This window comes from Leptolyngbya sp. FACHB-671, assembly GCF_014695745.1.
Lineage (GTDB): Bacteria > Cyanobacteriota > Cyanobacteriia > Elainellales > Elainellaceae > JAAUTN01.
Genome location: NZ_JACJOV010000145.1, coordinates 1 through 47,938, shown reverse-complemented (window position 1 = coordinate 47,938; position 47,938 = coordinate 1). Strand labels below are relative to the sequence as shown.

Annotated in this window: 50 protein-coding genes and 1 tRNA gene; 35 read left to right on the top strand and 16 right to left on the bottom strand. The window is 48.6% G+C overall.

The window, feature by feature from the left end:
• Positions 1 to 171 precede the first annotated feature (171 nt).
• Positions 172 to 244: transfer RNA gene (locus H6F93_RS23030), tRNA-Ala, on the bottom strand.
• A 125-nt stretch (positions 245 to 369) separates the two neighbouring features.
• Positions 370 to 1,260 carry a LysR family transcriptional regulator gene (locus H6F93_RS23025; RefSeq protein WP_190685892.1) on the bottom strand — a complete coding sequence of 297 codons (891 nt, stop codon included), beginning with the start codon at positions 1,258 to 1,260 and terminating at the stop codon, positions 370 to 372.
• A gap of 157 nt (positions 1,261 to 1,417) precedes the next feature.
• Between H6F93_RS23025 and H6F93_RS23020 the strand changes: the two genes are divergently transcribed.
• The 5 genes from H6F93_RS23020 to H6F93_RS23000 all read left to right on the top strand — a co-directional run bounded on the left by H6F93_RS23020 (position 1,418) and on the right by H6F93_RS23000 (position 5,538).
• Positions 1,418 to 2,749 carry a Na+/H+ antiporter NhaC family protein gene (locus tag H6F93_RS23020; RefSeq protein ID WP_190685888.1) on the top strand — a complete coding sequence of 444 codons (1,332 nt, stop codon included), beginning with the start codon at positions 1,418 to 1,420 and terminating at the stop codon, positions 2,747 to 2,749.
• A complete protein-coding gene (gene ureA / locus H6F93_RS23015; RefSeq protein WP_190685886.1) occupies positions 2,740 to 3,042 on the top strand; it encodes an urease subunit gamma in 303 nt (100 codons plus the stop codon). Before H6F93_RS23020 ends, ureA begins: the two co-directional genes overlap by 10 nt.
• 85 nt (positions 3,043 to 3,127) lie before the next feature.
• Positions 3,128 to 3,502 carry an urease subunit beta gene (locus tag H6F93_RS23010; protein WP_190685883.1) on the top strand — a complete coding sequence of 125 codons (375 nt, stop codon included), beginning with the start codon at positions 3,128 to 3,130 and terminating at the stop codon, positions 3,500 to 3,502.
• Positions 3,503 to 3,510: 8 nt separating this feature from the next.
• Positions 3,511 to 4,122: a glutathione S-transferase family protein gene (locus H6F93_RS23005; protein ID WP_190685879.1), complete on the top strand. Its 612-nt coding sequence runs from the start codon at positions 3,511 to 3,513 to the stop codon at positions 4,120 to 4,122.
• A gap of 135 nt (positions 4,123 to 4,257) precedes the next feature.
• Positions 4,258 to 5,538 (top strand): family 10 glycosylhydrolase, encoded by a 1,281-nt coding sequence (locus tag H6F93_RS23000; RefSeq protein WP_190685876.1) that lies wholly within the window; start codon positions 4,258 to 4,260, stop codon positions 5,536 to 5,538.
• Between the two features lie 85 nt (positions 5,539 to 5,623).
• Here the strand turns inward: H6F93_RS23000 and H6F93_RS34190 are convergent, their stop codons facing one another.
• Positions 5,624 to 7,411 carry an N-acetylmuramoyl-L-alanine amidase family protein gene (locus H6F93_RS34190; protein WP_190685873.1) on the bottom strand — a complete coding sequence of 596 codons (1,788 nt, stop codon included), beginning with the start codon at positions 7,409 to 7,411 and terminating at the stop codon, positions 5,624 to 5,626.
• 396 nt (positions 7,412 to 7,807) lie between these two features.
• On the opposite strand from H6F93_RS34190, the gene rsmD reads away from it, so the two are divergent.
• Positions 7,808 to 8,353, top strand: coding sequence for a 16S rRNA (guanine(966)-N(2))-methyltransferase RsmD (gene rsmD / locus H6F93_RS22990; RefSeq protein ID WP_190685869.1), 546 nt, complete (start codon positions 7,808 to 7,810; stop codon positions 8,351 to 8,353).
• 282 nt (positions 8,354 to 8,635) lie between these two features.
• Here the strand turns inward: rsmD and petG are convergent, their stop codons facing one another.
• Positions 8,636 to 8,749, bottom strand: coding sequence for a cytochrome b6-f complex subunit V (gene petG / locus H6F93_RS22985; RefSeq protein WP_190646845.1), 114 nt, complete (start codon positions 8,747 to 8,749; stop codon positions 8,636 to 8,638).
• Between the two features lie 228 nt (positions 8,750 to 8,977).
• Here petG and H6F93_RS22980 point away from each other — a divergent pair, with 228 nt between their 5' ends.
• The 3 genes from H6F93_RS22980 (at position 8,978) to H6F93_RS22970 (ending at position 11,640) form a co-directional block, all read left to right on the top strand.
• Positions 8,978 to 9,352, top strand: a complete 375-nt coding sequence (locus tag H6F93_RS22980; RefSeq protein WP_190685866.1) for a c-type cytochrome — start codon at positions 8,978 to 8,980, stop codon at positions 9,350 to 9,352.
• 241 nt (positions 9,353 to 9,593) lie between these two features.
• The gene (locus tag H6F93_RS22975; RefSeq protein ID WP_190685863.1) at positions 9,594 to 10,655 is read left to right on the top strand and encodes a glycosyltransferase family 4 protein; all 1,062 of its coding nucleotides are present in this window, start codon (positions 9,594 to 9,596) and stop codon (positions 10,653 to 10,655) included.
• Positions 10,656 to 10,749: 94 nt separating this feature from the next.
• The gene (locus H6F93_RS22970) at positions 10,750 to 11,640 is read left to right on the top strand and encodes a S66 peptidase family protein (protein WP_190685860.1); all 891 of its coding nucleotides are present in this window, start codon (positions 10,750 to 10,752) and stop codon (positions 11,638 to 11,640) included.
• A gap of 164 nt (positions 11,641 to 11,804) precedes the next feature.
• Here the strand turns inward: H6F93_RS22970 and H6F93_RS22965 are convergent, their stop codons facing one another.
• Positions 11,805 to 12,482 carry a HEAT repeat domain-containing protein gene (locus H6F93_RS22965; RefSeq protein WP_190685857.1) on the bottom strand — a complete coding sequence of 226 codons (678 nt, stop codon included), beginning with the start codon at positions 12,480 to 12,482 and terminating at the stop codon, positions 11,805 to 11,807.
• A gap of 234 nt (positions 12,483 to 12,716) precedes the next feature.
• Between H6F93_RS22965 and H6F93_RS22960 the strand changes: the two genes are divergently transcribed.
• Genes H6F93_RS22960 through H6F93_RS22950 form a run of 3 tightly spaced genes read left to right on the top strand, consistent with a single transcriptional unit; the run spans position 12,717 to position 17,233 of the window.
• Positions 12,717 to 16,079 carry a DEAD/DEAH box helicase gene (locus H6F93_RS22960; protein WP_190685854.1) on the top strand — a complete coding sequence of 1,121 codons (3,363 nt, stop codon included), beginning with the start codon at positions 12,717 to 12,719 and terminating at the stop codon, positions 16,077 to 16,079.
• Positions 16,080 to 16,097: 18 nt separating this feature from the next.
• Complete coding sequence (locus H6F93_RS22955) at positions 16,098 to 16,937, top strand: SWIM zinc finger family protein (protein WP_190646851.1); 840 nt, start codon at positions 16,098 to 16,100, stop codon at positions 16,935 to 16,937.
• Positions 16,938 to 16,948: 11 nt separating this feature from the next.
• Positions 16,949 to 17,233, top strand: coding sequence for an Rdx family protein (locus H6F93_RS22950; protein ID WP_190685851.1), 285 nt, complete (start codon positions 16,949 to 16,951; stop codon positions 17,231 to 17,233).
• 1 nt (position 17,234) lies between these two features.
• Here the strand turns inward: H6F93_RS22950 and thrC are convergent, their stop codons facing one another.
• Positions 17,235 to 18,344 (bottom strand): threonine synthase, encoded by a 1,110-nt coding sequence (gene thrC, locus H6F93_RS22945; RefSeq protein ID WP_190685847.1) that lies wholly within the window; start codon positions 18,342 to 18,344, stop codon positions 17,235 to 17,237.
• A 260-nt stretch (positions 18,345 to 18,604) separates the two neighbouring features.
• Between thrC and H6F93_RS22940 the strand changes: the two genes are divergently transcribed.
• From H6F93_RS22940 to H6F93_RS22920, 5 genes are all read left to right on the top strand, one after another.
• Positions 18,605 to 19,102, top strand: a complete 498-nt coding sequence (locus H6F93_RS22940) for a hypothetical protein (protein WP_190685844.1) — start codon at positions 18,605 to 18,607, stop codon at positions 19,100 to 19,102.
• A 143-nt stretch (positions 19,103 to 19,245) separates the two neighbouring features.
• Positions 19,246 to 19,530 carry a hypothetical protein gene (locus tag H6F93_RS22935; protein ID WP_190646855.1) on the top strand — a complete coding sequence of 95 codons (285 nt, stop codon included), beginning with the start codon at positions 19,246 to 19,248 and terminating at the stop codon, positions 19,528 to 19,530.
• 346 nt (positions 19,531 to 19,876) lie between these two features.
• Complete coding sequence (locus H6F93_RS22930) at positions 19,877 to 20,944, top strand: fatty acid desaturase (RefSeq protein ID WP_190685839.1); 1,068 nt, start codon at positions 19,877 to 19,879, stop codon at positions 20,942 to 20,944.
• Positions 20,945 to 21,123: 179 nt separating this feature from the next.
• Positions 21,124 to 21,909 carry a hypothetical protein gene (locus tag H6F93_RS22925; RefSeq protein ID WP_190685837.1) on the top strand — a complete coding sequence of 262 codons (786 nt, stop codon included), beginning with the start codon at positions 21,124 to 21,126 and terminating at the stop codon, positions 21,907 to 21,909.
• A gap of 72 nt (positions 21,910 to 21,981) precedes the next feature.
• Positions 21,982 to 22,515 (top strand): hypothetical protein, encoded by a 534-nt coding sequence (locus H6F93_RS22920; RefSeq protein WP_242042253.1) that lies wholly within the window; start codon positions 21,982 to 21,984, stop codon positions 22,513 to 22,515.
• A 24-nt stretch (positions 22,516 to 22,539) separates the two neighbouring features.
• On the opposite strand, the gene ruvB is transcribed toward H6F93_RS22920, so the two are convergent.
• From ruvB to hydA, 3 genes are all read right to left on the bottom strand, one after another.
• On the bottom strand, positions 22,540 to 23,628 hold the full coding sequence (gene ruvB / locus H6F93_RS22915) for a Holliday junction branch migration DNA helicase RuvB (RefSeq protein WP_190685834.1): 1,089 nt from the start codon (positions 23,626 to 23,628) through the stop codon (positions 22,540 to 22,542).
• Positions 23,629 to 23,754: 126 nt separating this feature from the next.
• Positions 23,755 to 24,420: an SDR family oxidoreductase gene (locus H6F93_RS22910; protein WP_190685831.1), complete on the bottom strand. Its 666-nt coding sequence runs from the start codon at positions 24,418 to 24,420 to the stop codon at positions 23,755 to 23,757.
• 11 nt (positions 24,421 to 24,431) lie between these two features.
• Positions 24,432 to 25,844, bottom strand: coding sequence for a dihydropyrimidinase (hydA, locus tag H6F93_RS22905; RefSeq protein ID WP_190685829.1), 1,413 nt, complete (start codon positions 25,842 to 25,844; stop codon positions 24,432 to 24,434).
• A gap of 260 nt (positions 25,845 to 26,104) precedes the next feature.
• Between hydA and H6F93_RS22900 the strand changes: the two genes are divergently transcribed.
• The 10 genes from H6F93_RS22900 to H6F93_RS22855 all read left to right on the top strand — a co-directional run bounded on the left by H6F93_RS22900 (position 26,105) and on the right by H6F93_RS22855 (position 36,077).
• Complete coding sequence (locus H6F93_RS22900) at positions 26,105 to 26,449, top strand: hypothetical protein (protein WP_199313924.1); 345 nt, start codon at positions 26,105 to 26,107, stop codon at positions 26,447 to 26,449.
• The gene (locus H6F93_RS22895) at positions 26,446 to 26,883 is read left to right on the top strand and encodes a putative toxin-antitoxin system toxin component, PIN family (protein WP_190685824.1); all 438 of its coding nucleotides are present in this window, start codon (positions 26,446 to 26,448) and stop codon (positions 26,881 to 26,883) included. Before H6F93_RS22900 ends, H6F93_RS22895 begins: the two co-directional genes overlap by 4 nt.
• Before the next feature lie 119 nt (positions 26,884 to 27,002).
• Positions 27,003 to 27,479 carry a hypothetical protein gene (locus H6F93_RS22890; RefSeq protein WP_190685821.1) on the top strand — a complete coding sequence of 159 codons (477 nt, stop codon included), beginning with the start codon at positions 27,003 to 27,005 and terminating at the stop codon, positions 27,477 to 27,479.
• A 418-nt stretch (positions 27,480 to 27,897) separates the two neighbouring features.
• On the top strand, positions 27,898 to 29,055 hold the full coding sequence (locus H6F93_RS22885) for an ABC transporter ATP-binding protein (RefSeq protein ID WP_190646863.1): 1,158 nt from the start codon (positions 27,898 to 27,900) through the stop codon (positions 29,053 to 29,055).
• A gap of 115 nt (positions 29,056 to 29,170) precedes the next feature.
• A complete protein-coding gene (locus H6F93_RS22880) occupies positions 29,171 to 30,472 on the top strand; it encodes an ABC transporter substrate-binding protein (RefSeq protein WP_190685818.1) in 1,302 nt (433 codons plus the stop codon).
• A 126-nt stretch (positions 30,473 to 30,598) separates the two neighbouring features.
• Positions 30,599 to 31,579, top strand: coding sequence for an ABC transporter permease (locus H6F93_RS22875; protein ID WP_242043581.1), 981 nt, complete (start codon positions 30,599 to 30,601; stop codon positions 31,577 to 31,579).
• A gap of 2 nt (positions 31,580 to 31,581) precedes the next feature.
• On the top strand, positions 31,582 to 32,400 hold the full coding sequence (locus H6F93_RS22870) for an ABC transporter permease (protein WP_190685815.1): 819 nt from the start codon (positions 31,582 to 31,584) through the stop codon (positions 32,398 to 32,400).
• Positions 32,401 to 32,414: 14 nt separating this feature from the next.
• Positions 32,415 to 33,440 (top strand): low-specificity L-threonine aldolase, encoded by a 1,026-nt coding sequence (ltaE, locus tag H6F93_RS22865; RefSeq protein WP_190685812.1) that lies wholly within the window; start codon positions 32,415 to 32,417, stop codon positions 33,438 to 33,440.
• Between the two features lie 104 nt (positions 33,441 to 33,544).
• Complete coding sequence (locus H6F93_RS22860) at positions 33,545 to 35,398, top strand: WD40 repeat domain-containing serine/threonine-protein kinase (RefSeq protein WP_190685809.1); 1,854 nt, start codon at positions 33,545 to 33,547, stop codon at positions 35,396 to 35,398.
• Positions 35,399 to 35,447: 49 nt separating this feature from the next.
• Positions 35,448 to 36,077 carry an FMN-binding negative transcriptional regulator gene (locus H6F93_RS22855; protein ID WP_190685806.1) on the top strand — a complete coding sequence of 210 codons (630 nt, stop codon included), beginning with the start codon at positions 35,448 to 35,450 and terminating at the stop codon, positions 36,075 to 36,077.
• 34 nt (positions 36,078 to 36,111) lie between these two features.
• On the opposite strand, the gene H6F93_RS22850 is transcribed toward H6F93_RS22855, so the two are convergent.
• Both H6F93_RS22850 and H6F93_RS22845 read right to left on the bottom strand, forming a co-directional pair.
• Entirely contained in the window at positions 36,112 to 36,816 is a 705-nt protein-coding gene (locus tag H6F93_RS22850; protein ID WP_190685801.1) for an SDR family oxidoreductase, read from the bottom strand.
• A gap of 144 nt (positions 36,817 to 36,960) precedes the next feature.
• A complete protein-coding gene (locus H6F93_RS22845; RefSeq protein ID WP_190646870.1) occupies positions 36,961 to 38,580 on the bottom strand; it encodes a 2-isopropylmalate synthase in 1,620 nt (539 codons plus the stop codon).
• A 358-nt stretch (positions 38,581 to 38,938) separates the two neighbouring features.
• Between H6F93_RS22845 and H6F93_RS22840 the strand changes: the two genes are divergently transcribed.
• The 4 genes from H6F93_RS22840 (at position 38,939) to H6F93_RS22825 (ending at position 41,503) form a co-directional block, all read left to right on the top strand.
• A complete protein-coding gene (locus tag H6F93_RS22840) occupies positions 38,939 to 39,430 on the top strand; it encodes a hypothetical protein (protein ID WP_190685798.1) in 492 nt (163 codons plus the stop codon).
• Positions 39,431 to 39,998: 568 nt separating this feature from the next.
• Positions 39,999 to 40,664, top strand: a complete 666-nt coding sequence (locus H6F93_RS22835) for a hypothetical protein (RefSeq protein ID WP_190685795.1) — start codon at positions 39,999 to 40,001, stop codon at positions 40,662 to 40,664.
• Positions 40,661 to 41,059, top strand: coding sequence for a hypothetical protein (locus tag H6F93_RS22830; RefSeq protein WP_190685792.1), 399 nt, complete (start codon positions 40,661 to 40,663; stop codon positions 41,057 to 41,059). The genes H6F93_RS22835 and H6F93_RS22830 overlap by 4 nt, the downstream gene beginning before the upstream one ends.
• Before the next feature lie 60 nt (positions 41,060 to 41,119).
• Complete coding sequence (locus H6F93_RS22825; RefSeq protein WP_190685789.1) at positions 41,120 to 41,503, top strand: hypothetical protein; 384 nt, start codon at positions 41,120 to 41,122, stop codon at positions 41,501 to 41,503.
• A gap of 4 nt (positions 41,504 to 41,507) precedes the next feature.
• Here H6F93_RS22825 and ylqF read toward each other — a convergent pair whose 3' ends face one another.
• Both ylqF and H6F93_RS22815 read right to left on the bottom strand, forming a co-directional pair.
• Complete coding sequence (ylqF, locus tag H6F93_RS22820; protein WP_190685785.1) at positions 41,508 to 42,368, bottom strand: ribosome biogenesis GTPase YlqF; 861 nt, start codon at positions 42,366 to 42,368, stop codon at positions 41,508 to 41,510.
• 75 nt (positions 42,369 to 42,443) lie between these two features.
• Positions 42,444 to 42,851, bottom strand: coding sequence for a universal stress protein (locus H6F93_RS22815; protein WP_190685782.1), 408 nt, complete (start codon positions 42,849 to 42,851; stop codon positions 42,444 to 42,446).
• Between the two features lie 287 nt (positions 42,852 to 43,138).
• On the opposite strand from H6F93_RS22815, the gene H6F93_RS22810 reads away from it, so the two are divergent.
• Positions 43,139 to 44,344, top strand: a complete 1,206-nt coding sequence (locus H6F93_RS22810; protein ID WP_190685779.1) for a phosphoglycerate kinase — start codon at positions 43,139 to 43,141, stop codon at positions 44,342 to 44,344.
• A gap of 366 nt (positions 44,345 to 44,710) precedes the next feature.
• Here the strand turns inward: H6F93_RS22810 and H6F93_RS22805 are convergent, their stop codons facing one another.
• Both H6F93_RS22805 and H6F93_RS22800 read right to left on the bottom strand, forming a co-directional pair.
• Positions 44,711 to 45,001: a type II toxin-antitoxin system Phd/YefM family antitoxin gene (locus H6F93_RS22805; protein ID WP_190685776.1), complete on the bottom strand. Its 291-nt coding sequence runs from the start codon at positions 44,999 to 45,001 to the stop codon at positions 44,711 to 44,713.
• A 93-nt stretch (positions 45,002 to 45,094) separates the two neighbouring features.
• Entirely contained in the window at positions 45,095 to 45,826 is a 732-nt protein-coding gene (locus H6F93_RS22800; RefSeq protein ID WP_190685771.1) for an SDR family oxidoreductase, read from the bottom strand.
• Between the two features lie 116 nt (positions 45,827 to 45,942).
• Between H6F93_RS22800 and H6F93_RS22795 the strand changes: the two genes are divergently transcribed.
• Positions 45,943 to 46,275: a winged helix-turn-helix transcriptional regulator gene (locus H6F93_RS22795; RefSeq protein ID WP_190685768.1), complete on the top strand. Its 333-nt coding sequence runs from the start codon at positions 45,943 to 45,945 to the stop codon at positions 46,273 to 46,275.
• Here H6F93_RS22795 and H6F93_RS22790 read toward each other — a convergent pair.
• Positions 46,268 to 46,933, bottom strand: a complete 666-nt coding sequence (locus H6F93_RS22790) for a hypothetical protein (protein WP_190685765.1) — start codon at positions 46,931 to 46,933, stop codon at positions 46,268 to 46,270. The genes H6F93_RS22795 and H6F93_RS22790 overlap by 8 nt on opposite strands.
• Before the next feature lie 184 nt (positions 46,934 to 47,117).
• Between H6F93_RS22790 and H6F93_RS22785 the strand changes: the two genes are divergently transcribed.
• Both H6F93_RS22785 and H6F93_RS35910 read left to right on the top strand, forming a co-directional pair.
• Positions 47,118 to 47,438, top strand: a complete 321-nt coding sequence (locus H6F93_RS22785) for a thioredoxin family protein (RefSeq protein WP_190685761.1) — start codon at positions 47,118 to 47,120, stop codon at positions 47,436 to 47,438.
• Between the two features lie 69 nt (positions 47,439 to 47,507).
• On the top strand, positions 47,508 to 47,774 hold the full coding sequence (locus H6F93_RS35910; RefSeq protein ID WP_524537999.1) for a hypothetical protein: 267 nt from the start codon (positions 47,508 to 47,510) through the stop codon (positions 47,772 to 47,774).
• Positions 47,775 to 47,938: the final 164 nt, after the last annotated feature.

The window sequence follows — 47,938 nt, the reverse complement described above, 5'->3', positions numbered from 1 at the left end:
CAGCTTAGTAAATGTCATCGCAATCGCTGTTTGATGCACTCATACTGGAACTGTAGCGAGCATAGCTCAACTTAACCACCCCCTATCCCTAGTGCCGCTGCGTAAGTCCTGTTTTAGGTAAAGTCACAAATCGCGACATTTAATGTGCGAACGTACACCTTCAAAAAAAAATGGAGCTAAGGGAACTCGAATCCCTGACCCCTGCAATGCCATTGCAGTGCTCTACCAGCTGAGCTATAGCCCCATACTGCGCTTTTTGCACAGGCTTTTGATTATACTACCTGAATTTGCACTTTGCCAAGAAGAGGCAGCTAGTTTTACGGTTGAGCAAATAGCGCCAAGTTGACAAGCGTTTTTGCTTATAACGGTTTAAGCGAGTTTTGTATTCTCTTGCCACACTTCCTTCAGCACGTCGAGAAACGCGAATACTGTGCGGGGTAGCAGGATATCGGATGAAATGATCACGCCAATCGTGCGCTTCAATGGGGCGGGCAGGCTTTTGATTTGTACTCCTTCGGGAATTGGCTCTGCGACCAGTCGAGCCATGACTGTTGCGCCTAATCCCTGTTGCACCATGCCAAGAATGGTTGAGTCTTCTCGCACTTCGTAATCAATCTTGAGCGTTTGACCAAACTGCGAGAAGTGGTCATGCACGGACTGATTATGTCGAGGGCTACGCAGGTTGAGAATCATCGGATAGCTGGCTAACTGTTCCCAAGTGAGGGTTGTTTCGGGTTGGATTGTTCCAGGTGGTAGCAAGGCGACAAATTCATCCTGAAACAGCTCCCAAACTTCAAAGCCAGGAGTGACGGGTAGAGACGTGAAGCCTACATCCACTTGCCCTTCGCGGACTGCTTGCTCCACTTCAATGTAAATGTCGAATTCGGAGATGACTACGTTGATGGTCGGAAATTTGTTGCGAAACTGGCGAATAATTTTGGGCAAAACATGAGTTGTGATGCTGCGAACTGAGGCAACTCGCACTTGCCCAGACTGTAATCCTCTAGCCAAACTTGCTTTTTTGTGAATTGACTCAATCAATTGGAGAATTTGACGCGCTTCCTGGATCATTTGCTCACCTTCAGGAGTCAGGGTTGCGCCGTGCCGTCCTCTCAGGAACAGGATGATGCCCAAGTCAGTTTCCAGGGTGGCGATCGCATGGCTCACAGTAGACTGCGACAGATTCAACTCCAAGGCAGCCGAGCTAAAGTTTCCCTGGTCGGCAACTGCAACAAAAGCCTGTAGCTGAGAAATTTTCAACTTAGAGTCACCCGCAACGAAGGGAGAGAATCCTATTATTTGAAGGATTCCAGTAAAATTCTATCGAAGCCATCGGTAGAACCCATCTATACTCTACTTTGATTTTTGTATTAGCAAATCTTATGGTCAAATTGTGGGACGAAACAATTTTTGTGAAATGGATTTACTGTTTGCGTTAGCACTGTCATTTGGGTTTCTGCTTTTTAGTGCTGTAAAGGGCTATTTTGTTGCCTATCCGCTATTATCGTCCCTGGCAATATTTACGCTTGCGCTGTTGCGTCGAGGTTTTACGTTTGATACTTTGCTGAAAATGGGTTTTGCAGGCAGTAAAAAATCGTTTTCAGTAATTAGTATTCTGCTGTTGATTGGTGCCGTAACAGCCGTTTGGATGGCAGCGGGAACGGTTCCAGCGATTGTTTACTATGAGATTCAGTTAATTAGCCCCCAGTATTTTATTCTGGCTAGTTTTATTCTCAGCAGTATTGTTTCTTTGCTGCTAGGCACGTCATTTGGCACAGTCAGCACGATCGGAATTGCGCTGATGATCATGGCGAACAGCAGTGGGGTCAATCCTCACATGATTGCTGGGTCGATTATTGCTGGAGCCTACTTTGGAGATAGATGTTCTCCGATGTCCTCCAGTGCAAATCTCATCGCAGTGATTACCAAAACTCGGCTTTATACCAATATTCAAAATATGTGGAAAACAGCGATGCTGCCGCTGGTTATTTCTGCGGGCTTATATGGAGTTTTATCGTTATTTAATCCAGTTCAGCTAGCAGACCAAACTTTTACAGCAGAAATCAGCCGATTATTTAATGTTGATTTAATCACGCTGCTTCCTGCCGCGGTGATTTTAATTTTCTCGATTTTACAAATTGAGGTGAGGCTGTCGATGCTGATGAGCATTTTAGTGGCGATCGCCCTCTCTTGCTTCTGGCAACACTATTCCTTCTTACAAATTCTAAAATTTACGGTTTTAGGATTTCATCTCACGGAAGACACGCCGCTAGACTCTATTTTGCTAGGTGGTGGCGTGATTTCAATGGTCAAAGTTTCTATTGTCGTGATTATTTCTACTGCTTTTGTTGGCATCTTTGCCGGAACTCGGACCTTAGACACAATCCAAGTGTTTCTAGAACGGTTCAAATCCTGCAGTAATTGTTTCTTGAGTACGCTTTTGGTGGGGGTGGGTTCGGCGGCCTTTGGCTGCACTCAAACGATCGCCATTTTACTGACTCAAGAGCTTGTCGAGCAAAAGTATAAAGACACTACAAAAGGCAACTATAAATTGGCGTTAGACCTGGAAAACACGGTGGTCGTAATTTCGCCTCTAATTCCCTGGAACATTGCTGGGTTGGTTCCTGCGACGATTTTGATGACTGATCTGGGGTTTATCCCGTATGCTTTTTATCTGTACCTGATTCCGCTGTTAAATCTAATTCAAATCAGGTTGAGCCAACCCCCTAAGCTAAAACTATGCAACTGACTCCCCAGGAAAAGGATAAATTGTTGATCTTTACAGCTTCTCTTTTAGCAGAACGTCGCAAAGAAAGAGGACTAAAGCTAAATTATCCTGAAGCGATCGCCTACATTTCAGCCGCAATTCTGGAGGGAGCCAGAGAAGGTCGCACTGTTGCAGAGTTAATGACCTACGGCACCACGCTGCTAACCCGTGAAGACGTAATGGACGGCATCGCTGAGATGGTTCATGAGGTGCAGGTAGAAGCAACTTTCCCAGATGGCACCAAACTCGTCACTGTGCATGACCCAATTCGATAGCAAAAGTGAGCTAAATCGATAGACAGAAGACGAGCGATCGCCGAAGATTAGCAGCAATCAACAATCTTAGTGGGGTGAGGGGAGTATGACTCCGGGAGAGTTATTAGTAGAGCCGGGTGAAATTGAACTTAATACAGGTCGTGAAACGGTGACGCTGCAAGTAGCAAATACGGGCGATCGCCCGATTCAAGTAGGTTCTCACTATCACTTTTTTGAAGTCAACGAGGCGTTGAGCTTTGAGCGAGAGCAGGCACGAGGAATGCGGCTGAATATTCCGGCGGGTACTGCCGTTCGTTTTGAGCCGGGGGATGAGCGAGAAGTGACGCTGGTTGCGCTAGCCGGTAGCCGTCAGGTGTATGGACTCAATGCCAAAATTAATGGCGCTTTGGATACAGAAACTGCCGAGCCAAAAGAGAGCAAAGGTAAGAAAAAAGGTGACGGCAAAAAAAAGAAAAAGTGAGCATAGCTATGTACCGACTTTACGATTATTTGTTTTCGGGCAATGGTTACAAGGTGCGTTTGCTTTTAACTCAGTTGGGAATTCCCTTTGAATACATCGAGTTAGACATTCTCAAAGGAGAAACCCGAACGCCGGAGTTTTTGCAGAAAAACCCGAACGGCCGCATCCCTGTTCTAGAACTTGAACCAGGCGTATTTCTCTCAGAATCGAATGCAATCTTGCTTTACCTGAGCGAAGGCACCCCTTTTTCGCCAGCAGATCGGCTGGAACGGGCACGAGTCACAGAATGGCTATTTTTTGAGCAATACAGCCACGAACCCTACATTGCCACTTCACGATTTTGGCTGCATAGCGGCAAAGCTGAGGAATATCGGGAAGCTCTGGCTCAAAAGCAGGCACCGGGTTACGCAGCTTTGGGTGTGATGGAAAAACGATTGAAAGACCATCCTTTTTTGGTGGGCGATCGCTACACCATTGCGGATATTGCTCTGTTTGCCTACACCCACGTTGCAGAGGAAGGCGGCTTTAGCTTAGAAAAATTTCCAGGCATCCAGTCCTGGATTGAGCGAGTTCAAGCTCAACCTCAGCACATCCCAATCACCAGCTCTGGCAAGCATTAATTCTATGGATACTATTTAGCCCTGCTGTCCTGCTAGATCATCAAATCTTCCGTAAAGACTAATACCTGTGACCGTCTGGCTGTAAACTTTTTTTACGACTGCGAGTTTGGGTAGCTGTCTTTTCGTTTGATATCTATGAAATTGCATTTTACATTTAGGGGCTGGGCAAAGCGGAGACTTGGACAAAGGCAAATTACTACGACGGTGAGGCGATCGCTTAGATACATCATGCTCGCTGTCATGGGGGCGATCGCCACCGTACTCTTCTCAGGCGCACTGTTTGCCAACGTGTTGTCTTCCGAAGTGTCCTCTAGTGGAAGCCTGCCCCCTGCGATCGCTCCGCAAACTTTTCAAGAAATTCGCGGCGTGTGGATCACCAGCAACGACAACGATGTCATGATCGACAGCGCCAAGCTAGAAGATGCAGTAACCCAACTAGCGCGGCTCAACTTCAACACGGTCTACCCCGTCGTGTGGAACTCTGGCTATGTGCTGTACCCCAGCGCAGTCGCACAGCGCCATGAAATTCAACCCTTTGTGCGTAGAGGATTAGAAGGTCAAGACCCACTCGCCGACTTGATTACCAAAGCCCATCAGCGAGATTTGCTGGTGATTCCCTGGTTTGAGTTTGGGTTTATGACTCCGCTTTACTCAGAGTTAGCAACCAACCATCCGGCTTGGCTGACGCAAAAGCGAGATGGGGGGCAAACTTCTATCAGCGCAGCGGGTGAGGTGATGTGGCTGAATCCCTTTCATCCTCAAGTGCAGCAGTTTATTACTGAGTTGGTGCTGGAAACGGTCACACAATATGACGTAGAGGGCATTCAGTTTGACGATCACACCAGTCTGCCCGTGGAGTTCGGCTACGATCGCTACACAATGGACTTGTACCGACAGGAGACTAACCGAGATGTCCCTGCTAATCCTCGTGATCCAGAATGGGTACGCTGGCGGGCTGACAAAATCACCGCATTCATGACACGACTCAATCAAGCGGTAAAGCAGCGTAAACCCAATGCAATTTTTTCAGTTTCGCCAAACCCCTACGATGTTGCTTACGGTAGCTATCTGCAAGATTGGTTAACCTGGGTGCGACAAGACATTGTAGATGAGCTGATCGTGCAGATTTATCGCCCTGACCTGCAAAGTTTTACCCAACAGATTTCCCGCCCCGAAATCCGTGAAGCTCAGCAAAGAATTCCAACTGCGGCAGGCGTTTTAACGGGTCTGCGAAATGCGCCAGTCCCCATGCAGCTGATTCAGTCTAAGGTGAGGGCTGCTCGAAGTCGCGGACTGGGAGTTGCTTTCTTCTTCTATGAAAGCCTTTGGGACTCTGCCGCAGAGTCACCCGCAGAGCGACAGTCTGCATTTCAAGCGCTATTTTATAATCCAGCCGAACGTGCAGCAGCTCGGTAAGAAGGCAGCAACCCTCAAAATGAAAAGGGGCACCCCAAGCGGGGTGCCCCTTTTCATATCTAAAATTCTTGGAATTGCTACAGCGCTAGCGCGATCGCACATTCTGAACAATGCCACGAGCGATCGCCCCGGCCATCGTGGTGCGGAAGCCTGCATCCCTTAACTTAGCCGCATCATCTCGTCCAGTGACAAATCCAACCTCAACCAGAGCGGCTGGCATAGACGTGTTTCGCAGCACATAGAAATTTGCTTGCTTAACTCCACGATTATTCATATCCACATTTTGCATAATGCTGTTTTGAATCGACTGAGCCAGTTCCCGACCACTGTTGTGATAGAAGGTCTCTACCCCATTCACATCAGGGCGGCTCATATTTAGCGAATTGGCATGAATACTCACAAAATAGTTTGCATTAGCTCTTTGCGCGAGTTGCACTCGTGTCGAAAGTTCCAAACCTCGGTCATCGGAGCGAGTCAAAATCGCTTGAATGCCTTCTTGCTCCAGCAGACTTGCCACCTGTTGGGAAATTGAGAGGACAATATCTTCTTCTCTAAGCCCACCAATACCAATCGCGCCTGGATCTGCCCCACCGTGACCGGGATCGATCATCACGACAATCCGGTCTTTGGGCACCTCAGCAGATGGGTTGCTGGGAGATGGAACCTGCTGTGGTGGACGCACACTCGTTTCTGCAATCGGGACAATCGAAGCCTGGAGGTTCTGGCGGTTAAAAGACTGCTGTAAGGTTGCAGCGGTAGCTTGATCTCGAAATAGCCCAGCCTGCATTACCGTTTGTCCATTCAATGTGGTGCGGAAGGCATCGGGGGCGATCGCTCTCACTCGTTGCTGCACTGCAGTTGTGCTCGCAGGCACAATGACTCGATACACCATTGCCCTGGGTGAAGAGGGTTGTGAAGGGGGCGTAGCTGTTCCAGGCGTAACGATTATAGAAGCTCGTAAGTTCTGCTGATCAAAGGAACGCTTTAAAGCTTCTGCGGTGCCTTGATCTTGAAATAGCCCAGCCTGCATTACCGTTTGTCCATTCAATGTGGTACGGAAGGCATCGGGGGCGATCGCTCTCACTCGTTGCTGCATCGCAGCCGTGCTGACAGGCACAATTACCCGATACAGTGATCCAGCAGCAGATTGAGAAGGTTGGGGCTGAGATGGAAAAACAGGTTGAGCGGGCTGGGAGGGTTGGGAAGGAGCAACTGTTCCCCCAACTGAAACAATAGAAGCCTGCAAATTTTGCCGTTCAAGTGAGCGCTTCAGTTCCTCAGCCGGACTTTGTTCTTGAAATAGCCCGACCTGCATCACCATTTGTCCATTCACCGTTGTACGAAATGAGTCAGGTATAGCCGTTCTTACCCGTTGCTGCACTTCAGCCGTACTTGCAGGCACAATCACCCGATACTGTCCCATTTGAGCCGCCGTTTGAGTCGGGGCAGGGGAGGAAACGGGTGATGCAGGGGAAGGCACACGCGGCAAGTCCTGTGACGTAGGTGGTACGCCAACGGTGGGTAGCTGAACTGCTGGTGCTTGGGTTGATGGAGTCGAGATAACTGGAGCCGACGGAACGGTAGGTAAGGGCGGCAGTTGAGCTTGAGACGTTGCTACATTTGAGGTTGGGGACACAGTTACAGCAGACGCAGTTACAACAGATTTGCTGTTGCTAAAGTCAACCGTTGGCAGATCAGGGGCGATTGCCATAGGAATAGGGGCGATCGCCGCATTCATCTGCTGAGGAGCAATTGCGTTAGCCCGAGGAGATGATGTTTCGGGTTGACTTGAGCTTGCTGAAGCAGGCTCATGAGCAGCCAAAGATCCTACAGCAGCCGTAGCCGCCATCACACGATAGAGAGCAGAATTCATATCGAGCTTCCCGTTCTGAAGCGAGGTTGGGCAATGAATCAAGGAAGTGATGTGCGTCAATCCTCCAGTTCCGCTTCTATCGTCGTGCAGAAAACTACGCTAGTGGGAAGTAAAAGTTATAGATGATCAAGTGAACTACGCTTTCAGTTTTATCCGGAGGAATAAAATTGCAGTCAGCGGCTAACTTGTAGCCTTATCTGAGTTATCTTGTGCGCGTCCTTTCTTCTCACTCAACGCCAGCACAGTAGTACAGTTAGAAACCTGACACGTAGAGCGGCACTTAGCAACCGCGATTTCGTCTTACTCGGATAAAATTTTTAGGAGTCAGCCATCGCCAACATCTATCCTAATTAATCCAATCCCAATTCCTAATTTCCATTACTACATCTCCTTCTCATGAGTCTCCGCATTTACGGCAACCGATCGCTCAAAACTTTGCCCGGACTAGCAACGCGACCCACACCAGCACGAGTGCGAGAAGCTTTGTTTAACATTTGGCAGGGTAAGATTGAGGGTTGCCGTTGGCTGGATCTATGTGCCGGAAGTGGCGCAATGGGAGCCGAAGCTTTGAGCCGAGGGGCAAGTGCGATCGTTGGCATTGAGCAGTCGGGAGCAGCCTGTACGGTGATTCAGCAAAACTGGCAGCGAGTTGCCCACGGCAACCAGACATTTCAGGTGATTCGGGCAGATGTAGTGAAGCGATTGCCTGCCCTAGCAGGACAACAGTTCGACCGAATTTATTTTGACCCACCCTATGCTGGTCAGCTTTATCAGCCTGTGTTAGAGGCGATCGCCCACCACCACCTCTTGGCAACTAACGGCGAACTTGCTGCGGAACATAGCCCTGATTATGCTTTGCCAGAGGCGATCGCCTCCCTTCAAATTTGTCGCCAAAAAACTTATGGCAATACGGCCCTGACCTTTTATCAGAATGCAGGATGATTGCCCAACAAAGTCCTTAAAGCCTCAGCAAACAAAGAGGGGGCGCAATATTCGGTAGATACTCGAAACGAACCGAGAACTATTGCCCGAATGCTACGCCTTTCCAAGAGACATAAACCTTCTGCATAAACCAGTTTGAAACATGAATGGTAGCGAGGCTTAGCCTCGCTACCATTCACGCAGAAGGTCTATTTGTGACTTCTCAAACATCTTTTCAGGGATGTTAGCCAGTCTGATTATCACCCAGGAATAACTAAAACCAGATGTTTTCAGCCGTCAATGCTATAGGTTGAGTTGGTTTCCCCGCTTGTATTGCAGGTAAGCAGCAACTAACAGCCCAGCCAAAGTCACTGGGATTAGACCCAAGACAATGCCTGAAAGCAACGGTTCTACCATGACAAATCTCCCTCTAATGAATGCAAAGTTAGGTCAATTAATCTTTTTTACCTGACTCTCATAATACCGCTTGTCGCCATTTGCCGTTAGTAGCCCGAGAGAATTTGGCTAAAGCAGACTAGTTCACTTGCACAAGCTACGAAAAAAAAATTAAGCTGTGTAAGGAGATGAGAAATTCCTTGTACATTTGTCTCTAGTATTTTCGGTCAGAATTCTCTTGAGTCTTTGGTGAATAATCAGCTAGTTAACACAAACAATTTGATTCAGGGGATTGCTCTGGCAATTCTGGGAATTTTACTGGCAGTTCTGGTTGTGCTTTTGGGCATCTCCCAGTTCAGCTATTCTGACCCCTATGTGCATGATGTCTTGGAGTTGACAGGCGATACCGAGCAAGGGCAAGCCATCTTCCAGATGAACTGCGCTAGCTGTCATGGTATGGGTGGCGATGGCCGGGTTGGTCCCAGTTTGCACCACATCTCAGACCGAAAATCCCGCGTTGGCTTAATCCATCAGGTCACCAGTGGGCAAACTCCGCCGATGCCCCAGTTTCAGCCCAGCCCTCAAGAAATGGCAGACCTGTTGCAGTATTTGGAGAGCCTGTGATAAAGAAAGCGTTGGGCACAGGCAATTCTTCGGCATGAGCTAATAAAGATTTAGTTAACCAGGTTGAAATTTAACTCAGGTTCGATTCTGGCAGGTTACGCTAACGCTAATCCGGACTACGAAAGCATTTTTCTGCGTGGGCTGGTCGGGCAACATATTGGCACATGCGCTTACAAGTAAGGGCGTAATTTACAGAGGGTTTAAGCAAACTCTCTGCTGGCATGATTGAGGTGAAATTTAAATGAGACTGCTGTTACTCTCAACCCCGGTTGGGCCGTTAGGCTCAGGTTTGGGGGGCGGAGTGGAATTGACGCTACACAACATTGCCCAGGAATTGCATCAACGGGGACATAGCTTGCAGATAGTAGCGCCCCAAGGTTCTCAAGAAACTTTGCCGCTGGTCGAGATTGCTGGAAATCTACAAGTTACGGCTCAAACTCTAGAACGCGATGCCCCCATTAGCCTGCCTGCCAATGCAGTGCTGGCAAACATTTGGGAATATGCCCGTCGGGTAGAAGCTGACTATGATTTGCTGGTCAACTTTGCCTACGACTGGTTGCCCTTCTACCTCACACCCTTCTTGCACCGCCCGATCGCCCACTTAGTTAGCATGGGTTCCCTTTCCCTGGCGATGGATCAGGCAATTGAGCAAGTTGCCGTTCAGTTTCCGGGCACCATTGGCGTTCACAGTCAGGCACAGGCTGACACATTTGCCTTTGCCAAGCAGTGTCGCTGTTTAGGGAACGGCTTGGATCTATCCCGCTACCAGTTCCAATCTGTTCCCAATGAATTTTTGGCATGGGTCGGACGAATTGCCCCAGAAAAAGGAATCGAAGATGCGATCGCCGCCTCCCAGCAAACAGGAACTCCTCTCAAAGTATTAGGCGCAATGCCTGATCCTGCTTACTGGCAACAAGTTTGTCAGGCTTACCCAGATGCCCCAGTCAGCTACGAAGGTTTTTTGCCAACTCAACAGCTTCAGCAAGTGTTAGGACAATGTCGCGGCTTACTGATGACCCCCCGCTGGGTTGAGGCATTTGGCAACGTGGCAATCGAAGCATTAGCCTGTGGCGTTCCAGTGATCGCTTACCGTCGTGGTGGCCCAGCCGAAATCGTTCAGCATGGCAAAACAGGCTGGTTAGTAGAACCCGACTCCGTTGAAGGCTTGGTTGACGCGATCGCCCATCTCGACCAGATTGATCGCTATGCCTGCCGTCAACAAGCTGAAGCGCAATACTCAATGTCTGCAATGGGCGATCGCATTGAAGCGTGGTTTAGCGATATTCTAAGAAGCGCAAATTAGTCCTTAGTCATTCATCCTCGTCATTAGTTAGTGGCTTGCCGCCAATGACCAGTGCCAATGCTCAATAACTAATAACAAATGACTCCCATTCCCAATGCATCTTTGTAAACCTCCTGCTCCCCTCCAACCCGGCGATCGCCTCCGTGTCATTGCGCCCAGCGGTACACTGCGAGAGCGAGACGCATTTCAGCGAGGAGTGGAACTATGGCGATCGCAAGGCTATCAGGTTGAACTCACTTCAGGTTATGACGGTCGCTGGGGCTATTTAGCGGGAACCGATTTGGAGCGGCGATCGCAGCTAGAGACGGCTCTCAAAGATCCTGACTGCCGGGGAATTCTCTGTGCAAGAGGGGGTTATGGTGGGGCAAGGCTATTAGAAAACTGGGTCTGTCCAGACTCCGAACCCAAGTGGCTAATTGGCTTCTCGGATATCACCAGCCTACTCTGGAGCCTGAGCTTACGTGGCGTTTCAGGCGTACATGGGCCACTCTTGACTACGCTAGCAGCAGAACCCAGCTGGTCAACCCAACGTTTGTTTGATTGGGTTACAGGCAAAGCTTTAGACCCCCTCCAGGGTAACGGGTGGGGTGGTGGACAAGCGATCGCTCCCCTCCTACCTGCAAACCTCACTGTCGCCACTCATCTACTCAACACTCCCGCCCAGCCTGACCTGAAGGACATTATTCTGGCATTAGAAGACGTATCCGAAGCGCCCTACCGGATCGATAGAATGCTCACCCAGTGGCGCATGAGTGGCGCACTCTCTCAAATTCGAGGAATTGCTCTGGGGCGATTTAGCCAGTGTCACCCTCCTACCCAAGTACCCAGCTTTACAGTTGAGGAAGTACTGCGCGATCGCCTCTCCGATCTCAACATCCCCATCGTCTCAGATTTACCCTTCGGGCACGACGGCGTGAATGCGGCCCTTCCAGTCGGTCTTCCAGTTCAGCTAGATGGCGATCGTGGCACCCTGAGCTTTGTTTAAAGGAGGGTATTAGGGGCTAGAGGCTAGGGTTAGAGCTTCAGGTTCATTCCTCATCCTTCACCCCTAATACCAATTTCAAAAATTAGGGTTGCAGATGAAAGGGCACCCCGCTGAGCAGGGTGCCCTTTCATCTGTAGCCTCTTTTTGGAGAAACGTTATAACCTCTAATCTTCCTTTCCTTCTGCAATGCGCTTGAGTGAAATTGTTGCCGAGGCGGAAACATTCGGATGGGGGTCTTTTTCCAGGTAGTGCAGTGCAGAAATGCTCTTGGGAGTAGGCATATTTCCTAATGCTTCAGCAAGACGCTGGCGTACCAACCAGTCCTCGGACTGGGCAAAGCGCAGAATTTGATCGACAGAGCTAACGTCTTTGATTTCGCCCAAGGCAGCGATCGCCGCCTGATGCAACACGACCTCTTCACTGTCGAGTGCCTCAACCAAAACATCGTGTGCCCGCTGGTCTTTCAGGTTGCCCAGTGAAACGGCTGCACTAAAACGCACTAGCCAGTCGGTATCCTCATAAAATGCTCGTACCAACGGCTCGAAGGCTCTGGGATCTTCTAAATAGCCTAGTGCACCTGCGGCATCTGCTCGAATGCCATAGTCGGGATCGGCTTCTAATAGCTTGATCAGAATGGGATAGCAGTCTTCAGTTGGCTTTAGACCCAAAGCAAATACTGCCATTGAGCGAATTTGCAGATTTTCGTCATTTAGCACTTTTTTAATCAGCGGTACGGCATCTGTCGCTGGAATATCTCGCAAAGAAGCCAGCGCCAACATACGATCGCGCGAATTTTGGCTATCTAGCTGATTCGCAATCTGCTCCAAACTCAACTGACTCATAACTGCCCCAGATTTACATAAATTTACATTTGATTTCATCTATTATAAACATTTGTTCCATATACGGGAGTCTTTCAAAAATTTCGCGCTCTAGACGAACAGTTCTTTTGAGTTTGGTAATCTCAGCAGTTTTGTCAATTTCTCAAAACTTTGGTGAGGCAATCAGTTCAAAAAGAGTAGAGTTTACACTAATCTTAGGAATACCTAATTTGAGAATTTCAGCAGTGTAAGCCGATGAAGATCCTTCACGGAACCTGGATTCCTCAGACAGAAAATGGATTCATTCAAACAGGTGCATTCTATCTTTGGGTAGAGACAACTGAGGGCAAAAAACAACGCTCAAAAAGTAAATCCATCCATCCACGCCAGCTTCCTAAGCCAGGGCTAGAGACGTTTCTAATGGATGAGTTGGGCATCAAAATTGCGCTTCAAAAGTCAGAAGAAGCCATCTCACCAAAATATTTTCTCCTACCTAGCGCGGCCGACCAACCTTTACCCTCTCTGGAACTTTCGCGCTATTTAGAAACAGAAACGCCAGAAAAATTTGACTTTCAGTATTGGCAAATTGACTGCTATAGGGCGATCGCTTCCGTCAAAGCCGATGTTCATCGCTACTCACTGGTTAGCAATGTCATCAACTTGCTCAACAATCTGCACTTCATCGCGCTGCACAATCTAGCAGAAGTTCAACTAGGAGCAGACCTGCTGTTCTGGTATCACTACATCCAATTTCTCAAACAAATTATTCTCACCGACCAGTACATTCCTGCACTCAAATACCGCTCATTGTCTGCGGCTGCAGCAAAGTCCAGTTCAACCAAACGGTCTACGCGAACTAAACAGGCTGCTCAAACCAAACAGATTGGAGCAACGAAATCTGTCAAAACCACTCGATCTACCAAATCCAAAACAACTTCTGGATCGAATGGTGTCAAACAATCTACTAAATCGGATAAGTCGGAACAATCTACTAAATCAGAACAATCTGTCTCAGAATCTTTTGAAATCTATCCAGCTTGGGAAATTGTTTCTGAACAGTACGAGACGGAGATTCAGCGATACGTCGAATATATGCCCTTAGTCTGTGTTGCAGGCTTTGAAGTGGTTCCTGATCAACCCAGTTTTTACGTCAAAGAAACGCTGTTGCGGCACTTCTCCGAGTGCTTACTCACAGATATCGTGACGCATACTCCTTCAACCAGCGCTTTTGACCAAAAAATAGCTGATTCGCTGGTGTATAGCTGTCTATATCTAGACAAAAGTGGAATGCCCTGGACTTCAGCCATTGCTTTGGAGCAATATCAGCAGTGGCAGGTTTGGAGCGATCGCCTCCGCTGCACTCGGACAGAAACGCCCTTTCACCTTTATTTCCAGCTGCATTCACCCGCAAAGCCCGAAGATAAATGGCAGCTTCAGTTTCAGGTTGCACCAAAACAAGATCCTTCCCTGAAAATTCCTCTGCTGGACTATTGGCGGTTGCGCTCAAGCCAGCAAAAAGAACTGCAAAAGCAGTTTGGCAAAGACTTTGAGCAAAACCTGCTGCTCAACCTGGGCTATGCGGCACGAGTTTATCCGAAACTATGGCAGGGATTGGAAACCAACGAACCCGATAGTGCATTTTTGTCACTAGATGAAGTAGTTGATTTTTTGCGCGAATCCGCCTGGGTGCTGGAAGCGGCAGGTTATAAAGTAATCGTCCCAGCATGGTGGACTTCTAAAGGACAGCAGCGGGCAAAGGTGCGGCTAAGAGCAGCGGGTAAAAAGCCTGCGGGTGATAAAAAATCTCAGAGTTACTTTTCATTTGAAACGCTGGTGGACTACGAATATGAACTGGCAATCGGCGACCAACCCATTAGCGAAGAAGAATGGCAACAGCTCGTTGAGGCAAAATCTCCACTCGTACAGTTTCGGGGACAGTGGGTAGAGCTAAACCAGCAAAAAATGCAGCAAATGCTGGAGTTTTGGAAAACTCAACAGCAGCAAAACCCGGAAATGAGTTTGCTCGACTTAATGAAACTGACGGCTGACTCGGAGGATGACGTAGAGCTTGACCTGGATCGAGATCAGCTTTTGTCAGAAATGTTAGAAAAGCTGAATGATAAGAGCCGCCTGGAAGCAATGCCCGATCCGGCAGGTCTAAGAGGCAGTTTGCGGGAATACCAAAAACGTGGGGTTTCCTGGCTATATTATCTGGAAAATTTGGGGCTAAATGGCTGCCTAGCAGATGATATGGGTCTGGGCAAAACGGTGCAGGTCATTGCTCGATTAGTTCAGGAACGTGAGTTTGCTGAGCAGGAAGGTGTCGCAGTTCCCCCAACGCTGCTGGTTGCGCCCACTTCAGTTCTGGGCAATTGGCACAAGGAAATTGAAAAGTTTGCGCCTCGCCTGCGGGCAATGGTGCACCACGGCAATCAGCGACTCCAGGCAGAAGATGAGTTTAAAGCAATTTGTCTAGAACATGATGTGGTTATTACCTCCTTTACCCTGGTGCGGAAAGATGCCAAATTGTTGAACGGTGTAGACTGGCACCGACTGGTGTTGGACGAAGCGCAAAATATTAAAAATCCTCAGGCTGCACAGACCAAAGCAATCCTAAAACTCTCAGCTCATCACCGTCTAGCACTAACAGGAACACCTGTTGAAAACCGTTTGCTCGATCTTTGGTCAATCTTTAACTTCTTGAATCCGGGCTATCTGGGTAAAGAAGCTCAGTTCCGCAAAGGGTTTGAAATTCCAATTCAAAAGAACAATGACGTGACTCGATCTTCTACCCTAAAGAAATTGGTGGAACCGTTCATCTTGCGGCGTGTGAAGACGGATCAGTCGATCATCAAAGACTTGCCCGACAAGGTAGAGCAAAAGCTGTTTTGTAACCTGACTAAAGAACAAGCTTCTCTCTATGAGGCAACGGTCAAAGATGTGGAGAAACAGCTTCAGGAGTCCGAAGGAATTCAGCGAAAGGGGTTAATTCTTTCAACTTTGATGAAACTAAAGCAGATTTGTAATCATCCCATGCAGTTTCTTCAGGATGGCAGTGAGTTTACGCCAGAGCGATCGCACAAACTCACTCGCTTGAGCGAAATGATAACCGAAGTCATGGAGGAAGGAGAGAGCCTACTGGTATTTACCCAATTCACCGAAATCGGCGAATCTCTAGAAAAATACTTGAAACAAACACTGCACTACAACACCTATTACATTCACGGTGGCACCAGTCGCAATAAGCGAGAAAAAATGATCGCTGAATTCCAAGATCCTGAAACAGAGCCGTCTGTGTTTATCCTTTCCCTCAAAGCGGGAGGAGTTGGCATCACACTCACCAAAGCCAATCATGTCTTCCACTTTGATCGCTGGTGGAATCCGGCAGTCGAAGACCAGGCAACCGATCGCGCCTTTCGAATCGGGCAAAAAAAGAATGTATTTGTTCACAAGTTTGTGGCGATCGGTACCCTAGAAGAGCGCATTGACCAGATGATTGAAGACAAGAAGAAACTGGCAGGGGCGATCGTCGGTGCTGATGAATCGTGGCTGACGGAGCTAGACAATGATGCGTTTAGAGATCTGATTTCACTCAATCAAAGTGCCATTTTGGAATAGCCATTCAGGAGAAAAATTATGGCTCAATTTAGTCGTACCTGGTGGGGGAAAAAGTTTATCGAGGCATTGGAAGCATTCACCGATTCGGGTCGGCTGAGTCGCGGACGTTCCTATGCTAGTGGCGGCAAGGTAAAAAGCTTTGAGATTAAAGATGGAGTGGTGACGGCGAAAGTGAAAGGCTCGGTAAATCCTTACTTTGGTGTTTATGAGGAACCGCTCTACACCACAGAGATTAGAATTACACCGATCGCCCAAGCAAAGTGGGGAAAGGCAATCGCCCACATTGCCTCCAAAGCCAGCTTTGTCTCTAAGCTGCTGCTCAATGAGATGCCGGACAATATTGAAGAGGCTTTTGCCACACCGGGGTTACACCTTTTGCCGCACAGCAAGTCAGACTTTAAGACAAGCTGTTCCTGTCCAGATTACAGTAACCCCTGTAAACACATTGCCGGAGTCTACTACCTGGTTGCCGCAGAACTCGATCGTGATCCGTTTTTGCTGTTTGAATTACGCGGTCTGAATCGAGAAACTCTCAAAACAGAATTAGCGAAGTCTCCGCTGGGTATAGCTCTGTCTGCGGAATTGACTGCTGAAAAAGCTGCACCGCGTCCCTCTTCCAGCTATTACACCCAGCCAGAAACAGTAGCGTTAGAAGGTGAGATCGATCTGAGAGAGTTTTGGATGGGCGAAAAGCGATTACCGCAAAACTTTGAAGCAACCCCTCAAACCAGCGTTCCGGCTGTATTGATCAAAAAACAGGGAGATTTTCCTCCGTTTTGGCAGAAAGATAGTTCTTTCATTGACCTGATGGAAGAGTTTTATCAGCGCGTTAAGACTAAAAATAAAGATGTGTTGTGAACTTGAACCCAATGCCTTCTCCTCGCGTAGAAATCACCTACTGCACTCAATGTCGCTGGCTCCTACGAGCAGCCTGGATGGCGCAGGAACTTCTCACCACCTTTACAACAGAGCTAGGAGAAGTGGCTTTAGTTCCAGGTACGGGCGGTATTTTTGAAGTGCGACTGGAGCAAGAGCTAATCTTCTCACGCAAAGAGCAGGGACGTTTCCCTGAATCTAAGGAGTTGAAGCAGCTAGTGCGCGATCGCATTGCCCCCGAAAGAGACTTGGGACATAGCGATCGCCCCAAAGACTAGGCTAAAAACCCATGACTTGAGCTACAGCTTCTAGAGTTGGCTCAATGCCAGGCTTAAACTGATTTTGACTGTAATTGATTGCCGTATCAGGATCTTTCAACCCATTGCCAGTTAGCACACAGACAACGGTTGCCCCAGTCGGAACCTGATCTTTGACCTTTAACAACCCAGCCACAGAAGCAGCACTCGCGGGTTCACAAAAAATTCCTTCCTGGGAAGCTAGCAGTCGATAAGCATCTAAGATTTCTTCATCTGTAACGGGGTTAAACTGCCCCTGGCTAGCCTCCTTGACAGCAACGGCCTTCTGCCAACTTGCCGGATTGCCAATGCGAATCGCGGTAGCCAGGGTTTCAGGATGTTCTACAGGTTCCCCAGTCACCAGAGGCGATGCACCTGCTGCCTGAAAGCCCATCATCCGAGGCAGGCGATCGCACTTTCCGTCCTGATGATACTGGCAGAACCCCATCCAATACGCCGTAATGTTTCCGGCATTGCCCACGGGGATGCACAGCCAATCAGGAGCGTTACCCAGTGCATCAACAATCTCAAAGGCACCCGTTTTCTGCCCTTCCAGGCGGTAGGGATTGACTGAATTCACCAGAGTCACCGGGTGGCTTTCTGCCATTTCTCGAACGATCGCCAACGCTCGGTCAAAATTTCCTTTAATCGCCAGCACCTCTGCCCCGTAGAGTAAAGCTTGAGCGAGCTTGCCCAGGGCTACATAACCATCAGGAATCAGCACAAAGGCTCGCATTCCGCCCCGCCTTGCGTAAGCTGCTGCCGCTGCTGAGGTATTACCCGTGCTGGCACAAATTACCGCTTTGGCTCCAGCCTCCTTCGCCTTGGAAATTGCCATCGTCATTCCCCGGTCTTTGAAGCTACCCGTCGGGTTGAGACCGTCATACTTTAAAAAAACCTGTACCTGTCTACCAATTGCAGCGGCGATCGCCGGGGCTGGAATCAGCGGCGTATTGCCTTCGAGAAGTGTCACAACCGGGGTTGCTTCAGTAACAGGCAGATAGGGGCGATAGGCTTCAATCAGCCCAGGCCAACTGTTGAGCTTCGTCGAAGAAGTTACAGATACAGAGTCGGAAGGCAGGCTTAGAGTCACAGGAGTCAAGTTAGCTTTGAGAATTAAAAATTACGGTATGGATCTTAAGTCTACCTTGGTAGGCAAGCTCTCTGATATATAATCTCTGACTTACATCGCAAAACCTCAAAGTGTAATATAAATCACTCAAAAAAAGCAGTAATATCCCTTAGTTTCAGGAAGAATTCCTACAATTAGCTGATGCGTATCAGCCAATCATCCAGATTTCATTCTTCATCCCATGAAATAGCCTGTATGTATTGATACGCGCGGCGAAACACATGAGACAAACTATTACACGCAAACCTTCCAGGAAAGATTCTCTATTTGAGCAATTTCTGGCTCATGTACCCCCTCAAACAGCAGAGACTTTCACCGTTGCTCAAGTTGAGGCGCTAAAGCAAGCTTGTAGCCAGCTGAATTGGAAAAAGCATCCTGTAGACATTCGTTTGTCGGTTCCTGTCCCATTCAATCGCTTTTATCTGGTGCTTTTAGCAGGTCCAGAACGGCGATCGCCGCAACGCTTGCAGACAGAGTTCCGCAAGTACCCTGTTTGGACGACTACTAACATGATGGCGATCGCAGCAGCTATCGGTTTGATCCTGCTGTCAAGTTTGGGTTTGCAAAAAGCTTTGCTGCCTACTCTCACAAAATTGACAGAGCTTGAACCCCACGCAACCGACGTGCCTTGGATTGACAGCAGAGCCGAGTGCCAGAATACGGTTAGAACCTGGGAAGACGGAAGATGTCGAGATTGGGTAAACGACCCTAATTTCTAGAAGAAAAGTAGTCTAGATCAGCCAGTTGTCAAACCGACACACCTAATTTTTGACAAATCGACATGTTTAATACAATCAAATTTAAACTTTGGGTTACAATACCCTAGTGGTGTGAATGAGTAATAATAACTAGTCAGGTTTTGATGTCAAATCGTTTATCTGAGCTAACCAAATCCTCAACTGCCGTCTGTGAGCCCAACCCCACGAGCAGTAAAGAGAGCGCTAAATCCGCTTCAAACCAGGGCAGCCTTCGTTTACTAGAACCTAGTAAGTTGCCTTATCGAGACAATCATCGAGCTGAACTGCTGCACCTTCAAGCTGAAACTGAGGCTCTATTGAAGCAGCTTCAAGTGCTTCAACAGCAACGGCTCACTTCAAGTCACTCCCTTTCCCAAGTAGAGAGCGAGAAGATCGAAGCTCTCACTTAGAGAAGTGGGCTTACACAGAATTCAGTCAAGATTCAGTTTTTGAAATGAGGCTATCGAGGTTTCTGAACTGAACCTGACTGATTTTTGTATGCAGATTTTGCTCTAGGTCAAGTTTCGTATTCCTAAGTCTCGTCCTGCTAATTGCATAGTTATTGCTTATTGAAAATGCTTAAATCTTTTGATTTCAGTAATTTTGTGACTATTAACTAGAGATTGGATGCGACTATCTTGCTATAGCTTGCTAGAAATAGTTGAGAACCTCTCCAGAGAATCTGCAATCTGGCTCATGTAGATTTTCAGGAAAGCACGTTTAATTTCAAAACAGTTAAGGTGTTTTAACTCATTCATGACAGCAACATCAATCAAGTTTGACGACACGGTACAAGCCGCAAATGGCTTTGATGACTCGGTTACCGCAAAAATTCGACTGAAAGACATTCTAAAAACCTTGCCCCAGGAATGCTTTCAAAAACATCCAGTTAAAGCCTGGAGTGCAGTTCTGATTAATGTTGCGATGGTTGCTTTGGGATATGGAGCGATCGCGATCGCTCCATGGTTTTTACTTCCCATTGCCTGGATTTTTACCGGTACAGCACTGACCGGTTTTTTTGTGCTGGGTCACGATTGCGGTCATCGCTCGTTTGCCAAGCGCCGCTGGGTTAATGATCTAGTTGGGCATGTGCTGATGATGCCGCTGATCTACCCCTTCCATAGCTGGCGAATTCTGCATAATTTCCATCACAAGCATACGAATGAATTAGCTGTAGATAATGCCTGGCAGCCGTTTCAGCCAGAGTTTTATGACACCGTTGCACGTCCAGTGCGGTTGGGCTATGAGCTACTGCGAAAGCGCTTTTGGTGGCTTTCCTCCATCGTGCATTGGGTCGGTTTGCACTTTGATTTGTCACAGTTTGCAGCCAAAGATCGCAGTAAAGTGAAGCTTTCTATTGCAGTGGTAGTTGGGTTTGTGGCGATCGCATTTCCCCTGCTGATTGCCACTACTGGCATTTGGGGATTTGTCAAATTTTGGCTGTTGCCTTGGATGGTTTACCACTTCTGGATGAGCACCTTTACCCTGGTGCATCACACTGATCCAGACATTGCTTTTGTTGAAACATCTGAATGGGATGCGGCTCAGGCTCAGCTAGCAGGAACCATTCACTGCGACTATCCTCGTTGGATAGAGTTTCTTTGCCATGACATCAGCGTTCACGTTCCTCATCACATTTCCACTGCAATTCCCTCTTACAACTTGCGGATGGCGCACCAGAGCTTAAAGCAAAATTGGGGCGAACATATGCAAGAGCGGCAATTCTCTTGGAGTTTAATGAAGGAGATTACTGATCGCTGCCATTTGTACCATCCTGAAGCGTGTTACCAATCCTTTAACGAATATCGCAGACAGGAAAAATAGATTGGAATCAGCGAATGTCTTCGCTTGATCCAGGGAAAGGGCTTAGGAATGCTTTGAAGCGGAACCTAAGCCCTTTCCCTTTTTTCCCTTCCCCAAGAAGTACTGGTTCACAACCCAAAATCAGGGCTATCCTTAGTGAGATGAGGCACGAGTAAAACCTGAAAATTGGGGTGGAATGTATGAGGAAGGCGCTAGGAGGAGTTTTAGGTTTGGCGGGAGCCGCACTGGTTCTAACGGGTTGCGGTGGCAATCAAGTTGCTGAAAATTCTGCGCCTGTAGCTCAGCCCCAAGCTGAGACAACGGTTGCTGTGGATGGTACCAATAGCGTGGCTACGTCTCAGGCTAACTCAACTTCCCCTGACCAAGGTGCAGCGGCCTCTCCTCAAGCTTTACCTGTACCTAATCTGATTCCCCCGACAACACCAGGCGATCGCCTACCGACTGTAACGGTGGGACGAAGCGAACCGTTTGGGGCGATCGCCGATGCGCCAATTGTGCGCCGTAGAGTATCAGTCGCGACTGCGCCATCTAATCCTGCACCATCTGTTGCTGTTGCTCCGGCACCTGCTCCAGCACCCGCTCCGGCACCCCAAATTACAACTGTGCCGCTGCAAAATCAGCCGCTTCCGGTTCTACCCGGCAACAATCTTCCCCCTGTGGTTGTGTCGGAAACAGGTACGGCTGCGAATCCTTCTACCGTTCCTGTTTCTCCCCCTGCTCCAACGAGTCTTGCCAATGCGATCGAGGTGAGCGGAGTGATTGAGGCAGGCGGAACAGTAAGCGCAATCGTTCAGGTTCCGGGTGAGCCAACGAGCCGCTATGTGAATGCAGGAGACTATCTTGCGGGTGGCAGTGTGTTGGTCAAGCGAATCGACACAACAGGCGAACCTATTGTTATTTTGGAACAGGGTGGGGTTGAGGTGATTCGGTCAGTTGGCAGTTCTGCAATAGCGGGTGCGCTGTAGCGGTTTCTGTATGGGTTTGGGAAAACGCTGCGGCAAAGGCAAAAATGTGGGCGTGAAGGTTCATAGGTTGGTATGACGAAGCAATTCCCAGAGCGCAAGGCTAAGAGCGATACGCTGCGATCGCCTGAAGCAACTGAAAACACTCAGCTTAGCTATCAAGGGACATATCTCTGTCCAGTCTGTCGGCATGGGCAGATTACTGAGCTAACGCTGATGGATGCTTTTGCCTGTAGTTTCTGTCGCCACATTTTTACTGCCAATCTGGAAAGTCAGACTGTTCAGGTGGTAGATAGCTCTCAACCGATGTCTTGGCGCTGGACGGGACGGACCTGGCAGGTTGCCTATCGGGATGAGCTAAACCTGACGCTGGTGATCTGGCTGGTCGGAATTGCTGTAGCGTTGATGCCACCGTCGATTGTCTGGCTATCTGCCTACACTTTCCCCCCCTTACCCGGCAGTCGGTGGGCGTGGTTTCCCGCAGTTTGGGTAGGGTGTACACTTTTTATTCACCTGCTGCTGGTGGCTTGGCTGCTGGCGGAGCATTACCAGGTTCCGTTCTATGTATCGAGTAAAATTAGGCTGCGATCGCTATTCGATCGCAGTTAGTCTGCCTCCTTCAAGATATAAATTCTAAGTTAGCAGTGAAAGCTGGCTTTCAGGAGGCTGATAGCCCAGGTGTTTCCAGGCGGCGGTAGTAGCGATGCGTCCTCTGGGAGTGCGCTGAAGGTAACCGATTTGCAGCAGGTAGGGTTCGTAGACTTCCTCAATGGTTTGGGCATCTTCACCAGTGGAAGCGGCAAGGGTGTCTAGCCCAACTGGTCCACCACCAAAGTTTTCGATCATTACGGTTAGCATTCGGCGATCGGTCCAGTCGAGTCCGCAAGGGTCTACGTTAAATAGCTCCAGGGCTTCGGCAGCGATCGCCTCACTAATCGCGGCTCCTGTATTTTTTACCTCAACATAGTCACGCACTCGTTTGAGCAAGCGATTGGCAATACGAGGGGTGCCTCTGGCGCGACGGGCGATCTCCATTGCACCGTCAGGATCGATTGGAGTTTTGAGAATTTCGGCGGTGCGTTGCACGATTAGGGTGAGTTCGTCCAATTCATAAAAGCGCAACCGTTGGACTAAGCCGAAGCGATCGCGCAAAGGAGAAGTCAGTGCCCCTACGCGAGTCGTTGCGCCAACCAGCGTAAACCTTTGTAGCGGTAGGCTGCGCGTGCGGGCACTTTGCCCTTTGCCAATGGTGATATCAATGCGATAGTCCTCCATTGCTGGATAGAGGATTTCCTCGGTCATTCTGGGCAACCGATGGATTTCGTCAATAAACAGAATGTCACCGGGCTGAAGATTGACCAGCAGTCCGACAATGTCGCGTGGCCGTTCCAGGGCTGGGGCTGTCGTGATTTTGCAGCCAACGCCCATTTCTGCCGCCAAGATCAGCGACATGGTTGTTTTTCCTAAACCGGGTGGGCCGTAGAGCAATAGATGATCTAGAGTTTCTTTGCGGGCTTGGGCGGCTCGGATGGCGATATCAAGCACTTCCTTCAGCGCTTTCTGCCCAATGTAGTCTGCCAGCTTTTGGGGACGCAGGCTTTCCTCCTGTTTCCCCAACTCATCTACATCAACCTCTGGCTTCAGTAAGGTGGTTGTCGTCTCTAAGGGTTCCGCCTTGTGGCGACGGTTGGGTTCAGGCTGTTTAGAAGAAATAATTGCCATAACGTACCAGCAAGATGGGCATTCCTCACCCGAATAGAATTTGCGTGTATTGAGGACAGGCAAACACTGCCCATCATACGGAACATTCTGCAATACAAATGAACGTACTACCACCGTACTATCAAATTACCAGGGCAACACCTCGCCATTTGCGTGCCAGAAGGTGCCCGTGTTCTCTAATGTCAACTCGTCGATCCGTCGCAGCAAGCTCTTGACAGACTCTTCTGGAGTAATGCCGCCCGTTGTAAAGTTCGTCATGCGAGTTTGCACTAAACCGGGATGCAGAATTGCGACGGCAATTCCTCGCGGTTTGAGATCGTGGGACAGGGACTTGCCTGCCATCGACAACGCCACCTTTGACATGCGATAGCCGTAGGAACTACCAGAGGTATTGTCCTCAATCGACCCCATGCGGCTTGTCATCAAGATAATCTTGGAGCCTGATTTGAGAAGTGGAAGTAGCACACTGGTTACTCGTAATGCACCCAGAGCATTCACCTCAAACTGTTCTCGAATGCTGTTAAAGTCCAGGTTTTCTAAGGTGACACGCTTGATAATACCAGCGTTGTTGATCAGCACGTCGAGCGCCGTATCACCTAAGCGAGTGCGTAAACCTGCTACAGACTCATCTGAGGTAATATCAATTTCTTCCTCAACTTGTACTCTTAACTGCTGCAATTCCTCAGAAGCATTGCGACAGATGGCAATGACGCGATCGCCCCGTGCTTGCAGTTGACGGCAGTATTCGTAACCAATGCCTCGATTTGCACCTGTGATTAAATAAGTTGCCATGAGAACTCCAATCAAATTACCCGACCCGAAGCAGATCGCTTTTGATATCGACCGTTGCCCGGTTTCCCCAGCCAGCGATCGCCATCCACAACTAATTCACCTCTGAGAAACACCTTCTCAACTTTGCCCGTTACCTGTCTCCCTTCAAACAGTGAGTAATCTACGTTGGAATGGTGAGTGCTAGCGCTGAGAATGTGAGTTTTTTGTGGATCAAACAGTACGAGATCGGCATCACTACCAACAGCGATCGCTCCCTTTTGTGGGAATAGCCCAAACATCTTGGCAGGTGCGGTAGACGTAAGCTGAACAAAGCGATTGAGTGAAATTTTGCCGCCACCTACACCACCGTCATAGAGTAGTGGAACACGAAACTCTACTCCCGGTGCGCCATTCGGAATTTGGGAGAAATCACCTTGTCCTAACTGTTTGGAGCGATGGATACCAAACGGACGTTCACTGAAGCAAAACGGACAGTGATCGGTAGAGACAATTTGCAGGTCATCGAACTTTAGCCCACGCCACAGCGCATGTTGGCAGGTGTGATCGCGCAAAGGAGGAGTCATTACATATTTTGCGCCATCAAAGTCGGGGCGATCGTACTCTTCAATGGTGAGAAATAAGTAGTGAGGACAGGTTTCCGCAAAGGCAGAAATGCCGCGATCGCGGGCTTCCACTACCGCATCTAGTGCTTCTTTTGCTGACAGATGCACCAGATAAACTGGAATCTCTGCCAGTTCTGCCAGTCGAATTGCCCGATGAGAAGCTTCCCCTTCCATAATTGAGGGTCGAGTGAGAGCGTGATATTTGGGTGAAGTGTTGCCCTGCGCCAGTGCTTCCTCAATTAACACCTGGATCACACCCCCATTCTCAGCGTGTAAATTTACCATGCCGCCGTGAGTGCCCACCTTTCGCATCGTTCTAAAGATGCCTGCGTCATCCACCATCAGCACACCGGGATACGCCATAAACATCTTGAAGCTGGACACACCATCCTGATTGATCAGATCGGGCAGTTCGCTCAGCGAATCGGGAGTAACTTCGGTGAGGATGATGTGAAAACCATAGTCCACGCAAGCTTGCGGTTCGGCTAAGGCAAGGCGGCGATCGAGTGCCTGTTTGGGCGTTTCTCCCTGTTTTTGGAGAGCGAAGTCAATGATTGTGGTGGTGCCACCAAAAGCGGCCGATCGCGTCCCCGTCTCAAACGTGTCGCAAGTTTCCGCTGGTCCGAGAGGAAATTCCATGTGAGTGTGAACATCTACCCCACCAGGTAACACCATCAACCCTGATGCATTGTGAACCTCAGCGTCGGAGTTGGGGAGATGTCTGGCGATCGCCTCAATTTGCCCATCCTTCACTAAGATATCGGCAACATAATCATCTACCGCTGTAACAATTCGCCCGCCTTTAATCAGCACTTCACCCATTTTCTACTCCTGATTTTATTGCTGGCAAATACTCTAACCAGGTTGTTATACCGCGCAAGTTCAAGGAGTTTTGAACAGGTTAACAATTCCTAATCCACCAATGCTTGAGTAATCCAGGCGATCGCTGAAATAAACGATAAAGAAGGGAATCGGTTTTCATATCTTAATTAACCTAGTTTCTCTTGTTACCAAGATTCCCTCGTTCCCAAGCTTCATCTTGGTAACACCTCAAGGGGGTTCCTGCTTCTTCTGTTTTAACTATGGAAGACACGGTTTTACATTTGGGCAAACGGTTTAGAAAGGCTGGCATAACAGTTTTTGGCAATAGGGGCAATTTAGTTCAAACTAGAGTTGAGAAGCTCAATCATGGTACCGATATGATCTCTATTCCCATTACCTTAGAACAATTAATTACAGCTGTGAAACAGCTGCAACCAAACGAGCAGGCAGAGGTTGCTAAAGTCCTGGTTCAAGTAGGTTTACGTTCAGATCTAGTGGCTTTAATTCAAGAGCTTTATGCTCAAGCCCCTGATGATGATATTACAGACGGCGATGTTATGGCTGAAATTAAGGCTGTACGTCAGCAATCCCGCTCAATATTATGACGTTTCGAGTAGTCATCGACACAAACATTTGGATTCGCATTCTGTTAAGAGGACGAATGACATTGCCTGTGTTGGAGGCATTTAATAGGGAAAGATTCCAGTTGGTGATAAGTCAGCCCCTCATGGAGGAACTTCATCTAATTTGGAATCGCCCTCGCTTGCGAGAACGAATTAATCCTAGTCAAGCGATTCGACTTGAACAGCAGTTGCAGCATCGAGCTATTTGGGTCGAACTAGTAACGGTGCCTCCAACTTGTCGAGATCCTAAAGATTTACCTGTGCTGGTTACAGCAATTGATGGCAAAGCAGAAATTATCGTATCTGGAGATGATGATTTACGGGCTGATGATGGGTTGAGAGGAATGATGGCAACCTATAGTATCCAGTTGCTGGGTGTTAATTCTTTCCTGGAAGCTTTGGGTAAGGAAAGTTAAACGTTATACGGAATACGCACTCGCGTAGGAAGCTGTGTTTGCCTTGGCTTGAAGATTGATCGTTGCCGTTGTCCAACCTGCGGGCACCCTAGACAGGTAATTTACCTGGGAGCATCCTTATGCCTGCCAATCGAGTTAGCGTCAACTTGTCTGCTACAGAACAACAAGAGGTAATGACCGCGATCGCCACTATTCGCCAGAAGCTATCCTTTTTAATTCCGATGAGTCCAGAAGAACGCCGCGCTACGGTCAGGTTAGGCGATCGCAATCGTGCTTTTACCCGCAAGGCGCTGGAGATTGCAACGCAAAATCCTGAATTTCTGCCCCGCTCTTTTGACCTCGAAGAAATGCGCCACGACCTGGAATTGTTTGAAGCTCTCCAACCTATGCTTTTGGCACTGACTCAGTTGCAAGAGTTGATTGATGATACAGCGGTCGCAGCAGGCGGCGAAGCATATTCAGCTGCCCTAGAAGTCTACCGCTATACTAAAGCGAACGGGACAGTTGCCGGATTAGATAACCTTGTAGAGGCAATGGGGCAACGGTTTACTCAACAGTCTGGACGAGGGCGATCGTCTTCTACCACTTCTAGCTAAGACAGCTTCCCACTAGCATCGTCTACTAGGCTGGCTTCAATCGTAGTGAAGCCAGCCTAATTTTTTAGCTAGCTGACTTAGCCCAGAGTGAAGTCAGCCTAGTTAGTGATGAAGCTAGGCTAGTCAGCGATAAAGTCAGCCTAATCAGTAGCGAAGCTAGCTTAGTCAGCGGTGAAGCTGGCCCAGTCAGTGGTGAAGTTAGCCTAGTTAGTGATGAAGCTAGGCTAGCTAGTGACGAAGCTAGGCTAGTTAGCAGTGAAGCTAGCTTCACTAGAAACCAAGTCAGCTTAGCAATCGTTCCTCCCCCTTCTCCGTAACTGCTATTTCAAGCTTGGGATTAATTAATGTAGCTAAAAAGACAATTCGCTACCGTAGAAGCCGTTTAATGACTAGTTAAGTGAACGCTTCGGGTAGCAACATGATCACAGGAACGACGCAACAAGCGCAGACAGTTAGCACTCCGTATGTGGCTCCTGTCCATGCTGAGGGGGTGATGCTGCGATCGCTCACCAAAAAGTATGGCTCCTTTGTCGCGGTCGAAAACATTAACCTGGACATTCCTGCGGGTTCCTATTGCTGCCTGCTGGGGCCAAGTGGCTGTGGCAAAACTACCACGCTGCGGATGATTGCGGGTCATGAGGAGGCGACCAGTGGCGATGTGATCATCGGCGATCGCCGTGTGAATGACCTGCCGCCTGCCAAACGCAACACGGCAATGGTGTTTCAAAACTATGCCCTGTTCCCGCACAAGACGGTGTGGCAGAATGTGGAATTTGGGCTGAAGATGCGCGGCGTGAAGGTGAGCGATCGCGCCCAGCGTGTGAACGAAATGTTGGAAGTGGTGGGGCTGAGTAAGTTTGGCGATCGCAAGCCCACCATGCTCAGCGGCGGACAGCAGCAGCGCGTTGCCCTCGCCAGAGCCTTGGTGACTCGCCCCCAAGTCTTGCTGTTAGATGAACCGCTCAGCGCTCTAGATGAATCCCTGCGCGTCAAAACCAGAAGCGAACTCCGCAAGCTTCAGCGGCAGTTTGGCATGACCTTCATTCAGGTGACTCACGCCCAGGATGAAGCTTTTTCCCTGGCAGACCAGATTGTCGTGATGGATCACGGTCACATTGACCAGATTGGCACTCCTGCCGAGATCTTCAGCGCTCCGGCTTCTCGCTTTGTTGCTCGGTTTGTCGGAGACAACAATATTTTTGTGGGCAAAGTCACACACGTCACACCCGACACAAATGCTGCTCTAATTCAGCTTGAGGTAGATGGGCTAGGTACATTCCTCTGTCACGGACAAGCCGCAGATGTAGGTATGACGGCTGCCTGCTCGGTGCGAGCCGATCGCATGGTGCTAAAGCCTCACACCCCTGATTCACACGCTTCTAACCAGATCTCTGTGCGAGTTGCGGCTGTGGAATTTACCGGATACGTAACGCGGGTTTCTCTGTTATTAGAAGCGACAGGAGAAGAGGCGCTATACAAAGTCCGTACTCAAGACTGGATGGCTCAGCCGCTCCAGGAGGGAGAATTGGTGGTTCTCGGTTGGTCAACCGAGGACTGCATTTTCTTACCCCACTAGTACCGTCAGTTTGCATTTGTGATGTTCGATACATCCTGGAGTGCAGACCCGTTTGAGAATGCAATTTTCTCGGTTGATTGAATCATTGGCGATCGCCCCTTAGATCAGGAAAACTATGGCAAAAATTACTCGTCGTCAGCTTTTGAGAACCGGACTGGCAGCCGGAGCAATGGTTACAGCGACTCAATGTGCGCGTGGCACCCCCAACAACCCAGCTCCTGGACCCACCGTTAACACCAATCAAATTAAAGATGTCACCCTGCGCTTCATTGGTACGGGTGTGTCTCAAATTAACGAAATTCGCCAAAAAGCTGAAGAAGATCTGGGCTTTAAGTTAGAGATGCGGGCACTAAGTACCGAGGAAAATAACCAGATCGCGATTACTCAGCCGGGACAGTACGACGTGTTTGACGGCGAATATTTTAGCCTGCCTTTAGTTGTTCCCTCAGGAAATCTTCAGCCGATCGATGTTACCCGTATCTCTGCCTTCGACAAAATTGTTCCTATCTTTACTACGGGAGAACTGTACAACGGGGCAAAGGTCAACTCTTCTCAGGGAACTGCGCCACACCGAGTTATGTTTCTCCCTGACCAGGAATCTACCGAATTTGCGCCTGAACCGACTAATTGGGCGACGCTAATCCCCTTCCAGTACAATGCCGACACACTAGGATATCGTCCTGACCTGGTTGGGCGCGAAATCACCAGTTGGGGTGAACTGTTCAACGAAGAATTTCGCGGCAAAACATCAATTCTAGACATTCCCTCCATTGGCATTATGGACGCAGCAATGGTGGTGGAAGCGCTAGGACTCATGACCTTTGGCGACAAAGGCAACATGACTCGTGAAGAATTAGATCAAATCACCCAAATTCTGATTGAGCAAAAACGGGCTGGGCAATTCCGTGCCTTTTGGAAAACCTTTGATGAGTCCGTCAACCTGATGTCGTCGGGTGAAGTGGTGCTGCAATCCATGTGGTCGCCTGCCGTTACTGCGGTAAAAGCGCAGGGAATTGAATGTATTTACGCACCCTTAAAAGAAGGCTATCGTGCCTGGGGGGGCGGCATTGGGCTTTCCAAAAACCTCTCTGGGACTGAGTTGGATGCTGCCTATGAATACATCAACTGGATGTTAGACGGCTGGGTTGGTGCCTTCCTAGGGCGGCAAGGCTACTACAGCGCTGTGCCTGAAAACGCCAAAAAGTTTATGTCACAAGCAGAATGGGACTTCTGGTATGAAGGTAAAGCCGCTGCCGAAGACATGATCGATCCCTTTGGTACCAAGCTAGAATCCGCTGGAGCCGTGCGCGATGGCGGTTCCTTTGACGATCGCATGGGCAACGTTGTCGTCTGGAACTCCACAATGGATGAGCAAACCTACCTCGTTCAAAAGTGGAATGAGTTTGTAGCGGCGTAAGAGGTTACTGATTATTCGTGAATCCGGACGTAGGTTGGGTGAAGCAAAGCAAAACCCAACTTACAAAATCAGATCAGGTGTAAGGTGTGTTAGGCAAAGTCGAACGCACCGTGCTTATAAGACTCGATGCGTTACGCTACCGCTAGCACATCCTACGACTATCTATTTCACGAGGCAGTCTTTATTGACATCGCCAGCCACGCCTGGAAGCGAGTTCAGCTCAAAAATATATTTATTCAAAAAATCTTTATGTTCAAAAGCTGGAAATCCGTTGAGCCTTATCTTCTAGTTACACCACAAACCCTGGTGTTTCTCCTGTTTCTGGTATTTCCGATCGCCACTATCTTCATCGTTAGCTTCTGGGAATTTACGGGCTATTCCATGACTCCCGGATTCACGTTAGATAACTATCGCAATATCTTTACCTCGCAGGTTTCCTTAGCCACCTATCTCAACACCTTCAAATTTGTTGGACTGGTCTGGTTTTTCACGCTGATCATTGGCTTTCCGGTTGCTTACTTCCTAGCATTTTATATTGACAGTTTGCGCTGGCAAATCATCCTATTTCTGGTCTGCACAATTCCCTTTTGGACATCCAATATCATTCGCATGATCTCCTGGATTCCTTTTCTGGGGCGCGAAGGATTACTGAATAAACTGTTGATTGGCATCGGTCTAACTCAACAGCCGATCGATATTTTCCTATTTTCAGACTTTGCTGTGGTGTTGGCGATGGTGCATCTCTACACCCTGTTTATGATCGTGCCCATCTTCAACAGTTTGATGCGAATTGACCGCAACCTGATCGCAGCGGCAGAAGATGCGGGTGCGTCAGGCTTTCAGGTGTTCAAAGAGGTGATTTTGCCACTGTCATTACCCGGAATTGCGATCGGTTCCATCTTTGTAGTGACGTTGACAATGGGTGAGTTCGTCACCGTGCGGCTAATGAGTGGCGGACAGGCAGCTTCCGTGGGCTACCTGATTCGCAACCAAATCGGCAGTTTGCAATATCCCTTAGCCGCCGCCAATGCAGTCATTTTGCTAATCGTGACATTAGCAATCATCTTTGGAATTCTTCGCACCATTGATATTCGTAAGGAGCTGTAGTTATGGGACTGAAAAAGCGATCGCCCACTTTCTACATTCTCGCCGCCTTCTTTGCCCTATTCGTCCTATTTATGTACGGTCCGATGTTCGCTATTTTCACTCTGTCACTTCAGGGGCAAAACGGGGCACTCACTTTTCCTGTCCGCAGCTTTGGCTTTTACTGGATCAAATCTCTATTTCTTCAACAGCAGCGGATTGGCGACTTTGGTGCAGCCTTTCAGCGATCGCTCCTGCTGGGGTTGCTGGTCATGGCACTCACCGTCTTAATTGGATTGATGGCAGGTTTAGCCTTCCGTCGTCGCTTCCCCGGCTCGCGCGTCATCTTTTATCTCACCATCTCTAGCCTGATCGTTCCCAGTGTTCTGGTTTCCCTTGGTATTGGTATCGCTTTTAGCTTGCTAGGAATTGAAACCAACTGGTATTCCTCTGGTTTGGCAGGACATCTCACCTGGACGCTGCCCTTTGCTTTCCTGATCATGATTGGCGTGTTTAACCGCTTCAATTTATCCTATGAAGAAGCCGCACGAGATTTAGGTGCGAGTGAATGGCAGGCATTCAAAGAAATCATTTTGCCGTTAATCGCACCCAGCCTGATCGGCGTAGCGCTATTCGGCTTTACCCTTTCCTACGACGAATTTACCCGCACCTCGCTAATCTCTGGCGGTAGGAACACCCTGCCCCTGGAAATCTTTGGCATGACTACCAATGTAACGACTCCAGCACTTTACGCCCTGGGAACCGTCACAACCGTATTTTCATTTTGTATCATTGGAATTGCCTTTGCTGCCTTCCAGTTCTTTTCCCGTCGCCAGCAGCAGTGAACCCCTAAAAACTAATGATGATTGATCTCAGAAGCGATACGGTGACTCAACCCACGCCAGCAATGCGAGAGGCGATCGCCCATGCTCAAGTAGGCGATGACGTGCTGGGTGACGATCCAACCGTGAAAGCGCTGGAGAGTTATGTAGCGCAGCTTTTGGGTAAAGAAGCGGCTGTTTTCATGCCTTCTGGCACCATGACAAACCAGATTGCTTTGCGCGCCCACACAGAGCCTGGAGATGAAGTCATTCTAGAATCGCAAGCTCACATTTACTACTACGAAGGAGGCGCACCTGCCGCGTTGTCAGGCGTTATGTGTCGCTTGATCCCAGGCAATCACGGGCTTTTTACGGCTAGCGATTTAACAAAAGTTTTACGTCCTACTGATGAGCATTTCCCACGAACCAAGTTGGTTTGTCTAGAAAACACTCACAATCGTAGCGGTGGACGGATTTATCCACTCTCTGAGATACAGGCGATCGCTCAAGTATGCCAGGAGCGGGAACTTAAACTTCATTTAGACGGAGCAAGGCTTTGGAACGCTTGTGTTGCCACAGGTATTTCTGAAGCAGAGTATGCTCAACCCTTTGACACGGTAAGCGTCTGTTTTTCTAAAGGGTTAGGCGCGCCGATTGGTTCTGCATTGGCGGGCTCTAGAGAATTTATTGAGCGATCGCGCCGCTTCCGCAAAATGTTTGGTGGAGCAATGCGCCAAGCCGGAATACTGGCAGCAGGAGCGTTATATGCATTGAAACATCATCGAGAACGATTGCAGGACGACCACATTAATGCCAAAATTTTGGCAGAAGGATTGGCTCAACTTGAGGGGATTGAAATTGCTCCTGAAGAGGTTCAAACCAACATTGTGGTGTTTCATACACCAACCATTTCAGCTCAAGTATTGGTAGACCGGCTCAAAGAGAAGGGAGTAGCCGTTTTAGCGATCGGTCCAAACTCTATCAGAGCGGTTACAAATTTGATGGTTAACCAGGAGCAGATTCAACAAGTACCAGGTTCAATTGAATCTGCCATAAACATGTAGACCTAATTGCTTGTAGGTAAGCGATCGCCCCACTACGCCAGCTATCAGTCAGATTCGCTATAAATGGGTGAAGTTAGGATTGAACGCTGCTACCGATCGCCGTTATGAGCCATTGCTTAAATCCTCATTGCCCAAAGCCTGAAAACTCAGTTGATGCCAGGTTTTGTCAGAATTGCGGAACGGAGTTGCTGCTGGGCGATCGCTATCGGGCAATTCGGCTAATTGGTCAAGGTGGGTTTGGCAAAACCTTTTTGGCGGAAGATGAGTACAGCACAACAGCAACTCAGTCTGCCACGTGTGTGGTTAAGCAGTTTCACCCTGCGGGTGAGGCAAACGCACCCAAAGCGGCAGAACTGTTTGAGCGCGAAGCAGCACGACTAGAGCAGGTAGAGCATCCGCAGATTCCAAAACTGTATGCCTACCTGGAGCAAGACCAGCGGCAGTACATTATTCAAGAATTTGTAGAAGGGCAAACGTTGGCTGATGAACTGGCAGAACACGGTCCCTTCTCAGAACCACAAATTATAAACTTGCTGCAAGATTTGCTGCCCGTACTGCAATCTGTTCACCGGGGTGGCGTAATCCACCGAGACATTAAGCCAGAAAATATCATTCGTCGTCGAGATAACAGGCTAGTACTGGTTGATTTTGGCGCTGCCAAGTACGCTACTGCAACTGCCTTGGAGAGAACAGGAACGGTGATCGGCAGCGCTGAATACACAGCACCGGAGCAGACACGAGGTAAGGCGATTTTTGCCAGCGATGTTTACAGTCTGGGTGTCACCTGTTTGCATTTGCTCACACAGATGTCGCCTTTTGACCTATTTGATGTGAGTGAAGATGCCTGGGTTTGGCGACAATATTTGATAGATCAGGCGGTGAGCGATCGCCTCGCTGCTATTCTCGACAAAATGGTGCAAAATTCTCTCAAAGAGAGGTGGCGATCGCCCAGAGAAGTATTGCTTGCGCTCAATAGTGATTCTGCTGCGCCTGCTCCCGGACAACTGCTCAGCCTTGCTGAATCTGCATCTAAGACGCTTCCTACGACAATTCAAGGAAACTGGCGCTGTGTTCGCACGCTCAAAGGGCATGAAGGAAAAGTGTATGCGATCGCCTTTAGCCCTGACGGACAAATTTTAATCAGTGGCGGTGGCGATAACTTGATCAAACTGTGGCACACCTCCACGGGGAAGGAATTTCGCACTCACTATCCGGGCTGGTTCTCGGGACACTCTAATCTAATTTCCTCGGTTGCTTGTAGCCCCGATGGAAAAACCTTTGCCACGGGCAGTTGGGATAAAAGTGTAAAACTGTGGGACTTACAGACGGGTAAGTCACTTCAGAGTTTTAATGAGTATCCGTTTGTGTCGAATGCGATCGCCTTTAGCCCTGACGGGAACGTGATCGCCAGCGGCAGTTCTGATAGGACGATAAAGCTGTGGACAGTGGGCGACCACCACAGTCCACACATTCTACAGGGACATAATGGACTGGTGAATTTTATTGCTTTCAGCCCCAATGGTAAAATTCTTGCCAGCAGCAGTTTTGACAAAACCGTTAAGCTCTGGGACATTGCCAACAGGCAAGAACTTCGTACTCTGCGCGGCTACGCTAATACCATTAACTCGATCAGCTTTAGCCCCAACAGTCGCTTTCTCGCAACGGGCGGTTGGGACTGTGAGATTAAACTGTGGAACTTTTGGAGTGGACAGCACTTTCGCGCCCTCGTTGATCAGCCCAATTGCCCGCATCCAGCCTGCATTAGCCCTGATGGACAAACTCTCGCTAGCGCCAGTGAAAACCACACAATCAAAATCTGGAACGTTTACAGCGGAACTCAACCCCAACAGCTTAGCGGTCACTCAAGTTGGATTAATGGAATTGCGTTTAGCCCCGATGGAAAATTACTCGCCACTTGCAGCAGCGACAAAACGATTAGACTATGGCGATGTGATTAGAGATAACAAAGTCTTGTGTAGTACCATTTCCATCTGAAAACCAACCGTTATGTATAGACCTACCGCTTTTCAAGAAGACAATGTTGATAAACTAGTTGCTTTTATGAAAGCCAACAGTTTTGCCACGTTGGTATCGATTGTAGAGGGTGTACCTTATGCTTCACATGTTCCTCTTGTGGTTAAGGTGCAGGAAGATGTAATTCAACTCATTGGTCATCTAGCAAAGCCGAATCCCCAATGGCAAGCCTTTGAAACAGTTGAATCGCTAGCTATCTTTACTGGAGCGCACGCTTATATCTCTCCTGCTCTGTACGAAAAACATGAGAATGTCCCAACCTGGAACTATATTGCAGTTCATGCTTATGGTATTCCCAAAGTTATTACACTCAACCATTCACCCGAATCAATGGACCAGATGATCGACGAGATGATAGACACCTATGAGGCGGACTACAAATCTCACTGGCATGGTTTATCAGATGGCTATCGGCAGGGCATGATGAATGGCATCATCGGCTTTGAGATGACGGTGACTCGTCTAGAAGGGAAGTACAAGCTGAGTCAAAACCGTAGCCAAACCGATCAAGAAACGGTGTCAGCGGCACTATTGCAAAGTTCAGATCCAGTTATTTCTGCTGTGGGTGAGGAAATAAGACAAAATCTTTCAATGGATGATTAACCAAGCCTTATTGGTCAGCGATCGCCTCACACCATTACCAGGGCAACGGTTTGCCATCGCGAAAGAACCCACCTGTAGGTCCATTGTCAGGCAGCATTACCCCCCAAACTATACTTGCAGCGCCATCTTCAACAGGTCGTCCGCCTGCGCCACCCATATCAGTCGCGACCCAACCCGGACAGATTGAGTTGACCAAAATTCCAGAGCCTTTCAGCTCAGCTGCTAGGGTGCGAGTGAAGGCATTGAGTGCGGTTTTAGAAACGCTGTAAGCTGGCGCAGTGCCACCCATGCTGGTGAGAGATCCCGCTTCACTAGAAACGTTGACGATCCGGCCCTGCTGACTCCGACGCAGCAACGGCACAAATGCTTTACACATTCGCCAGGGTCCAAAGGTGTTGGTGGCGATCGCCTCCTGCACTGTATCAAGGTTTGCGTTACTCGCTTGCTGCCAAGTGTCGTATAGGATGCCTGCGTTGTTAACTAACACATCCAATCGCCCAAACTCCTGCTCTACCTGAGTTGCAAGCTGGGCAATACTGTCAGGATCGGTAACATTTAGATGGCGAGGAATTACCTGGAGTCCTTCATCTGCTAGTTTTGCTGCTGCCGCTGTTCCTTTCTCTAAATCACGCGACCCTAAGATCACGGTCATGCCTTTGTGAGCAAGCTGGCGTACAACTTCCAGTCCAATGCCACGATTTGCGCCAGTCACGATTGCAATTCGCTGTGCTTGCGTCATCTAATTAATCTCCAATTCTGCTCCATAGGACTCCTGCATGAATCACTTTTTTCTGCGTGAGTGGTAGCGCAACTCCGCCACGCTACCATTCACGCAAGAGCTCTAAATTTCTAGCAACGATATCAAGCTGTACGTAGCCTAGAATTAACGCAGTGCCTCCACTTCGCCATGCTGAGGATGCAACGAGTTGCCGTGCTGTAACGCCCCATAGAGGCGATTAAGCGCATTCATGTAAGCCTGAGCCGAGGCAACAATGATGTCTGTATTAGCAGCATGTCCCGAAAAGAGCCGTCCCTCATACCGGAGCCGAATCGTCACTTCCCCGATCGCATCAATCCCAGCGGTGACCGACTGCACCGAAAACTCAATTAGCTCATTCGGAATCTCAACCACGCGGTTAATTGCCTTGTACACTGCATCGACTGGTCCCGTGCCGATCGCCGCGTCGGTTAACTCTTGACCATCGGGAGTGCGAAGGGACACCGTCGCAGTCGGGCAGGCATGGTCGCCACAGGAAACCTGCACCCGCTCCAGTCGAAACATTTCTGGTGACTGCTGGATCTCGTCATTCACGATCGCCTCTAGATCCCAGTCGGTGACTTCTTTCTTCTTGTCGCCTAACTCCTTAAACCGCAGGAAGGCTTTATTTAGCTCCTGATCTGCCAGTTCAAAGCCCAATTCTTTTAAGCGAGTGCGGAAGGCATTACGTCCTGAATGCTTACCCAAGACAATCTGGTTATCCGTCAGCCCAATCGACTGAGCGTCCATGATTTCGTAGGTGAGTTTGTGCTTTAACACGCCATCCTGGTGAATGCCCGACTCATGAGCAAAAGCATTTGCACCGACGATCGCCTTATTCGGCTGCACCAACATTCCTGTCAGGTTAGAAACTAACCGGGAAGTCTTGTAGATTTGGCGAGTATCGATATTCGTCAGTGGGGCTTCAGAATCCGCCGGACGACCCAAGAATGGGTTAAAGTACTGCCGCCGCACATGCATTGCCATCACCAATTCTTCTAGCGCTGCGTTGCCTGCCCGTTCGCCGATGCCGTTGATCGTGCATTCAAGCTGCCGCGCCCCATTCTTGACCGCTTCCAGGAAACTGGCAACCGCTACGCCCAGGTCGTCATGCCCATGAACGGAAATAATTGCCTGGTCAATGTTGGGAACGTTTTCCTTGATGCCTTTAATTAGCGCTCCGAACTCCGACGGCATCGTGTAGCCAACCGTATCGGGAATGTTGACTGTAGTTGCACCAGCGGCGATCGCCCGTTCCAGCACTTCATACAAAAACTCCGGGTCAGAGCGACCCGCATCTTCGGGTGAAAACTCTACATCATCCACAAATGATTTGGCATAGGCAACCATTTCTGGCGCAATTTCTAGCACTTCTTTGCGTGATTTCTTCAGCTTAAACTCCAGGTGAATGTCAGACGTAGCAATAAACGTATGAATCCGACGATGCACCGCAGGCTGAAGCGCTTTTGCTGCCGTTTCAATGTCGCTGCGCGTCGCTCTGGCTAAGCCGCAAATCACCGGACCGTCTTCCGTTCCAACGTTTTCAGCAATTCGGTTTACCGCTTCGAAGTCGCCCGGACTGGCAAACGGAAACCCCGCTTCAATGATGTCTACCCCCAGTCGCGCCAGTTGACGGGCGATCGTCAGCTTCTCTTCCACATTCAGAGTTGCACCCGGAGACTGCTCCCCATCACGTAGAGTGGTATCAAAAATCAGAACGCGATCTGGCTGAGGTTGGAATTTCATAGAGGTTGACGAGTGGATGAGTAGTGCTAAAAGGCGATCGTACTAGAACAGTATTTAGATATTCTAGTACCTGCTCCTATCCACGTTAACGGCTTCCGAAATTTGGAAGATGTTACGCACCTACCGAATTATTCTATTAAACCGATTGCTAGCTTAAAGGTCGAAATTCCAGATGCTTTGACGTCTATGTCCTCTTCACTTTTTCTCCCTCATCTAAAGCTTTTAAGGTAAAGCTGAAAATCATAGCGCTGTTCCAAATTGTTGTTAATGGGAACTCTAAACGGGTAGCGTGGCGTGCTTTCAGATTAGAACTACGCTACACGTTCACCCATTACATTGATTCAAAGGGAGCCTATTCATGCCTTATCAGAACATTAGCGCTACGCTTACGGACGAAAAGCTCAAGGAAATTAAAACGGCGATCGCAACCATTCAAACCAACATGCCGTTCTTAGTTAACCTCACAACAGACGAGCGGCGTAAACGCTTTAAGATGGGCGACAAAAGTCTAGCGTTTGTCAACAACAGCTTGAGCGTGACGCAGAACAACTCAGAAATCGTGCCTGCCAACTTTGACATTGCAGAGTTTGCCAAAGATTATCAGCTGATGGTGGCGCTGACTGAAATCTTGAGTCTGTTAGAACAATTGACAGAAAAGGTAGACGATACGCTAGTAGCAGTAGGAAGCGAGTCGATGGCGAGCAGTTTACTAGTTTATGACTATGTGAAAACAGCCGCAAAACATACCCCCGGATTGAAAAGCGTAGCTGACCAACTGGGCGAGAGATTTAAGGCAATGGGCAATCGCCGTCCTAAATCAGACAAAACCTTCGCTTCAGGCACTGTGTAGAGAGGTTGAGTTGTGTTTGAACGGGGTCGAGTAGGTGCAATCACTACTCAGCTAGTCTTTTAGCCTGCTCGACTAGTTTCAAACACTGCTCAACTAGTCTTTTAACTTGCTCGATTAATCTTAGAAACTACTCAGCTAGTCTTTTAGCTTGCTCGACTAGTCTTTAAATCTACTGAACGAAGTTCTAAACCTTAACCAGTTTGCTTAGAGTCTACTGAACTTGATTTAAACATAGCTCAGCCAGTCATCGAATCTACTCAGCTTGTTGCTGAGCTTAGTCAAACAGAGGAGCGATCGTTAAGTAGCTTGAACACGTTGACTCATACATTCATTCAAACCAGGGCTGTAGATAGTAATCCCATTCAAGATGTGACCTTAATCACTCTATTTAAGAGCTTGTCAGCGAACTTACGTTCCAACATAAAAAGCATGTGAGGCGTATGTAATTATCTGGATAAATAAGCATTAGTCAGAGTAGAGAACCGTCCCCAATCAGGCACAATTTTAGCTAGAAAATTTTCTAAAAAACAAACCTAAATTTATCGATGTTTTTGAGGTAGAACAACCAGTGGATTACAGAGAGTCAGAGCTAGCACAGTACTGGAACGATAAAGCTTGCATTGTTAATGCTAAACCGTTATCTAAAATAGGATACGTTAAAGTAGCCGAGCTGCGGCATGAAGCAACCAATTATGATGAACTGCTTAATTCAGCAGAGTTTAAAGCTTTAGACGAATCTGATCGAGAAGTTGCATACTGGATTATCAAAAGCGCCTGTACCACACTTGTTCAACAACAAAGGGCTAGAGTCCGTGAACAGAAAATTCAACGGCTCGAACAGGGCTACAAACAGAGCAAAGACGAAATTACTGAGCTACAGAGAGGAAGGCATAAAGACCGCAGCCTGATCCAGCGGTTGATGGATGCACTCAAGTTAGGCAATAGCCGAATCCAGCAGCTTGAGCAGGAAAACGCACTAGCGCTAAAGCAGGTCGAATCGCAGAAACTCAGCCTCGAACTTTTGGAGGAACGCAATATCTCTTTTCAGGAGGAGCTAGAGCGCAAAATTGCTGAATCCGAAGCCTCAAAAGCTCTCTCTTATCAGATGCGTGGACGAGTTGGTGGACTCACTGCTAGCAACAATCGCAAACAGCGTCGTATTGTAGAGCTAGAAACTCGCGTCAAAGAACTGGAAGCTTACATTAAAGAATTGGAAAGCCGTAATCAGCCGTGAAAATTGCTGAACTGAAACAACAAGTCTATGTGTTAGCTCAAGTTGACACCACTCAAGCGCTTAAACGTAAGTTCAAGGAGTTCAATTCCTTAGACTTACGTAAAACAGCATCATGGATGCAAGTACTCCATTTTCTACAAGCGAAAACCCAGACTGTTAAAGCTGATGAGTTGCAGGCTGAGGTTGCTGCCGCAGAAAGACGCTGGAAACAAGAAGATGAAAAAGCTGCTGCTCTGAATGAGCGACTAAATGAGGGCTTAATTGAACTGCAAGATATGCAACAAGATGAGCAATCGTTGCAGCACGACAGTCACGCCTTACTTGATGAAGCTGAAGCATACTTGAAGACGTTAACTCACCGCGCTGAGGGAAAACGTAAAGCCTCCCTCAATTGAGTTTTGGCTTTTTCCGCGATCGCACCCAGAAGTATTCCCTAGGAGTTTTGATTAGAATGGGTGCAACGAGTTGCAGCAGGTGCCATGAACGATGTCAGAAATCTTGTAGTCTCCTCTTTAAGAAAAGCTGTACCTTCAGTGTTTTTATTCCTTGTCATCGGTTTTCTGATAGACAGTTCTAGGAATAGAGAGATTGACTGGATAGACTATGCCTGCATTGCAACCACCATTTTTCTCGCATCCCTACACATGCGCCTTTTGCCACCACAGGGCTTTCTGAAAAGCATGGTTCCATTTCTTGTGCCTCTAGCTGTTGCAACGCTCATCAGATACTTGTTGTTTAATGGAGAGCTTACTTGGATCGGCTATATCTGGTTTATTGCCATCTTTGTGACAGTTAGCTTGCCTTTCCAGGTTTGGAGATTTAGAACTAGCAATACTTAGAACTTTAGAGAGGAATCTCCAGAGCGATCGCCCCCAGTATCCCCTTACGGAAATCGTTTAACATTTGCCGGGCAGTACGCTCTATATCACCCTGATGACGAGAATCGGCTAGCGCTACAAGATAGCTTTCTCCGGTCAGGTGAGCGGGGTCAAGGCTATAGCGATCCAGAAGCGGATTTCCTGGTACGGCTTCAGGGTTTTTAACTTGCAGATGTTTCAGCAAATCGATTAGTGCTGCGGCAACTCGCTGATTATCATAGGCTGCTTCGCCGATGTCGTCACAAATGGCAAGCTTCAGTGCTGCTTCCTGATCCTTGAGCAACGAGGGCAAGACACCGGGCGCGTCGAGCAGGTCAAGCTGCTCGGAGATGCGAATCCAGCGGAGTTGACGGGTGACACCGGGGCGACGGGCACTTTCAACAACTCGTTTGTTCAGCAGACGGTTGATCAGGGCAGATTTGCCGACGTTAGGGAAGCCGATGACAACGGCACGAACGGGTCGGGGTAACATGCCGCGATCGCGCCGCCGCTGGTTCATCTTCTCGCCTGCTGCCTGTGCTGCCTGAGACACAGCTGCAATTCCTTTGCCGTGCTGAGCATTGGTGAAATAGGGCTGTTCTCCCTGCTGCTGAAACCAGCTTGTCCACTTTTGCTGAGCCACAAGCGGAATCATGTCCACCCGATTCAGTACCAGCACCTTCTCTTTATTACCGATCCATTGGACAGCCTGCGGATGACAAGTCGTTAGCGGAATTCGCGCATCTCGCACTTCCAGCACCACATCGACTCGCTTGAGCTGTTCCAGGAGCGCCCTTTCAGCCTTGGCAATGTGCCCTGGATACCACTGGATTGCTGGTGAAGTCATAACCTCTATCGTGCCTAACGGTGAACTGGTAGGGCGAACGATTGTTCGCCCCTACGATGGTAGAAGCTTTTCCGTTTACGGAACAACCAGCACGGGGCAGGGCGATAGGTTGATCACCCGATTGCTGACGCTATCGGTCACGCCTTCCTCTGTCAGACCGATGCCCCGACAGCCCATGATGATCAGGTCAGCCTCGATTTCGTCGGCAACGTCGCAGATGGTAAAGGCAGGTTTGCCCTGACGCTCGATCGTTTCAGAATTAATTCCCTCGGATTGAAATAGAGTTTTGGCATCTTCTAGCAGCTTGGCGATCGCCGCTGCCGAGGTCATCTCTGGGTTAGTGGACTCTCCTTCTTCGGGAATTTCTACTACAGATAGAATAATTAGCCGACTGCTATAGGTTTTTACAACATTGGCGACCACTTCAGCCGCCTGCCGCGATTCGCGGGTTTGATCAATTGGAAATAAAACTGTCTTAAACATGTCATACCTCTCTGGGGTGCAGACTCCGGTAAAATGTGGACGGCGTAGAGAGCAGTTAGCAATTCGCTTTTAGCCGTTAGCTTCAGCAATAAAGCTAGAGCAATCTAGTGATCCGCCGATTCCTGCACCTCTAGTGTGAAGGAGTTGTGAACTAAATACCAGATCCTTTAGAAAAAGCTAACGACTGGAAGCGCACCATCAAAAAAACTCGCAGTTTACTATTAACTGCTGGCTGTTAACCGCTAATCTAATTAATAGGTATAAAGACTCATTAGGGGGTTCTTGCGGTGTCAAAGAAATCTGTAGCAAATTTGTCGGCATCTGATTTATCAGGCAAGCGCGTGTTAGTCAGAGCCGATTTTAATGTCCCGTTGGATGATCAGGGCAACATCACGGATGACACGCGCATCCGGGCGGCTCTGCCAACGATTCAAGACCTGATTTCAAAGCAAGCTAAGGTGATTTTGACCAGCCACTTTGGTCGTCCCAAGGGCAAGGTCGTAGACAGCATGAGGCTTACCCCGGTAAGCGATCGCCTTTCTCAACTGCTCGGTCAACCCGTGATCAAATGCGACGACTGCATTGGTGACGAAGTTGCTAGCACCGTTGCAGCGATGCAGCCTGGACAGGTAGCGCTATTAGAAAACGTCCGCTTTTATGCCGAAGAGGAAAAGAACGACCCTGAATTTGCTAAGAAATTAGCATCTGTAGCTGACCTGTATGTCAACGATGCCTTTGGCACTGCTCACCGCGCCCATGCTTCGACTGAAGGTGTGACCCACTACCTGAAACCTTCCGTTGCCGGATTCCTGATCGAGAAGGAACTGGAGTATTTGCAGAATGCGATCGAGAATCCTAAGAAGCCCTTGGCGGCAATCATTGGTGGCTCCAAAGTTTCCAGCAAAATCGGCGTGATCGAAACGCTGCTCGACAAGGTAGACAAACTGCTAATCGGCGGCGGCATGATCTTCACCTTCTACAAAGCGCGGGGTTTGAACGTTGGTAAGTCGCTGGTTGAAGAAGACAAACTAGAGCTAGCCAAAACGCTGGAAGCAAAGGCAAAAGAGCGGGGCGTAGACCTGTTGTTGCCCACTGATGTTGTCGTTGCTGATAACTTTGCCCCTGATGCCAACGCTCAAACCGTCAGCATTGAAAACATTCCCGATGGCTGGATGGGTCTAGATATCGGTCCTGACTCGATCAAAGTGTTTCAGGATGCGCTGACTCAGTGCAAGAGCGTGATCTGGAATGGCCCAATGGGTGTGTTTGAGTTTGACCAGTTTGCCAAGGGAACGGAGGCGATCGCCCATACGCTAGCAGGTTTGACTCCTCAGGGTGTCACCACAATCATCGGTGGCGGCGACTCCGTTGCAGCCGTTGAAAAGGTTGGTGTCGCTGAACAGATGAGCCACATTTCCACTGGCGGTGGTGCCAGCCTGGAACTGCTGGAAGGGAAGGAACTTCCTGGCATCGCAGCTCTAGATGATGCTTAGGAACGTGAGTTAATTGAACTGCGTAGTTCCTCTGCTGTAGGGGCTTGGCATTGCCAAGCTCCTAACCGAAATACCGCACTTTATTTAATTCATGCTCAAGGAATCTTGAGCGAGGTTTCACACTCGTAGGGGCAAACAATTGTTTGCCCCTGTCTTAGGAAATAAACCAGTTTTCCAGTCGCAGTTCTTGAAAATCGCTGTAGTCTGTCGTGTTGTTTGTAACTAACACCAGATTAGGCACAGTCGCAATTGCCGCAATCTGCCCATCCAGATAGGGTGGAAGTGCGTTCTAGTTGGGCGAGGCGCGATCGCTCAGCACCGTGCCACTGAGCTGCATCCACATCATAGGGAAGGATTACAGACCTGTCACAAGTTAACCTCGCGTCCAGGAGATTTGTCCCGCACATCTTTAAATACCTCATCTGGATCAATATCAATGTTCTCTACCTCCAAGCGGTGGCGAAATGCTGCTAGCGATCGCCCAAAATCTCCTTTTTGGGAAAACATTCGGTCGTACTCCTCTGCCGAGAGAATGACCGAAACGCGCTTGCCGTGTCGAGTCAACTCAATAGGAGTTCCCTGTTCGGCTTGATCAACAAGTTCGGGGAGGCGATCGCTAGCTTGCACGATAGAATATTGAACGCTGAGGTCAGACATAGAGCGGCGATGGCTATTTGGATGGCTACCTCAATTGTATGGAGTATAGCGAAGGGCAGAAGAATCAATACATAGTCCCTGATCTGATGAGTTCTAGACAATTCCACCGTTGGCGCGGATGTGTTGTCCGGTGATCCAACGAGCCTCGTCTGAAACTAACATTGCTACGGCATCGGCTACATCTGTAGGTTGACCCAGCCGTCCTAATGGAGTTTGAGCAATCAGCTGATCGACTTGAGCTTGATCCAAAACAAGACCATCTGTGTTGGTTACACCGGGAGAAACGGTATTCACGGTGATGCCTCTTGCGCCCAGTTCTTTTGCCAAACCTGCACTAAATTGCTCGATCGCCGCTTTAGCTCCGGCATACGCGCCTCCCGTGGGAATTGCCATCACCGTGCCACTGGTGGAGATGCTGATAATTCGCCCGCCATCCGCTAAGTGTTGAGCTGCCTGTTGAAGAGTAAAGTAGACTCCGCGAGTAATGTCGAACATGCTGTCATACTCTTCGACGGTCATTTCAGCCGTGGGCTTAAAGATGTTTTTTCCAGCCGCATTGTTGACTAAAATATCTACTTTGCCAAAGTGTTCGATCGCCTTTTGAAATAGGCTCCTTACATCCTCAAGCTTTCGCACATCCACTTGAATTGCTGTTGCTTTTGCACCACTTGCCTCAATGGTTGAAACCACTTCTTCTACTTTGTCGCGGTTGCCGCTGTAGGTGACGACGACGTTTGCCCCGTCGTGTCCTAGCCGTTGGGCGATCGCCCGTCCAATTCCCCGTGACGAACCTGTGACAATCGCAACCTTTCCTTGCAATGGCATAGAGGATTCCTTTTAGTAACTGATCATCAACCTTCATCAAGGTATACTTCCACTAACTTTTTTGGAAGTACTTACTTTTTTGTAAGTTGCTGCCAGTGTTAGACGAGAGGATGCCAATGCAGGAGAATCAGACTGAAGGAACCCTATTTGTCCAGACAACCTTGAAGGTCTTAGGGGGCAAGTGGAAACTTCTAATTTTGTGGCACTTAAAGGATAATGACAGACGTTATAGCGAACTCAAGCGACTCATTCCTGAAATTACTGAGAAGATGCTAGTTCAACAACTGCGGGAATTAGAGAGCGATGGATTAGTTAACCGTACCGTTTTTTCAGAAGTGCCTCCTAAAGTGGAATACTCCTTCACCGAGTACGGCAGAAGTCTCGAACCTGTTTTGCAAACGCTCTGCAACTGGGGTGAGCGGCATTTGAAACGGTTAGAGCTTATCTAGAGCACGAGGACTGTCTCTCTGCACCAATTAGTTGTATCAAACTACTATCATGCTGCAAAACTTGATCGTTAGCACCCAAAACTCTGAACTCACAGATCTCGGCTGCTCGAAATGAGGTTAGCGCAAACATACCTCCATTTCCCTGATCGCGCAAAGTTTCTCCGGTGTCGAATGTTGCTTCTACAGCAGCGACTTCAGGGGAGAGAATTCGACCGTAAACACCATAGTAATGTTTGGGTCGAATTCGTTCACGCCTTAGTGAGTGAGGGATAAATTCTTGAAGCTGATCTACAAAGCTCACACTGAAATCATCTATTCCGCTGAAATAGTAATCTACTAATGTTCCAGTAGTCGAGAATTCTTCTGTAGAAATGTTAGATGTCTTCCTGTCAATCAATTTCCATCCATCTCTAACTTGCCTAAAAACGCTGTGTCCTAATAAGTGTTCTGAATCGTCACACCGAACTTCGTACACCACAACCACACCCTTTTTCCAGGGGCGAGTTTCAAATACACTTGCTCCCTCTCCGTTAGGACAGGCATACTCAGAACTGACCACTGCTTGAGGATCTCCCTGGAAGTCAGCAGATTCAACACGAGATGAAGCACAGCCTAAAGTTGATAACGCAAAAAGGACGAGCAAGGAAATTGCTGGCAAGCTGCTTCTCCATGTGACAAGCACAGACCGTCCAACAGGTTTAAGGTGCAGCATCTTTTCGTTAGCGACTCAGATACGACCAAATGTAGCACTTTGCTAAATTCGGTTGCGATACTTTTAAATCCTTGCCAATCTTGATCAAGTTGAAATTAACTCAGTTTTTGAAGCTTCGGAGTCAAAGCACATGGATCGAGCGGTAATCAAATTTTCCTCTGAGGACTGCGGCATTTGCCACAAGATGTCCTTTTATGATCAAAAGGTAGCAGAAGAGTTGGGGCTACAGTTTGTCAGCGTGAAGATGCAGGACACGGCAACCTACCGCAAATATCGCAAGATTTTACTCACTCAATATCCTGACAAAGCAGAAATGGGATGGCCCACCTATCTGGTCTGCGATTCACCTGAAGGAGATTTCAAGATTCTGGGTGAAGTCAAGGGCGGACATCCTAAAGGTGAGTTTCGCACAAAGCTTCAAGAAGTTTTGAGTCAGGTTGCTGCTGAGTAAAGAATACAAAACACAGAGGCTTGCGTAGGTTGGGTGAAGCGAATGCGGAACCCAACAGAATCCAGATAAATGTTGGGTTCTGCTTTGCTTCACCTAACCTACACCTTTAGGAACCTTGCAGAATTCCTGAGTTGCAGCGCAGAATCATTAAGTTGCAGTGCAAAACAACTCAGGAGCAATGCAAAACAACTCAGGAGCAATGCAAAACAACTCAGGAGCAATGCAAAACAACTCAGGAGCAATGCAAAACAACTCAGGAGCAATGCAAAACAACTCAGGAGCAATGCAAAACAACTCAGGAGCAATGCAAAATTGAAAAGTAGCAATGCGGAATGATGCAGGAGGTGTGCAAGTTAGTCTTCCTTGGGGCACTTTATGTAAAACTAAGGCGTTGTTGCATGGAGGAGTTGCGGATAGGCGAGGTGATAGGTTTGAAGTACCACCAACAAACCTTCACAGCAATGAGCTACCGTATCCGCAACTGGTCTGAGTATAACGCT

Bases quoted from the DNA above. Each gene is read 5' to 3' on its own strand.
- H6F93_RS23000 (WP_190685876.1), top strand. From the start codon at position 4,258: ATGAAATTGCATTTTACATTTAGGGGCTGGGCAAAGCGGAGACTTGGA.
- H6F93_RS23010 (WP_190685883.1), top strand. From the start codon at position 3,128: ATGACTCCGGGAGAGTTATTAGTAGAGCCGGGTGAAATTGAACTTAAT.
- H6F93_RS22955 (WP_190646851.1), top strand. From the start codon at position 16,098: ATGGCTCAATTTAGTCGTACCTGGTGGGGGAAAAAGTTTATCGAGGCA.
- ylqF (WP_190685785.1), bottom strand. From the start codon at position 42,368: ATGACTTCACCAGCAATCCAGTGGTATCCAGGGCACATTGCCAAGGCT.
- H6F93_RS22975 (WP_190685863.1), top strand. From the start codon at position 9,594: ATGAGACTGCTGTTACTCTCAACCCCGGTTGGGCCGTTAGGCTCAGGT.
- petG (WP_190646845.1), bottom strand. From the start codon at position 8,749: ATGGTAGAACCGTTGCTTTCAGGCATTGTCTTGGGTCTAATCCCAGTG.
- H6F93_RS22910 (WP_190685831.1), bottom strand. From the start codon at position 24,420: ATGGCAACTTATTTAATCACAGGTGCAAATCGAGGCATTGGTTACGAA.
- H6F93_RS34190 (WP_190685873.1), bottom strand. From the start codon at position 7,411: ATGAATTCTGCTCTCTATCGTGTGATGGCGGCTACGGCTGCTGTAGGA.
- H6F93_RS22875 (WP_242043581.1), top strand. From the start codon at position 30,599: ATGCGTTACGCTACCGCTAGCACATCCTACGACTATCTATTTCACGAG.
- H6F93_RS22885 (WP_190646863.1), top strand. From the start codon at position 27,898: ATGATCACAGGAACGACGCAACAAGCGCAGACAGTTAGCACTCCGTAT.
- H6F93_RS22965 (WP_190685857.1), bottom strand. From the start codon at position 12,482: ATGAGTCAGTTGAGTTTGGAGCAGATTGCGAATCAGCTAGATAGCCAA.
- H6F93_RS22950 (WP_190685851.1), top strand. From the start codon at position 16,949: ATGCCTTCTCCTCGCGTAGAAATCACCTACTGCACTCAATGTCGCTGG.
- H6F93_RS22935 (WP_190646855.1), top strand. From the start codon at position 19,246: ATGTCAAATCGTTTATCTGAGCTAACCAAATCCTCAACTGCCGTCTGT.
- H6F93_RS22920 (WP_242042253.1), top strand. From the start codon at position 21,982: ATGACGAAGCAATTCCCAGAGCGCAAGGCTAAGAGCGATACGCTGCGA.
- H6F93_RS22880 (WP_190685818.1), top strand. From the start codon at position 29,171: ATGGCAAAAATTACTCGTCGTCAGCTTTTGAGAACCGGACTGGCAGCC.
- rsmD (WP_190685869.1), top strand. From the start codon at position 7,808: ATGAGTCTCCGCATTTACGGCAACCGATCGCTCAAAACTTTGCCCGGA.
- H6F93_RS22855 (WP_190685806.1), top strand. From the start codon at position 35,448: ATGTATAGACCTACCGCTTTTCAAGAAGACAATGTTGATAAACTAGTT.
- H6F93_RS22870 (WP_190685815.1), top strand. From the start codon at position 31,582: ATGGGACTGAAAAAGCGATCGCCCACTTTCTACATTCTCGCCGCCTTC.
- H6F93_RS22900 (WP_199313924.1), top strand. From the start codon at position 26,105: ATGGAAGACACGGTTTTACATTTGGGCAAACGGTTTAGAAAGGCTGGC.
- ltaE (WP_190685812.1), top strand. From the start codon at position 32,415: ATGATGATTGATCTCAGAAGCGATACGGTGACTCAACCCACGCCAGCA.
- H6F93_RS22890 (WP_190685821.1), top strand. From the start codon at position 27,003: ATGCCTGCCAATCGAGTTAGCGTCAACTTGTCTGCTACAGAACAACAA.
- H6F93_RS22970 (WP_190685860.1), top strand. From the start codon at position 10,750: ATGCATCTTTGTAAACCTCCTGCTCCCCTCCAACCCGGCGATCGCCTC.
- H6F93_RS22815 (WP_190685782.1), bottom strand. From the start codon at position 42,851: ATGTTTAAGACAGTTTTATTTCCAATTGATCAAACCCGCGAATCGCGG.
- H6F93_RS22925 (WP_190685837.1), top strand. From the start codon at position 21,124: ATGAGGAAGGCGCTAGGAGGAGTTTTAGGTTTGGCGGGAGCCGCACTG.
- H6F93_RS22860 (WP_190685809.1), top strand. From the start codon at position 33,545: ATGAGCCATTGCTTAAATCCTCATTGCCCAAAGCCTGAAAACTCAGTT.
- ureA (WP_190685886.1), top strand. From the start codon at position 2,740: ATGCAACTGACTCCCCAGGAAAAGGATAAATTGTTGATCTTTACAGCT.
- ruvB (WP_190685834.1), bottom strand. From the start codon at position 23,628: ATGGCAATTATTTCTTCTAAACAGCCTGAACCCAACCGTCGCCACAAG.
- H6F93_RS22940 (WP_190685844.1), top strand. From the start codon at position 18,605: ATGAGACAAACTATTACACGCAAACCTTCCAGGAAAGATTCTCTATTT.
- H6F93_RS22845 (WP_190646870.1), bottom strand. From the start codon at position 38,580: ATGAAATTCCAACCTCAGCCAGATCGCGTTCTGATTTTTGATACCACT.
- H6F93_RS23005 (WP_190685879.1), top strand. From the start codon at position 3,511: ATGTACCGACTTTACGATTATTTGTTTTCGGGCAATGGTTACAAGGTG.
- H6F93_RS22785 (WP_190685761.1), top strand. From the start codon at position 47,118: ATGGATCGAGCGGTAATCAAATTTTCCTCTGAGGACTGCGGCATTTGC.
- H6F93_RS22840 (WP_190685798.1), top strand. From the start codon at position 38,939: ATGCCTTATCAGAACATTAGCGCTACGCTTACGGACGAAAAGCTCAAG.
- H6F93_RS22800 (WP_190685771.1), bottom strand. From the start codon at position 45,826: ATGCCATTGCAAGGAAAGGTTGCGATTGTCACAGGTTCGTCACGGGGA.
- H6F93_RS22850 (WP_190685801.1), bottom strand. From the start codon at position 36,816: ATGACGCAAGCACAGCGAATTGCAATCGTGACTGGCGCAAATCGTGGC.
- H6F93_RS35910 (WP_524537999.1), top strand. From the start codon at position 47,508: ATGTTGGGTTCTGCTTTGCTTCACCTAACCTACACCTTTAGGAACCTT.
- H6F93_RS23020 (WP_190685888.1), top strand. From the start codon at position 1,418: ATGGATTTACTGTTTGCGTTAGCACTGTCATTTGGGTTTCTGCTTTTT.
- H6F93_RS22795 (WP_190685768.1), top strand. From the start codon at position 45,943: ATGCAGGAGAATCAGACTGAAGGAACCCTATTTGTCCAGACAACCTTG.
- H6F93_RS22960 (WP_190685854.1), top strand. From the start codon at position 12,717: ATGAAGATCCTTCACGGAACCTGGATTCCTCAGACAGAAAATGGATTC.
- H6F93_RS22805 (WP_190685776.1), bottom strand. From the start codon at position 45,001: ATGTCTGACCTCAGCGTTCAATATTCTATCGTGCAAGCTAGCGATCGC.
- hydA (WP_190685829.1), bottom strand. From the start codon at position 25,844: ATGGGTGAAGTGCTGATTAAAGGCGGGCGAATTGTTACAGCGGTAGAT.
- H6F93_RS22895 (WP_190685824.1), top strand. From the start codon at position 26,446: ATGACGTTTCGAGTAGTCATCGACACAAACATTTGGATTCGCATTCTG.
- H6F93_RS22930 (WP_190685839.1), top strand. From the start codon at position 19,877: ATGACAGCAACATCAATCAAGTTTGACGACACGGTACAAGCCGCAAAT.